This is a genomic window from Afifella sp. YEN Y35 (assembly GCF_047553465.1).
Taxonomy (GTDB): domain Bacteria; phylum Pseudomonadota; class Alphaproteobacteria; order Rhizobiales; family Afifellaceae; genus Afifella; species Afifella aestuarii.
Genome location: NZ_CP180203.1, coordinates 113,905 through 170,108, shown reverse-complemented (window position 1 = coordinate 170,108; position 56,204 = coordinate 113,905). Strand labels below are relative to the sequence as shown.

At 62.3% G+C, this 56,204-nt stretch carries 59 protein-coding genes (1 of these 59 running past the window's edge); 29 read left to right on the top strand and 30 right to left on the bottom strand.

Annotated elements, in window-relative coordinates; translation table 11 throughout:
* The 13 genes from flgI to motA all read right to left on the bottom strand — a co-directional run.
* Positions 1-314, bottom strand: partial view of a flagellar basal body P-ring protein FlgI gene (gene flgI, locus ACK8CP_RS00815; protein ID WP_414833008.1) — the 5' portion only. It extends 856 nt beyond the left edge of the window; 314 of the gene's 1,170 nt are visible here — the first part of the coding sequence; its start codon is at positions 312-314; its stop codon lies off the left edge, out of view.
* Complete coding sequence (gene flgA, locus ACK8CP_RS00810; RefSeq protein WP_414833007.1) at positions 311-841, bottom strand: flagellar basal body P-ring formation chaperone FlgA; 531 nt, start codon at positions 839-841, stop codon at positions 311-313. The genes flgI and flgA overlap by 4 nt, the downstream gene beginning before the upstream one ends.
* A gap of 8 nt (positions 842-849) precedes the next feature.
* Positions 850-1,638, bottom strand: coding sequence for a flagellar basal-body rod protein FlgG (flgG, locus tag ACK8CP_RS00805; protein WP_234628789.1), 789 nt, complete (start codon positions 1,636-1,638; stop codon positions 850-852).
* A gap of 10 nt (positions 1,639-1,648) precedes the next feature.
* Positions 1,649-1,972, bottom strand: a complete 324-nt coding sequence (locus ACK8CP_RS00800; RefSeq protein WP_128291212.1) for a flagellar hook-basal body complex protein FliE — start codon at positions 1,970-1,972, stop codon at positions 1,649-1,651.
* A complete protein-coding gene (flgC, locus tag ACK8CP_RS00795; RefSeq protein WP_234628790.1) occupies positions 1,972-2,391 on the bottom strand; it encodes a flagellar basal body rod protein FlgC in 420 nt (139 codons plus the stop codon). Before flgC ends, ACK8CP_RS00800 begins: the two co-directional genes overlap by 1 nt.
* Positions 2,391-2,774, bottom strand: a complete 384-nt coding sequence (gene flgB, locus ACK8CP_RS00790; RefSeq protein ID WP_234628791.1) for a flagellar basal body rod protein FlgB — start codon at positions 2,772-2,774, stop codon at positions 2,391-2,393. Before flgB ends, flgC begins: the two co-directional genes overlap by 1 nt.
* Positions 2,775-2,876: 102 nt before the next feature.
* On the bottom strand, positions 2,877-3,329 hold the full coding sequence (locus tag ACK8CP_RS00785) for a hypothetical protein (protein WP_234628792.1): 453 nt from the start codon (positions 3,327-3,329) through the stop codon (positions 2,877-2,879).
* Entirely contained in the window at positions 3,307-4,392 is a 1,086-nt protein-coding gene (flhB, locus tag ACK8CP_RS00780) for a flagellar biosynthesis protein FlhB (protein ID WP_092810343.1), read from the bottom strand. Before flhB ends, ACK8CP_RS00785 begins: the two co-directional genes overlap by 23 nt.
* A gap of 11 nt (positions 4,393-4,403) precedes the next feature.
* On the bottom strand, positions 4,404-5,432 hold the full coding sequence (locus ACK8CP_RS00775) for a flagellar motor switch protein FliG (protein WP_128291207.1): 1,029 nt from the start codon (positions 5,430-5,432) through the stop codon (positions 4,404-4,406).
* A 10-nt stretch (positions 5,433-5,442) separates the two neighbouring features.
* A complete protein-coding gene (gene fliN, locus ACK8CP_RS00770) occupies positions 5,443-5,748 on the bottom strand; it encodes a flagellar motor switch protein FliN (protein ID WP_370642383.1) in 306 nt (101 codons plus the stop codon).
* Positions 5,749-5,883: 135 nt separating this feature from the next.
* Positions 5,884-6,033, bottom strand: a complete 150-nt coding sequence (locus ACK8CP_RS00765; RefSeq protein ID WP_414833006.1) for a hypothetical protein — start codon at positions 6,031-6,033, stop codon at positions 5,884-5,886.
* Positions 6,014-6,943, bottom strand: a complete 930-nt coding sequence (locus ACK8CP_RS00760) for a flagellar motor switch protein FliM (protein ID WP_414833005.1) — start codon at positions 6,941-6,943, stop codon at positions 6,014-6,016. Before ACK8CP_RS00760 ends, ACK8CP_RS00765 begins: the two co-directional genes overlap by 20 nt.
* Positions 6,944-6,946: 3 nt before the next feature.
* The gene (motA, locus tag ACK8CP_RS00755; RefSeq protein ID WP_414833004.1) at positions 6,947-7,837 is read right to left on the bottom strand and encodes a flagellar motor stator protein MotA; all 891 of its coding nucleotides are present in this window, start codon (positions 7,835-7,837) and stop codon (positions 6,947-6,949) included.
* Positions 7,838-8,011: 174 nt separating this feature from the next.
* Between motA and ACK8CP_RS00750 the strand changes: the two genes are divergently transcribed.
* The 29 genes from ACK8CP_RS00750 to ACK8CP_RS00610 all read left to right on the top strand — a co-directional run bounded on the left by ACK8CP_RS00750 (position 8,012) and on the right by ACK8CP_RS00610 (position 40,639).
* Complete coding sequence (locus ACK8CP_RS00750) at positions 8,012-8,791, top strand: DUF1217 domain-containing protein (RefSeq protein ID WP_414833003.1); 780 nt, start codon at positions 8,012-8,014, stop codon at positions 8,789-8,791.
* Between the two features lie 3 nt (positions 8,792-8,794).
* Positions 8,795-9,517 carry a flagellar basal-body rod protein FlgF gene (gene flgF, locus ACK8CP_RS00745; RefSeq protein WP_414833002.1) on the top strand — a complete coding sequence of 241 codons (723 nt, stop codon included), beginning with the start codon at positions 8,795-8,797 and terminating at the stop codon, positions 9,515-9,517.
* A 41-nt stretch (positions 9,518-9,558) separates the two neighbouring features.
* Positions 9,559-10,881 (top strand): flagellar protein export ATPase FliI, encoded by a 1,323-nt coding sequence (gene fliI / locus ACK8CP_RS00740; protein ID WP_234628797.1) that lies wholly within the window; start codon positions 9,559-9,561, stop codon positions 10,879-10,881.
* Between the two features lie 74 nt (positions 10,882-10,955).
* Positions 10,956-12,212, top strand: coding sequence for a flagellar hook protein FlgE (locus tag ACK8CP_RS00735; protein ID WP_234628798.1), 1,257 nt, complete (start codon positions 10,956-10,958; stop codon positions 12,210-12,212).
* 34 nt (positions 12,213-12,246) lie between these two features.
* A complete protein-coding gene (gene flgK / locus ACK8CP_RS00730; protein ID WP_414833001.1) occupies positions 12,247-13,713 on the top strand; it encodes a flagellar hook-associated protein FlgK in 1,467 nt (488 codons plus the stop codon).
* 4 nt (positions 13,714-13,717) lie between these two features.
* The gene (locus ACK8CP_RS00725) at positions 13,718-14,758 is read left to right on the top strand and encodes a flagellar hook-associated family protein (protein WP_234628800.1); all 1,041 of its coding nucleotides are present in this window, start codon (positions 13,718-13,720) and stop codon (positions 14,756-14,758) included.
* Between the two features lie 23 nt (positions 14,759-14,781).
* Positions 14,782-15,129 carry a flagellar biosynthesis regulator FlaF gene (gene flaF / locus ACK8CP_RS00720; RefSeq protein ID WP_234628801.1) on the top strand — a complete coding sequence of 116 codons (348 nt, stop codon included), beginning with the start codon at positions 14,782-14,784 and terminating at the stop codon, positions 15,127-15,129.
* The gene (flbT, locus tag ACK8CP_RS00715; protein ID WP_370642339.1) at positions 15,126-15,536 is read left to right on the top strand and encodes a flagellar biosynthesis repressor FlbT; all 411 of its coding nucleotides are present in this window, start codon (positions 15,126-15,128) and stop codon (positions 15,534-15,536) included. Before flaF ends, flbT begins: the two co-directional genes overlap by 4 nt.
* 67 nt (positions 15,537-15,603) lie before the next feature.
* Entirely contained in the window at positions 15,604-16,005 is a 402-nt protein-coding gene (gene flgD / locus ACK8CP_RS00710; protein WP_234628802.1) for a flagellar hook assembly protein FlgD, read from the top strand.
* A 1-nt stretch (position 16,006) separates the two neighbouring features.
* Positions 16,007-16,273, top strand: a complete 267-nt coding sequence (fliQ, locus tag ACK8CP_RS00705) for a flagellar biosynthesis protein FliQ (protein ID WP_128291196.1) — start codon at positions 16,007-16,009, stop codon at positions 16,271-16,273.
* A gap of 42 nt (positions 16,274-16,315) precedes the next feature.
* Positions 16,316-18,406, top strand: coding sequence for a flagellar biosynthesis protein FlhA (gene flhA / locus ACK8CP_RS00700; protein WP_234628803.1), 2,091 nt, complete (start codon positions 16,316-16,318; stop codon positions 18,404-18,406).
* On the top strand, positions 18,403-19,158 hold the full coding sequence (fliR, locus tag ACK8CP_RS00695; RefSeq protein ID WP_234628804.1) for a flagellar biosynthesis protein FliR: 756 nt from the start codon (positions 18,403-18,405) through the stop codon (positions 19,156-19,158). The genes flhA and fliR overlap by 4 nt, the downstream gene beginning before the upstream one ends.
* Entirely contained in the window at positions 19,097-19,561 is a 465-nt protein-coding gene (locus ACK8CP_RS00690) for a hypothetical protein (protein WP_414833000.1), read from the top strand. The genes fliR and ACK8CP_RS00690 overlap by 62 nt, the downstream gene beginning before the upstream one ends.
* Positions 19,562-19,610: 49 nt before the next feature.
* Entirely contained in the window at positions 19,611-20,177 is a 567-nt protein-coding gene (locus tag ACK8CP_RS00685) for a rod-binding protein (protein ID WP_234628806.1), read from the top strand.
* Between the two features lie 13 nt (positions 20,178-20,190).
* On the top strand, positions 20,191-20,568 hold the full coding sequence (locus ACK8CP_RS00680) for a flagellar protein FlgN (protein WP_234628807.1): 378 nt from the start codon (positions 20,191-20,193) through the stop codon (positions 20,566-20,568).
* A complete protein-coding gene (locus ACK8CP_RS00675; protein WP_234628808.1) occupies positions 20,568-21,023 on the top strand; it encodes a hypothetical protein in 456 nt (151 codons plus the stop codon). Before ACK8CP_RS00680 ends, ACK8CP_RS00675 begins: the two co-directional genes overlap by 1 nt.
* 43 nt (positions 21,024-21,066) lie before the next feature.
* Positions 21,067-22,743, top strand: a complete 1,677-nt coding sequence (locus ACK8CP_RS00670) for a methyl-accepting chemotaxis protein (protein ID WP_414832999.1) — start codon at positions 21,067-21,069, stop codon at positions 22,741-22,743.
* A gap of 63 nt (positions 22,744-22,806) precedes the next feature.
* Positions 22,807-24,489 carry a methyl-accepting chemotaxis protein gene (locus ACK8CP_RS00665; protein ID WP_234628810.1) on the top strand — a complete coding sequence of 561 codons (1,683 nt, stop codon included), beginning with the start codon at positions 22,807-22,809 and terminating at the stop codon, positions 24,487-24,489.
* Between the two features lie 78 nt (positions 24,490-24,567).
* A complete protein-coding gene (locus ACK8CP_RS00660; RefSeq protein ID WP_234628811.1) occupies positions 24,568-26,244 on the top strand; it encodes a methyl-accepting chemotaxis protein in 1,677 nt (558 codons plus the stop codon).
* 225 nt (positions 26,245-26,469) lie between these two features.
* Positions 26,470-27,957, top strand: a complete 1,488-nt coding sequence (locus tag ACK8CP_RS00655; protein WP_414832998.1) for a methyl-accepting chemotaxis protein — start codon at positions 26,470-26,472, stop codon at positions 27,955-27,957.
* Between the two features lie 112 nt (positions 27,958-28,069).
* The gene (locus ACK8CP_RS00650) at positions 28,070-29,749 is read left to right on the top strand and encodes a methyl-accepting chemotaxis protein (RefSeq protein ID WP_414832997.1); all 1,680 of its coding nucleotides are present in this window, start codon (positions 28,070-28,072) and stop codon (positions 29,747-29,749) included.
* 36 nt (positions 29,750-29,785) lie between these two features.
* Entirely contained in the window at positions 29,786-32,521 is a 2,736-nt protein-coding gene (locus tag ACK8CP_RS00645) for a chemotaxis protein CheW (protein ID WP_414832996.1), read from the top strand.
* Entirely contained in the window at positions 32,518-32,988 is a 471-nt protein-coding gene (locus ACK8CP_RS00640) for a chemotaxis protein CheW (protein WP_234628815.1), read from the top strand. Before ACK8CP_RS00645 ends, ACK8CP_RS00640 begins: the two co-directional genes overlap by 4 nt.
* Positions 32,989-33,015: 27 nt before the next feature.
* Positions 33,016-33,393, top strand: a complete 378-nt coding sequence (locus ACK8CP_RS00635) for a response regulator (protein WP_092810289.1) — start codon at positions 33,016-33,018, stop codon at positions 33,391-33,393.
* Positions 33,390-34,583: a protein-glutamate methylesterase/protein-glutamine glutaminase gene (locus tag ACK8CP_RS00630; protein WP_234628816.1), complete on the top strand. Its 1,194-nt coding sequence runs from the start codon at positions 33,390-33,392 to the stop codon at positions 34,581-34,583. Before ACK8CP_RS00635 ends, ACK8CP_RS00630 begins: the two co-directional genes overlap by 4 nt.
* Positions 34,580-35,416 carry a CheR family methyltransferase gene (locus tag ACK8CP_RS00625; RefSeq protein WP_234628817.1) on the top strand — a complete coding sequence of 279 codons (837 nt, stop codon included), beginning with the start codon at positions 34,580-34,582 and terminating at the stop codon, positions 35,414-35,416. The genes ACK8CP_RS00630 and ACK8CP_RS00625 overlap by 4 nt, the downstream gene beginning before the upstream one ends.
* 213 nt (positions 35,417-35,629) lie before the next feature.
* Positions 35,630-36,754 carry an HlyD family secretion protein gene (locus ACK8CP_RS00620; protein ID WP_234628818.1) on the top strand — a complete coding sequence of 375 codons (1,125 nt, stop codon included), beginning with the start codon at positions 35,630-35,632 and terminating at the stop codon, positions 36,752-36,754.
* Complete coding sequence (rbbA, locus tag ACK8CP_RS00615; protein WP_414832995.1) at positions 36,751-39,516, top strand: ribosome-associated ATPase/putative transporter RbbA; 2,766 nt, start codon at positions 36,751-36,753, stop codon at positions 39,514-39,516. Before ACK8CP_RS00620 ends, rbbA begins: the two co-directional genes overlap by 4 nt.
* A 1-nt stretch (position 39,517) precedes the next feature.
* Positions 39,518-40,639 (top strand): ABC transporter permease, encoded by a 1,122-nt coding sequence (locus ACK8CP_RS00610; protein WP_414832994.1) that lies wholly within the window; start codon positions 39,518-39,520, stop codon positions 40,637-40,639.
* Positions 40,640-40,642: 3 nt separating this feature from the next.
* On the opposite strand, the gene ACK8CP_RS00605 is transcribed toward ACK8CP_RS00610, so the two are convergent.
* From ACK8CP_RS00605 to phnG, 17 genes are all read right to left on the bottom strand, one after another.
* On the bottom strand, positions 40,643-41,725 hold the full coding sequence (locus ACK8CP_RS00605; RefSeq protein ID WP_414832993.1) for an MBL fold metallo-hydrolase: 1,083 nt from the start codon (positions 41,723-41,725) through the stop codon (positions 40,643-40,645).
* Positions 41,725-42,777, bottom strand: coding sequence for an ABC transporter ATP-binding protein (locus ACK8CP_RS00600; protein ID WP_414832992.1), 1,053 nt, complete (start codon positions 42,775-42,777; stop codon positions 41,725-41,727). The genes ACK8CP_RS00605 and ACK8CP_RS00600 overlap by 1 nt, the downstream gene beginning before the upstream one ends.
* Positions 42,765-44,453 carry an ABC transporter permease gene (locus tag ACK8CP_RS00595; protein WP_414832991.1) on the bottom strand — a complete coding sequence of 563 codons (1,689 nt, stop codon included), beginning with the start codon at positions 44,451-44,453 and terminating at the stop codon, positions 42,765-42,767. The genes ACK8CP_RS00600 and ACK8CP_RS00595 overlap by 13 nt, the downstream gene beginning before the upstream one ends.
* A gap of 40 nt (positions 44,454-44,493) precedes the next feature.
* Positions 44,494-45,483, bottom strand: coding sequence for an ABC transporter substrate-binding protein (locus ACK8CP_RS00590; RefSeq protein ID WP_414832990.1), 990 nt, complete (start codon positions 45,481-45,483; stop codon positions 44,494-44,496).
* Positions 45,484-45,550: 67 nt separating this feature from the next.
* Positions 45,551-46,135 (bottom strand): phosphonate metabolism protein/1,5-bisphosphokinase (PRPP-forming) PhnN, encoded by a 585-nt coding sequence (gene phnN / locus ACK8CP_RS00585; RefSeq protein WP_414832989.1) that lies wholly within the window; start codon positions 46,133-46,135, stop codon positions 45,551-45,553.
* A complete protein-coding gene (locus ACK8CP_RS00580) occupies positions 46,132-47,271 on the bottom strand; it encodes an alpha-D-ribose 1-methylphosphonate 5-triphosphate diphosphatase (RefSeq protein WP_414832988.1) in 1,140 nt (379 codons plus the stop codon). The genes phnN and ACK8CP_RS00580 overlap by 4 nt, the downstream gene beginning before the upstream one ends.
* Positions 47,268-47,975: a DUF1045 domain-containing protein gene (locus tag ACK8CP_RS00575; RefSeq protein ID WP_128291176.1), complete on the bottom strand. Its 708-nt coding sequence runs from the start codon at positions 47,973-47,975 to the stop codon at positions 47,268-47,270. The genes ACK8CP_RS00580 and ACK8CP_RS00575 overlap by 4 nt, the downstream gene beginning before the upstream one ends.
* 23 nt (positions 47,976-47,998) lie before the next feature.
* The gene (phnE, locus tag ACK8CP_RS00570; protein ID WP_128291175.1) at positions 47,999-48,808 is read right to left on the bottom strand and encodes a phosphonate ABC transporter, permease protein PhnE; all 810 of its coding nucleotides are present in this window, start codon (positions 48,806-48,808) and stop codon (positions 47,999-48,001) included.
* Between the two features lie 63 nt (positions 48,809-48,871).
* Complete coding sequence (gene phnD, locus ACK8CP_RS00565) at positions 48,872-49,879, bottom strand: phosphonate ABC transporter substrate-binding protein (RefSeq protein ID WP_414832987.1); 1,008 nt, start codon at positions 49,877-49,879, stop codon at positions 48,872-48,874.
* A gap of 56 nt (positions 49,880-49,935) precedes the next feature.
* Positions 49,936-50,814: a phosphonate ABC transporter ATP-binding protein gene (phnC, locus tag ACK8CP_RS00560; protein ID WP_414832986.1), complete on the bottom strand. Its 879-nt coding sequence runs from the start codon at positions 50,812-50,814 to the stop codon at positions 49,936-49,938.
* A 133-nt stretch (positions 50,815-50,947) separates the two neighbouring features.
* A complete protein-coding gene (locus ACK8CP_RS00555) occupies positions 50,948-51,571 on the bottom strand; it encodes a DapH/DapD/GlmU-related protein (protein WP_414832985.1) in 624 nt (207 codons plus the stop codon).
* Positions 51,568-52,272: a phosphonate C-P lyase system protein PhnL gene (phnL, locus tag ACK8CP_RS00550; RefSeq protein WP_414832984.1), complete on the bottom strand. Its 705-nt coding sequence runs from the start codon at positions 52,270-52,272 to the stop codon at positions 51,568-51,570. The genes ACK8CP_RS00555 and phnL overlap by 4 nt, the downstream gene beginning before the upstream one ends.
* 3 nt (positions 52,273-52,275) lie before the next feature.
* Positions 52,276-53,052 carry a phosphonate C-P lyase system protein PhnK gene (gene phnK / locus ACK8CP_RS00545; RefSeq protein ID WP_414834310.1) on the bottom strand — a complete coding sequence of 259 codons (777 nt, stop codon included), beginning with the start codon at positions 53,050-53,052 and terminating at the stop codon, positions 52,276-52,278.
* 8 nt (positions 53,053-53,060) lie between these two features.
* Complete coding sequence (locus ACK8CP_RS00540; RefSeq protein ID WP_414832983.1) at positions 53,061-53,945, bottom strand: alpha-D-ribose 1-methylphosphonate 5-phosphate C-P-lyase PhnJ; 885 nt, start codon at positions 53,943-53,945, stop codon at positions 53,061-53,063.
* Positions 53,942-55,054: a carbon-phosphorus lyase complex subunit PhnI gene (locus ACK8CP_RS00535; RefSeq protein ID WP_414832982.1), complete on the bottom strand. Its 1,113-nt coding sequence runs from the start codon at positions 55,052-55,054 to the stop codon at positions 53,942-53,944. Before ACK8CP_RS00535 ends, ACK8CP_RS00540 begins: the two co-directional genes overlap by 4 nt.
* On the bottom strand, positions 55,054-55,653 hold the full coding sequence (gene phnH / locus ACK8CP_RS00530) for a phosphonate C-P lyase system protein PhnH (protein WP_234628835.1): 600 nt from the start codon (positions 55,651-55,653) through the stop codon (positions 55,054-55,056). Before phnH ends, ACK8CP_RS00535 begins: the two co-directional genes overlap by 1 nt.
* Positions 55,653-56,165 carry a phosphonate C-P lyase system protein PhnG gene (gene phnG, locus ACK8CP_RS00525; RefSeq protein ID WP_414832981.1) on the bottom strand — a complete coding sequence of 171 codons (513 nt, stop codon included), beginning with the start codon at positions 56,163-56,165 and terminating at the stop codon, positions 55,653-55,655. Before phnG ends, phnH begins: the two co-directional genes overlap by 1 nt.
* Positions 56,166-56,204 lie beyond the last annotated feature (39 nt).

Sequence of the window (56,204 nt, the reverse complement as noted above, 5' to 3'; positions counted from 1 at the left end):
GCGCGCAGGGCCGCCCCACTCACATTGATACCAAGACGGTCGAGCATCGATTCCAAAGCCTGACCAGTGAAGGGCGAATTGCGCATGGAATCGCCCGTACCTTGCAGACCGATGACAAGGCCGTAGCCGATCAGTTGGTTCTCTCGCACACCTTGAACCGTCGTGATGTCCTTGATGCGAGCTCCGGAGGACGGATCGATACCCGCAATCTGATTGGGATCCCCGATCGGCACATTTCCGACGAGATCGGCGGCCCAGACTGTGTCGGCGGCAACGAGCGCAACAGCGCAAAGGACGGCGGCAAACCTTTTCATTGTCCCACCTTCACGCTTCCGTCCCCCTGGACGACCCCAGCAATCACCTGGCCGGAATCGACATTGCGGACGCGAATGACATCTCCGAGAGAACCCGCTTCGAGAGCGAGCACTCCGGCCGTCATCGACAGCCCTCCGGACTGATAGACCGCCCGCGTGAGCGAGCCGCGCGCGATGATTTCCGGCTCCTCTACCGCATTCGACGGGATGAGCCGTTCCGGCACGAGAGTACGTCGCGCCACTTTGCCGACGAGGGCATCGATATTGTCGACCACCGGATAGCGCGAACGCGTATTCGGCAGGAAGTTCATCTCCTTCAGCATATCCCGATCGATCACATCGCCCGGATAAACGGTGACGGACGGAACAGGCAGGAGATCGTAGGGTTGATCCTGCTGCTGCGCGGCAGCCGGAACGCTCGCCGCGAACACAAGCGCGCAGGCGACGAGAATGCGTCGGACGGGAACGACGCGCGCGAGCGCGTTCGTTGCCTTACGCCGAAGGCCGATGAAGTTCCTCCCCATCATCGGCTTGCTCAGCGAATGCCCTTGGAGACCGTGCCCGACATGTCGTCGGCTGCCTGGATCACCTTGGAGTTCATCTCATAGGCACGCTGGGCTGCGATCAGTTCGGTGATCTCTTTCACCGGATCGACGTTGGAGCCTTCCAGATATCCCTGATTGATCTTGCCGAATCCCGGATCGGTCGCAACGCCCGTGGTCGGCTGACCCGAAGCCGTCGTCTCGCGGTAGAGATTGCTGCCGAGAGGCTCAAGACCTGCGTCATTGGCGAAGTTCACAAGCGTCAGCTGTCCAAGAAGCTGCGGATTGGCTTGCCCGGCGATCGTGGCATAGACCTCTCCCGATTCGTTCACCGTGATGTCGACGGTATCAGTCGGGAAGGTCATCGCCGGCTCGACGGTGTAACCGTCGATCGTCACGAGCTCGCCGTTTGGACCTTTGTTGAACGAGCCGGCACGCGTGTAAAGCGTCTCGCCTGCCGGGTTGGTGATCTGGAACCAGCCGCCGCCGTTGATGGCGAGATCCAGCGGGTTGCCGGTCTGGCCGAGGGGTCCTTGAATATGAAGGTTGCGCACGCCGATCGTGCGTGTGCCCAGTCCAATACGGGCACCTTCCGGAACAGGGTTGCCACCGCCTGCATTCGGCACACCCGCCGTCCGCTCCGTCTGGTAGAGAAGATCGGAGAATTCGGCGCGGGCGCGCTTGAAGGAGGTCGTATTGATATTGGCGACGTTATTGGCAATGACTTCGACATTCATCTGCTGAGCAGCCATGCCGGTCGCTGCGATTGCGAGCGCTCTCATCTCAATCTCCTTAGATCTGCATCCGGCTGATTTCCTGGTAAGCAGCAACGACCTTGTCGCGGATTGCCAGAGACGCCTGCAGGGTTTGCTCGGCCGCCATCACGGCCTGAACCACGTCCTGGACAGGCATACCGCCGTTGATACCCGTGATGGCCGCGGCTTCGCCGGCCTTCAACGTGTTGAGCGCATCGCCCGAGATATTGGCGAGGACGCTGCCGAAATCGGCGCCCCCCGCCGCACCAGCGACTGAGGGCGTAGCGGCTGTCGAGCGGGTGCCGCTCAATGAGGCCGCGCTGTCGACCATGAAGGACAGCGATTGAACCGGAGAAACCATCAGCTATTCCTCAAGAGATCGATCGTGGTGGAGAACATGTTGCGCACTTGCTTCATCACCTGCAGGTTCGCTTCGTAAGACCTTGTCGTCTCGCGAAGGTCGGCCATCTCGATGATCGGATTGACGTTCGGCATCTTGACGTTGCCGTTCTCATCGGCCGCCGGGTGGCCCGGGTCATGCTCCAGACGGAACGGCGCGTTATCGACACCGAGCGCTTTCACCTTGACACTTGCGGCATCAATGGTGCGATCGAGCACACTCTCGAAAGAAACGGTCTTGCGCACGTAGGGATCGGCGCCGGGCGTCGTACCGGTCGATTGCGCATTGGCGAGGTTTTCCGCGACGATCCTGAGACGCGTCGACTGGGCTCTGAGCCCCGAGGCCGCGATCTGGGAGGCGCTGGCGAGTGGATCGATCATCAGCTCGACCTCACGCTCATCAGGAACATGCGATGGAAGGCCTTCACCAGGCTGGCATTGAGCTGAAAGGTGCGGTCGGTCGCACCGGCCTTGACCAGTTCCTGATCAACACTCACGGAATTGCCTGAGAAGCTGACATCCCAGCTCTCCTCAGGCTTGATTTTGCCGGTCCCAAGCGACGTACCGGAGGTATCGATGTGTCCCGACGCGGTCTGCGTCATCTCAAGATGCGTGGAATCCAAGATCTTGGAGAAAGGCTCGATATCCCTGGCGACGTATCCCGGTGTATTGGCATTGGCAATATTGCCAGCGATCAGCGACTGCCGGACCGACGCCCATTGCGCCTGGCGGGCAGCGAGATCAAATAAATGAACGGGCTGCAAGAGGAACCTCCCTTTCGCTCTACGCGACCCTAGCTAGACATCGAGCCTTGCCCGAAGCTGGCGTGGGAAGCGAAAGGGAATGGCGGCGGGTACCGCCTTTCGTCAGGCGTCGTTGCGGGTCAGGTCGGCGACGGCCTGACTGAAACGCTCACAGAAATTCTCCTCACCTTCTCCGTGAAAAACGATGGAGAGGATGTCGAGACCAACATAATCGGTGTTGAAGACGAGATCGAACAAGGCTGTCACCTTGTCGTGGACGAACTCCATCCGGATGGCGATGGCGAAAGCATTGTGCCAATCGAACTGCACGGCTGCCTGCCGTGCGTACCGCAAAAGTTCCGGGCGTCGCAGCATTTCAGCCGAGGAATCGACGATATCGCGGATATTGGCCTCACGCTCCGCGTAGATGTAGTAGGCCATCACGCCGGCGTTGATGAGGTAGAATTCCGCCATGAACGGCTTCAACGCCTCCGCGAGAACTTTCTCGCAGGACAGGAAGTCCTGCTCGTTCTCCGGACACCGTTCGATCACTCTACGCTGAGTGGTGATGTGCATTACTCTCACGCGAATAGATATAATGGAGGAGTTTCGCGACGGCGACATAAAACTCCGCCGGAATGAATTGGTCGACTTCCACAGCATCGTACATTGCGCGGGCCAATGGCTTGTCCTCGATGATCGGAACATTGTGCTCGGTCGCGATTTCGCGGATCTTTAGCGCCACCAAATCGGCTCCCTTTGCGAGGACCAAAGGCGCTCCACCTTCGGCACGCTCATAGCGTATAGCAATGGCGAAATGAGTCGGATTGGCGATGATGAGCGTGGCACGTGGCACTTCCGCCATCATCCGTCGCTTGGCGCGTTCACGTGCGATCGCCCGCAAGCGCCCCTTCACGATTGGGTCTCCTTCCGCCTGTTTGAATTCCTCCTTGAGCTCCTGACGTGTCATTCTGAGATCGTTGCGCCAGCGCACGCGGGACCAGACGATATCGGCGCCCACGAGCACAATAGTGGCCACACAGATGGTGGAAACAAGGCGCACGGAGATCGACAGGATCAATTGCGGAACCAGGGTCGGGTCGCTGTACATGGCGCTCATGAGGGCGTTCTGGTCCGCGTTGATGACGAGTAGGCACGTGATGCCCACGGCCGTGACTTTGAAAAGCGCTTTCAGGAACTCGACGGCGCCCTGTTTGCCGAAAATCTTCTTCCATCCAGCAGCAGGCGAGATGCGCGACCATTGCGGCCGGATGCGCTCAAGAACCAGGCTCGGCACATTCTGAAAGAGTGAAGCAGCGATACCGAAGAGCGCCAGAACGAAGATGGCCGGTAGAATGAGGCGCCCGCAATCCCAGGCGACGCGCCAAAGAAAGAGCGTCGCCTCTGTCCCGTTCGAAAGAGAAAAGCCTCCCGGATTGTCGATGAAGTGCATCAAGATAGCGCTTAGATCGCGGGCTGCGCCCTGGATCAGCAGCGTCATGATGATGAGGATCGCAAGTATCGAGGTAAAGATCGCCGCTTCACGCGAATGCGGCGTATTGCCCTTCTCCACCGCATCCGAGATCTTCTTCTCTGTCGGCTCCTCGGTTTGGCTGTCCTTGTCCGGCTTCTCCGACATAGCGAGTGCGCCTACATGACGTAGGCGTCTTCCTCATTGTCCGAATTGAGGTCGATCTCACCCTTTCCTGCCATATCGAGCGCCATGTCCGTGATGACACGGCGCGCATCCGTCACCTCACGATGCGGGGCCGGTTCACTGCTACTCAGTTCCTGCTCGACCATGCGCCGCACGCGCGAGGACAAGGAGGAAAGAATGATCTCGCGGAACTCCGCATCGGTGCCCTTGAGTGACATCACCACCTTGTCGGTCGGTGCACGGTCGAAGAGGGCAGTCCGCGCCTTCGGCGTGAGCTTCGAGATATCATCGAACGTGAACAACAGGCTCTTCAAGATCTCCGCAGATTTCGGCCGCGATTCCGACAGGCTGTTGAGCACGTCTTCCATGTGATCGCGCTCCATCTTGTTGACGATATCGGCCATCTTGGCGTGCGGATCCGCACCCTGATTGCGGGATAGGTTGGTCATGAAGTCTTCGTGTACGACGCGCTCAATGATGCGCATCGTCTCGTCCACCATCGGCTTGAAGCCGAGCATGCGGCGCATGACTTCGTTTCGGCGATCCGGCGGCAAATGCCCCATAACCTTCGCCGCACAAGTCGGCTTCACCTTCGAGAGGATAAGTGCCGCCGTCTGGGGGTGCTCCTTCAGAATGTAGGCCGCGATCAGGTTCTCCGAGACGTTGGACATGCGATCCCAGATGGAGCGGCTGGCATTGCCCATGACGTCGGCCATGATCTCGCCGATCTGATCAGGAGGCAAAACGCCTTCCAGAAGCTTTTCCACCTCTCCCGTCGTACCCACAAGCTGCGCGCCGTTCAGAAAATTGGAGGCAAACTCCTCGATCAGCTGTTCGATCTGCTGCGGCGGAACAGATTTGAGCGTCGCCACGGAGCGCGTGATGATTTTGATCTCCTCTGGATCGAAATGCTTCATCACGCGGGCAGCCGCGGGCTTGCCCATTGCCATGAGCAGTGCGGCGACACGGTCCGGCCCCTGGAGGGGCCGCGGCGCAGGCGGCTTGTTTGCGGTGGCTGCCATCTCGCCCTGCTTAGTTCGTCAGCTCGGCGCCAGCCGGACCAACGATCTCGGTCAGGGACACACCAAAGCGGGAATTGTCGTCTTCGACGACCACCACTTCGCCACGTGCAATGACGCGACCGTTGACCACCACTTCGACCGGTTCGCCGACGCGGTGATCGAGCGGCACGATAGCTCCTCGGCCAAGCTTCATGAGATTGGCAACGGGCATACGCGCAGAGCCGAGCACGACCTGCATCAGCACGGGAATCCGCATGACGGATTCCAGATTGCGGCCGGTGCCAAAAGTCTCGCCCTGCCCTGCCGACACCTCCACGGTGAAATCATCCTCGTGCGTGGAAGTCTCGTTCAGTTTTTCCTGCATATCCTTCAAAGGATCTCCAGACATGAAAACGCTCCTCTCGATTCAATCCTGCAGGCCCTCACACATGCGGCGATGGACCAGCCCCCTTCAGCGCCGGCGCCCCAGTTCCCTGGTGCGCGAGCCCTTCACCCTGGCCACAGCTTCTTCACGTCGGTTGCGAAGCTGCAAAGCAACAGCAGCCGCGCTCGCTCCCGCGAAGGCCGCCAGGATCGCCAGGTCAGTTAGAAAGAAGGTCATTGATGAACTCCTTCTCGGGATCAAAGACCTCTTCCACACGGAGCTTGTACGAGCCTTCCGTCTGGCCGAGCTGACACCAGAAAAGCGGTTGCTCATTCGCCTCGAGTTTGACGCGGCTTGCGGGCGTTGCCTGCAACTCCAAAATCTGGCCCACTTTAAAATGAGCGACTTCGTCCAGCATGATGCTGCGTTCTTCCAGCACGGCGCGGAGAGGCACACTCGCCTTCTTCACCTCGGTGCGAATTTGGCGCGACCAATTCGGATCACCGGCATTCGATTCGCCGGAGATCACGCGTGACAACACCTGCCGCATCGGCGTCAGAGCCGATTGCGGGATGATCACGAACATCTCACCGCCGCGTCCGAGCGCCTGCAGCAGAAACTTCGCCGCGACCGCCATGTTGTTGCGCCGCCCGATGACGGCGAAGTCCATGCGGGTTTCCTGACGTTCAAATTTGAACGGAGTGTCTGAGACGAGGGCGAAAGACGCCTGCAGCGCTTTGCCCGCCTGCTCGAACAGCATCTGCGCGATGCGGTTTTCGATCGTGGAGAAATTCCGCTCGTCGTCGAAAGGCGGTTCCGAGCCATCGGCTCCAAAAAGCACTTCGACCATCGAGAAGATGAAATCGCGATCGAAGCCGACGATGATGTGATTGTCCCAGGCCGGCGCATGAAAGATACCGGCGACGGCGTTCGCCTCATACATCTCAAGGATGTCGCCGATACGCCCACTCTCCACATGGCTCAGGGAGTAATAGGCCTGAGATGCGGCCAGTGTGCGCAGACTGTCGGCGCAGAAGGTCGCCATGCGGTCGAAAATGATCTGCAGCATCGGCAGCTTGTCGACCGACAGACCTGCCGCATCGAGCAGCATGTCACGGATATCAGTGCCTTTTTGTGCTTCGGACATGGATCAGGCCGCCTGCTGCATGGGAGCTGCCGATGAGCTCGGAGTGTTGGAAATCGCCTCGTTTTCGACCTCGTCGATGGTCGGGCGCTCTTTGGAAGAAATCGTCTTGCGGCCATGCTCGAGCGCGACCTGAGGCAGCGCACCATTCATGAAGGCAATCAGCGTCTGCTTGACGATGACAAACGGCTGACACTGCTTTTCACGCAGAATCTTGATCTTGCCCGCGACCGGAGAAAGCACCGCGTAGGATAGGAAGATACCGACGAACGTGCCGATCAGCGCCGAGGCGATGTAGTGGCCGAGAATCTCCGGCGACTGATCGATGGCGCCCATCGCCTTCACGATCCCGAGGACCGCGGCGCAAATACCGATCGCAGGAAGCGCTTCGGCGACGGTGCCCAGAGCACTAGCCGACTTCAGCTTGTGCTTTTTGATCGTCGAGATCTCCTGCTCCATCAGCGCCTCGATCTCGTGCGAGCGCGCATTGCCGATAATGATCAGACGGACGTAGTCGCAGATGTACGCGGTGAGCTCTTTGTCCTTCAGGATCGTCGGAAAGTGCTGAAAGAGCACCGAATTGGCCGGATCGTCGATATGCGCTTCGACCTCATTGCGAGGACGTGTCCTGAGATCCCGCATCAAGGCAAAAAGGAGACTCAAAATGCCAAGATAGTCGTTCCGCTTCGGGGCCGTGCCCTTCATCGCTTCAAAAATGCCCGCACCGGCATCTTTGATGATCGCCATCGGGTTGGCGATGATGAAAGTGCCAAGAGCGATACCAACGATGATGACGTATTCGAAGGGCTGCCAGATGACGCCCACATGGCCGCCCATTGCCATGAAGCCGCCGAGCATCGAGCCGATGCCGATCACCAAGCCGAGTAGGATAGCCAAGAGCCTGCTCCATGAAGTGGTTTCGTTCGCAGCCCTCACTGTTCGATTTGGCTTGCGTGAAGCTGGAGCGCTCGGCAGCGCAGGCCGCAGCGCCGCAAGGCCGGCAACGGCAGGAGAAAGCCAGTTTCGCGCAAGCTTGGCGACCTAGAGCCTCATCTCGATTGTGAGGCCGCAATGATCTCGACATCTATCAGCTATCAGCGCATCTCCGGCGACATGGACAAGTCTCTGAGCCGAGTCTCCAGCGACCGGATCGTGACGCGCGAAACCAATTACTATCTCGCCAATATCGGCACGATCAAATCGCTCGACGAGTTCTTCGACAACGATCGCGTTTACAAATACGCGATGAAGGCCTTCGGCCTTGAAGATATGGCATATGCCAAGGGCTTAATTCGCAAGGTCCTGGAAGAGGGCGTGAGCGATCCGAAGAGCTTCGCCAATCGCATGTCGGACGATCGCTTCGTGGAATTGGCAACCGTCTTCAACTTTGCAGAGAACGGCGAAACGACCACCGCCGCGAAAGAGGCGCAGCAGGGCGTCGTCGATCTCTATACCCGCCAGACGCTCGAAGAGAGGGCCGGTGACGACAACGAAGGCGTCCGGCTCGCATTGTATTTCGAGCGTGCCGCTCCTGAGGTGAAGTCGGCTTACGGTCTTCTCGCTGATGATGCGCTGTGGGCCGTGATCAAAACGACCTTCGGCTTTCCCGCAGAAATGGCCAACGCGGCTATCGACAAACAGGCCAAGGCCGTCGAGCAGCGGATGGACATCGCTGATCTGAAGGATCCGGAAAAACTCGCCAAGCTCATTCAGCGTTTCACCATCATGTGGGACGCAACGGAAAACGTGACGGCGGATCCGATCCTCAATCTCTTTTCCAACAGCCGTTCGACATCGGTCAGCGCCGATCTCCTCCTGACTTTGAACCAGCTGAAGCACGGCGGAACCTGAGACATGCCGACAAGCACCTACGTCGCACTCTCCGCACAGGTGGCGCTCGACCGCCGCCTGACGACGGTCGCCAACAACGTCGCCAACATGAACACGGCGGGCTTTCGCGCGGAAGAGGTGAAATTCGACGCTGTGATGACGCGGACAGGTCCCGAGAAGGTCGCCTTCTCGTCACCCGGCGACACCTATATTTCGCGCAGTCCCGGCTCCGTCTCCTATACCGGCAACTCCCTCGACGTTGCCGTGCAGGGAGATGGATGGCTTGCGCTTTCGACCCCAGACGGCACGGTCTACACGCGCGACGGCCGTCTGCAGATGACCGCAACCGGCGAGCTCCTGAGCGCCGCCGGCTATCCGGTTCTCGATCCGGGCGAAGCGGGCATTCTTCTCGATCCGCGGGGCGGCGAGGTCTCCATCGCTGGGGACGGGACCATTTCCCAAGGCGGCAACCAGGTTGGCGCGATCGGACTCTTCTCGATTCCCGAGACCGCCAAGCTCAGCCGCTATGAAAACTCGGGCGTGATCCCGAACGAAGCGGCCCAGCCCGTCGAGGATATGACCGTCAACGGCCTGCGTCAGGGCTACGTCGAAGGCGCCAACGTCAATCCGATCTCCGAGATCAGTAAGCTGATCATGCTGCAACGCGCCTTCGACAGCGCGGCTTCCGCCGTGGAGAAGAGCGAGTCCACGCTGCAAGAGGCAATCCGCTCGCTCGGCCCGTCCTGATCCATCAGGAAACAGAAGATCCGACATCAGGGGATGGCTGAATGACCGCTCTCGCGCGTCTCAAATCCGTGATCGACAGTGCCGCGGTCGAAATCCCGCCCGTGCGCGTGGGCGGCCTCGTGACGGAGGTGGCGCCGACTTACTGTCGCGTCGCCGGTCTTTCCCCATTCGTGCGGCTCGGCGAGCGGGTGCGTTTCTCTTGGGACAAGATGAACGCGCTTGGCGAAGTTGTCCGCATCGACGGGCGTGACGTGATCGTCAAACCTTTCGAGACGCGGATGCCCTTCGGCATAGGCACCGAGGCGCATCGTATCGGTGCGATCGGACTGGCCCCACGCGACGAATGGAAAGGCCGCGTCATCAACGCCATGGGCGAACCGGTCGACGGGCTTGGTCCCCTCGCCCACGGTCACCGCATGATGAATGTGGACGCCGAACCCCCTCCCGCCATGACCCGTGCACGCTTGCACCGCCCCCTGACGACGGGCGTGCGCGCAATCGATATCTTCACGCCGATCTGCGAAGGGCAACGCATCGGCATTTTTGCCGGCTCTGGCGTCGGCAAGTCCACGCTTCTGTCGATGATCGCGCATTCGCACGGCTTCGACACGGTCGTCGTGGCGTTGGTCGGCGAGCGCGGCCGCGAAGTGCGGGAATTCATCGAAGGCGCGCTCAACGGCAATCGCGCCCGCGCAGTCACGGTCGTGGCGACCGGCGACGAAGGCCCCATGATGCGCCGTCTCGCCCCGCTTTCGGCCATGGCGATCGCCGAATATTTTCGCGACCAGGGCGATTCCGTTCTGCTCATCGTCGATTCCGTCACGCGTTACGCGCATGCGGCGCGCGACATCGCTCTCGCCGCAGGCGAACCAGCGGTGGCGCGGGGCTATGCGCCCAGCGTGTTTTCCGATCTGCCAAAACTCTTGGAGCGCGCGGGCCCCGGCGAGGAAGGAGCCGGATCGATCACCGGCATCTTCGCCGTCCTGATCGACGGTGACGACCATAACGATCCCGTGGCCGATGCCATCCGCGGCACGCTCGACGGCCATATCGTTCTCGATCGCTCCATTGCCGATCAAGGCCGCTATCCGGCCATCAACGTGCTCGGATCGATTTCGCGACTGGCACAGATCGTTTGGACGTCCGACCAGCGCGAGTTGGTGCGCAAGCTTCGGACCTTGATCTCTCGTTTCGAAGACACTCGCGATTTGAGGCTCATGGGCGGCTACCACCAGGGTGCCGATGCTGAGCTCGACCGGGCCGTTCAACTCGTGCCGCGCGTCTATGATGCGCTGCGTCAGGACCCCTCGAGCCCACTCGCCCAGGACGCCTTCGCAGACCTCGCTGTCTTGTTGCGTCAGTAGGCGCCGCCGACAGCTTCACGCAAGCTCACCGGGCCAAACAGGCCACACAAGGGTTGAGGAAAAGGATTAAGCTGATGAGCCTCTATGGGATGCTCCGCACCGGCGTTTCGGGCATGAATGCCCAATCGAACCTGCTTGGCACGGTCTCCGACAACATCGCCAACAGCGGTACGATCGGTTACAAGCGCGCTGACACCCAGTTCTCATCGCTGCTCCTGAACAGCGGCAAAGGCAGTTACAATCCGGGTGCGGTGAAGACGGATATCCGTCATGCCATCAGCGATCGCGGACCACTGACCTACACGACGTCGAACACCGACCTCGCCGTCCAGGGCAACGGCTTCTTCGTGGTCAACGACCCGAACGGCAATCCATATCTGACCCGGGCAGGCGCTTTCACCCTCGACGGCAACACCGGCAATCTCGTCAACACAGCCGGCTTTACGCTGATGGGTTACGATATCAGCGGTGGCGATCCGAGTGTTGTCCTGAACGGACTCACGGGACTTCAGCCCGTGAATTTCGGCGGCATGAACATGACCGCCAATCCGACCACCAGCGGCGTCTTCAAGGTCAATCTGCCCGATAGCGCAGAGGTCGTGACAGGCAACCTGCCGTCTGCCAATGCGGCGGACTCAGCCTATACCGCCAAGTCGTCCATTACCGTCTTCGACAAGGTCGGCAACGAAGTGACGCTCGACATCTACATGTCGAAGACGAGCGACAGCCCGGTGGAATGGGAATACACGGTCTACGATCACGCCGGCGCTACCGACGGTGGCTTTCCTTACGCATCAGCCGCGTTGTCGACCCAAACGGTCACCTTCGATGACGCCGGGGCCCTGACGAGCACACCTGCTGAAATCGCACTGACGGTGCCGGGCGGCGAAGCGATCACGCTCGATCTCACTGGCACCACCCATCTTGCCGCCGAGTACATACCGATGACGGCGACCGTCAACGGCAATGCGCCGGCGACGATCAAGGATGTGACGATCTCTGAGGACGGAACAGTCTACGCCAATTACACCAATGGCGCGATGACCCCGGCCTTCCGCCTGCCGCTCGCCGACGTGCCGAGCCCGGACAAGCTCGAAGCCCTGTCGGGCAACGTTTTTTCGGTGACGCTGGAATCGGGCGCGATCGAGGTCGGCTTCCCGACGGAAGGATCACGCGGCGCGATCGTCTCCGGAGCCCTGGAGCAATCGAATGTCGACATGGCCTCCGAGCTTACCGACATGATCGTCGCCCAGCGGGATTATTCGGCCAATTCCAAGGTGTTCCAGACAGGCTCAGAGCTTCTGGACGTCCTGATGAACCTCAAGCGTTAATCGCGTCCTCTCCCACTGAAAGGGCAGTTTAGCCATGAGCCTTCAGGCCGCGCTGACAACGGCGCGTTCCTCCTTGCAGGCAACCGCGGCACAGATTTCCGTCTCTGCCAAGAATGTCTCCGGGGCGGGCGACCCGACCTATTCACGCAAGCTGGCGCCGTCTGTGACGACGCCCGACGGCGCCGTGCGCGTCGTGACAACGACCCGCGCGACAGACCGCGCGCTCTATACCACCATGCTCGGCGCGACATCGCGCGCCGCGAGCGAAGATGCTCTCGTCGCCGGTCTCAACCGGCTGTCGGCAACGATCGGCGATCCAGAATCGGAGTATTCGCCGGCAGCACAGCTCAGCCAGCTGCAAATCACGCTGCAGGAATATGCCAACAGACCGGACGATTCCATTCTCTCGCAGAATGTGGTGACCCGTGCCAACGCGCTGACGACGAAGCTCCATTCGGCCGCTGAGACGATCGCCGAGGTCCGTCAGGACGCCGATGCCGATATCGCCAACGCGGTCAGCAACCTCAACAGCCTTCTCGACAAGTTCGAGACGCTGAACAACCTCGTCGTCCAGGGCTCGTTCGCGGGGGCCGACGTCACCGACCCCCTCGACAAGCGCGATGCCGTGCTCGCCCAGATCTCCGAACAGATGGGCGTCTCGGTCGTCACGCGCGCCAACAACGACATGGTGCTCTATACCGATAGCGGCGCCACCTTGTTCGAAACGACGGCCCGGAGCGTCACCTTCGCCGCCTCACCTGCCCTGACGGCTGGCACGCCCGGCAATGCGGTCTTCGTCGACGGCGTTCCGGTGACTGGTCCGAACGCCACAATGCCGCTTCACGGCGGCGCGCTCGTCGGTTTGACGACACTGCGCGACGACGTCGCCCTTACCTATCAAAACCAGCTCGACGAAGCTGCCCGCGGCCTCATCGAGGTGTTTGCGGAATCCGATCAGACGGGTGGCGGAGCCCCCGATCAAGCCGGGCTGTTCACCTATCCTGGCGGTCCAGGAGTTCTGGCAAGCGGCACGGCAGTATCCGGCCTCGCCGCCTCGATTACCGTCAACGCGGCCATTGATCCCTTGCAGGGCGGAACGCTGTCGCGGTTGCGTGACGGTGGCGTCAACGGGGCGACCTACGCTTACAATTCAACCGGGGCAGCCGCCTTCTCCGACCGGCTCGACGCGCTCGTGACCGGTATGGGCACGGCACGCAGCTTCGATCCTGCAACGCAGCTCGAAGACAGCCAGAGCCTGATCGATTTCACCACGTCCTCCTCCGGCTGGCTGGAGGGCAGGCGCCAGGCGGCGACCGCCGAGGTGGAATACCAGAACACACTCGTTGCTCACAGTTCCGACGCGCTTTCCAACGCGACGGGGGTCAATCTCGACGACGAATATGCACTGCAGCTGCAGCTCGAACAAAGCTACGCCGCATCCGCCAAGGTTCTGTCGGTGATCAACGAGCTTTTCGACACTCTGCTCATGAACGCGCGCTGACGCCATGAAAACGACCTTCGTCTCCACGTACGCTCTCGCCAACAACCTGCGTTCGAGCGTTCCGCGCATGCAGTCCGAGCTCGCAAAGGCGGGCGTCGAGATGGCAACGAGTCGGCACGCCGATGTCGGATTGACGCTCGGCTATTCGACGGCTCGAACCTTGTCGTTCCGCCACGATTTTACGCAGGCGGAATCCTTCATCGCGACCAACGGCCTTCTTTCGTCTCAGCTGCAACGCACCCAAATCTCAATGGATGGGATCGCGGACACGGCGAACAAGACCCTCGCGGTCTTCGTGTCGGTATCAGATCCCTATGTTGCCTCCGAGGAGTTTCAGGCTTCAGCGAAAGCCGCACTCTCCGGGCTCATTTCGCTCGGCAACACGGCCGCTGACGGGCAGTACCTCTTTTCCGGGATCAACACCGGCGCCGCACCTTTCAACGATTATGATGCCGGAGGGCCGAAGGCCGCGGTCGATGGTGCTTTCGCCACCTTCTTCGGCTTTTCGCAGAGCGATCCCGCGGTTGCGAATATCACCGCGAGCGACATGGAGACCTTCCTCAACGGCGACTTCGCGGCACTATTCGACGACCCCTCATGGGGGACCGTCTGGTCGAACGCCTCCGACACCAACATTACGAGCCGGATCTCTCCTCACGAGGAGCTGACCACCTCCGTGAACGGCAACACGCAAGCTCTGCGCAACCTCGCCATGGCCTATACGATGGTAGCCGAGCTCGGAACGACAGAACTTGGACCGGAGACCATCCAGGTCGTCGTCGACAAGGCCCGTGAGCTGATCGGCGGTGCTCTGCCTCAGCTCACCGACATGCAAAGCGCGATTGGCTTCACACAGCAGCGTGTGACAGCGGCGACCGAGAGGATGACAGCCGAAAAGGATCTCATCTCCAAGGGTATTCAGTCACTGGAGAATGTCGATCCGGCCGAAGCGAAAGTTCGCTTCGATACGCTCACGACACAGATCGAGATGTCCTACGCACTGACAACTCAGATCATGAACTTGAGCATTTTGAAGTACGCCTGATTCAGGCGTGGGTGGAGGTTCAAATGTACAAATTCTCTTACGCGGAGATCCTCGACGATTCCGGCGGGGAATCGCGCGCTCGCGAGCAGATGGCGCTCGACCACGCGCTGGAGCTTCTGCACGTTGCCGAGATCCGTGGCTCGGGCAGCCCCGAAGCCGCCGAGGCTCTTGGCTATGTCAACAAGCTCTGGAACTTCATGATCCGCGACCTCGCCAGCCCGCAAAATGGGCTTGGCCAGGAGCTTCGCCGGGATCTCATCTCCGTGGGACTTTGGATCATCCGCGAGGCGGAAAACGTCCTCGTCGATCCCTCGCGCAACTTCGCCGCGCTCATCGAGGTCAACCAGACGATCCGGGACGGTCTCAAATGACCATGCGGATCTCGCTCCGACCCGGGCAGAGATTGTTCTTGAATGGAGCTGTGATCCGCGTTGACCGCAAGGTCACGTTTACGCTCCTCAATGACGCGACCTTCCTGCTCGATAACCACATTCTTCAGGCTCACGAGACGACGACGCCGCTACGGCAGCTCTATTTCGTGATCCAGACGATGCTGATCGACCCTGACGGGGCGGCGGCAGCCCGTCGCCTCTTCGACGACATGCATATGCGCTTGAAGACGACCTTCAAGAACGATGCGATCTTGAAGGATCTGGAAGGGGTTGCAGGGCTCGTCAAAGGCGGTCGCAGCTTCGAGGCACTGCGCACACTGCGCAACCTCTTCGAAGCGGAAAGCCGCATCCTGGAGAGCTCCGAGCAGTCAGCCCGCGCCGCCTGAAGCGGCCCGCACGAGCGAGAGCAGCCCCGCTTTTCAGCAGGGCTCAGCGAACATCTGGAGATCTGACATGACTTCCACCTCTGGCGTGGGCGCAGGCACGACTGCGGCCGCAAACAGCAATACGAACAACCCCGGCTCCACGGTCGACTACGACACCTTCCTGAAGCTCCTGGTCACCCAGCTGAAGAACCAGGACCCGACCTCGCCCATGGAAACCACCCAGTACATGGCGCAGCTCGCAAGCTTCTCGCAGGTCGAGCAGACGATTCAGACCAACAACAAGCTCGACGAGATCTTGACCTCTTCGGCCATCGGCCAGGCCAACGAACTCATCGGACGCACCGTGACCTCCCCTGACGGCAGCACCACGGGCACCGTCGCCTCTGTGCGCATCACCTCCAATGGCCTCGTCGCCAACCTGGATGACGGCACGGAGATGCTGATCGGCGCCGGCGTGACAGTCGCCTGAGATGAACGAAGCCGACGCCTTTGAGGTCGTCCGCCAGGCGATCTGGACAATCATCATAGCGGCCGGACCAGCGGTCGGCGCGGCCATGCTCGTTGGCATTGGCATCGCGCTTTTCCAGGCGCTCACACAGATTCAGGAAGTCACGCTGACCTTCATTCCGAAGATCATTGTCATCCTGCTCATGACCGCGATCAGCGCGCCCTTCATCGGCGCTCAGATTTTCGCCTTCACCAACGAAGTTTACGGGCGCATTGCCACCGGCTTTTAGCGCGCGTTCTCACGACGGACCATATCCGGGGAAGAATTGATCATGTCGGAGATGCTGCTCACTGCGGGCGACGCGCTCGAAAAGAAGTCGAAGCGGGATATCGGCTTCGCCACCTTGATCATCGGCATGCTGGTCATCCTGTTCCTGCCGATCCCCACCTTCCTGATCGATTTCGGTCTCGCTTTGTCGATCGCATTCTCGGTGCTGATCCTGATGGTGGCGCTGTGGATTGAGAAGCCTCTCGAATTCTCCTCTTTCCCGACGGTGCTTTTGATCGCGACCGTGCTGCGCCTCGCGCTCGGCGTGGCGACGACACGGCTCATCCTCGCCCACGGCAATGAAGGCGTGACGGCCGCGGGCAACATCATCAACGGCTTTTCCATGTTCGTCATGGGCGGCGACTTTGTCATCGGCATCGTCGTCTTCCTCATTCTCGTCACGGTGAACTTCCTCGTCATCACCAAGGGCGCGACGCGTATCGCCGAAGTCGGTGCGCGTTTTACCCTCGACGCCATTCCCGGCAAGCAGATGGCGATCGACGCCGATCTCAATGCCGGCCTCATCGACGACAAAGAAGCCCAGCTGCGCCGCCGCGAACTGGAGGAGGAAAGCTCCTTCTTCGGCTCCATGGACGGCGCATCGAAGTTCGTTCGCGGCGAAGCGATCGCCAGTCTCATCACCATCGCCGTCAACATCTTCGGCGGTATCATCATCGCCACGACCCGTTACGGCATGCCGCTCGACGAAGCGGCTGATGTCTTCACGCGCCTGTCGGTCGGCGACGGTCTGGTGGCTCAGATCCCGGCTCTTGTCGTCTCCCTCGCCGCAGGCCTCCTCGTTTCCAAGGGCGGCACGCGCGGTTCGGCAGAAAAGGCCGTGTTCGGCCAGCTCGGCGCCTATCCGAAAGCGCTCGGCGTCGCCTCGGCTCTCATGTTCGTCTTCGCCTTGATGCCCGGCCTGCCGCTCCTGCCTTTTGGGGCGCTCGGCGGGTTCCTTGCTTTCGTCGCCTACACCATTCCCCGCCAGCAGGAGGCAAAGCGTCAGGAAGCTGAGACGAAGGAAAAAAAGAAGAAGGAAGCTGCCGAGGTGGAAGCACGCAATTCCGTCAAGGAATCGCTGCGCACCTGCGAGATCGAACTGTGCATCGGCAAGCAGCTCGCCACGCAGATCCTCTCCAACATGCCCGAGATCGCTCATCGCGTCAGCCGCATGCGGCGAAAGTTCGCGCAGCAATACGGTTTCGTGGTGCCCGAGATCAAACTGACGGAAAGCCTCAACGTCCCGTCCAAGAGCTACGAGATCCGCATCCACGGTACGGTCTTTGCGACGTGCGAAATGCGCATCGGCGAGTTGCTCGTCGTCACCGGCGACAACGCGAGACCGGACGTACCTGGCGACGCGGTGCGCGAACCTGCCTTCGGTATGAAGGCGATGTGGATCTCCGACGCCTTCGCCACGGAAGTTCGCCGCGAAGGCTATACGCCGATCGACAATCTCTCCGTCGTGCTCACTCATGTAAGCGAAGTCATTCGCAACAACCTGGCGCAGCTCCTCTCCTACAAGGACGTGCGCATGCTGCTCGACCGGCTCGAGCCGGAGTACAAGCGCCTGGTCGACGACATCTGCCCGAGCCACATCACCTATTCCGGGCTTCAGGCAGTCTTGAAGCTCCTGCTCACAGAACGCGTCTCCATCCGCAATCTGCATCTCATTCTGGAAGCGCTGGCAGAAATCGTCCCGCATGCCCGCCGCTCAGAGCAGATCGCCGAGCATGTGCGCATGCGCATGGCACAGCAGATCTGCGGCGACCTCGCCCAGGGCGGCGTGCTCAACGTGCTGCGTCTCGGCAATCGCTGGGATCTCGCCTTCCACCAGAGCCTGAAGCGCGATGCCAAGGGCGAGGTCATCGAGTTCGACATCGATCCGCGCCTGGTGGAGGAATTCGCCACCGAGGCATCGGAGGTTCTGCGCGCGCGCCTTGCGGAAAACGAAAGCATCGTGCTGGTGACCGCGCCGGAAGCGCGGATCTACGTGCGCATGATCATCGAACGCATGTTTCCTTCGCTTGCGGTTCTCTCACATCTGGAGATCGCCCGTGGCATCGAGATCAAGTCGCTCGGATCGATCTCGTGAGCGAGCTCGCTTCGGAGACGATCCTCGCCGTCTTCCTTATCTTCTGCCGAATTGGCGGTTGCCTGATGCTGATGCCGGGCTTTTCGAGTTCGCGCATACCGGTGCAGTTTCGCCTGTTCATCGCAGTGGCGATCACGCTCACGTTGTCGCCGATGCTGATCGGCTACACCCGTCCGCTGGTGGGCGATGGCACGGCCTCGGCCATGCTGCAGGCGATCGTCTCGGAGCTTCTGATCGGTGTTCTGATCGGGCTCGTCGGCCGGGTCTTCTTCCTGGGGCTGCAGACGATCGCCGTGGCGGTCAGCCAGTCGATCGGCCTCTCGGCCATGCCAGGGATTGCGGTCGAAGAAGATTCCCAGCTGCCGACCGTCGCATCGCTCTTCTCGCTGACGGCCATCACCATCATGTTCATCACCGACCAGCACTGGCTGTTGCTGTCGGGGCTGATCGATTCGTACCAGACCTTGCCGGCGGCGCAGGGCTTCGACGCGCAAGGCGCGCTCATCAATCTGACCGATCAGCTTTCGGCGGTTTTCTTCCTCGTCTTGCGCATCGGCAGCCCGTTTCTCGTCTACTCAATCGTCATCAATCTCGCGATCGGCATCACCAACAAGCTGAGCCCGCAGATCCCGGTGTATTTCATTTCCATGCCGTTCGTAACGGCGGGCGGCCTCATCCTCCTGATGACGGTTGCGCACGAATTTCTGGCGAATTTCATCAATGCCTTCGGCATCTGGCTGGTGGGAGGTTAATCCAGTGAAAGACCGTAGCAAGAAAATCGAGCGTATTCTGCAAGTGCAAAAGAAAATGCACGAAGCGGCAGAATGGGAGCTTGCCGATATTTCCCGGCAAGGCAGCGCACTCGATCAGGAACGTAAGGCGCTGATCGAAGCCTTGAACGACGACGACACCTTCCATGGGCTGTTCGTCGACGCCAAGGTCAAACGTCTGTCACGCCTCAGCAGCGAGGCCGATCAGCTCGCCCGTCGTCAGGCCGAGCAGACCGCTCAGGTGCTCGCTCAGGCGCGTCGCCTGAAGACCACCGAGAGGCTCTCCGGCAAGCTTGAGCGCGAGACCCGCAAGGCCGAAGAACGCCGCAGTTTTCAGCTGCTTTTAGAGGCTTTCGCACGTCCGACGGATGCAAGCCCCGCGTAAGGGAAAACCGCAATAAGCCTGCGAAGACTTAATCTGTCGCAGGTGACTCATGTCGATCAGCCCACCGTCCGACATCGTTCTGGACGTTGCTCGTGCCGCAAGCCCGACCCGCTATCAAGAGGCCGCGGCACGGCTGACGCGCCTTTCTCCTTCATCCGGCACGACACCGGCCGCCTACACCGCGGCCAACGATGCCTTTGAAGACGTTTTCGACCAGGTCGCGAAGCCTGGCGCGACCGCGCCGGGAGAAACCACGAAGACAGCCGAACGGCCGGTTTCCCCAGTCATCCAGATGCCCTTCGATTCCGCGCAGGCCCTGTCGCGATTGAAGACGAGCACCTCCCTCGCCCATTCCGGCCTGTCGTCGCCCAAGGCGGGCAACGACCCCATGACCGGCTTTGAGGCGATGTTCCTTTCGACCTTCGTGCAGACGATGCTCCCGGCGAGCTCGGATGCGATGTTCGGTGGCGGCCAGGCCGGTGAAATGTGGCGCTCGATGCTCGCCCAGCAGATCGCCACGCAGATGGCCGAAGCCGGCGGCATCGGCATCGCCGAGACCGTGCGCACCGCCGAGACGACTCCCACTCCACCCGAAAACGCGAATGGCCTGATCTAGAGAGGAGCCAGCCATGAATGCGATGTCACGTTCGGCCAATCCGGCCGCAAGCCGCGCCCTGACGACCTGCATCGGACGTCTCGAGGAGCTTGTTGACCAGGAGACAGAGGCGCTGAGCCAAAATCAGCCGATCGACCTTCAGGAGTTCAATCACCGCAAGAGCCGCGCGCTTTTGGAGCTGTCCCGTATGGCCCGCGCGGTTCCTGCCGAGAACATCAGCACCGACGCGCGGATCGGCATCATTCGTCTGCGCGACAAGCTTCAGCGCAATCAGGCCCTGCTCAAGACGCATATCAGCGCCGTGCAGACGGTGGCGGGACTGATTGCAAAGGCGATGTCGGATGCTGAGTCGGACGGCACGTATTCGGCACCGCTTGGAGCGCGCGTCTGATGGTCAAGACTCTCGGCATCGGCATGTGGGCGTGCCTCGTCGCGCTGCTTGCAAGCTTCTTTGCGGCGCAATGGAAGGCGGATGTGAAGCCCGCTCCCGATAAGGGTCCGACCCTCGTCGGGCTGGAGCATCGCAAGATCGAACCGATGACCGTGCCGGTCATTCAAGACGGTGTGTTGCAGGGCTACATCCTCGCCCGCCTCGTCTTCACCGCCGATGCCGGCGCGATGAGCAAGCTCTCCATGGATCCCGCGCCCTTCGTCACCGACGAAGCATTTCGCGAATTCTACAACAACGGCAAAGTCGAGTTCGGCCGCCTGGCGAAATACAATCTCGATCGCCTGATCAAAAACATCAAAGACAATACCAACAAAAGACTAGGGCCCGACTTCATCCAGGACATCCTGGTGGAAGAAATCAATTACGTCGACCGACGAAGCATGGGGCAATCCTAAGGCCTCATGGGACTCATGACTGAAGGCTGCAGAGGGCAGTAAGATGAAGATCAGCGGGAAGATCTATGCGATCGTGGCGGTGCTCGGCCTCGCCACCATCCTCGTGGCAGCCATGGCAACTTACGCGCTGAAACAGAGCGCGGAGCGGACGACCGACCTGGAGCGCCTCGCGGAAGCTGCGATCAACGGCCAAAGGATGAACCGGCTGATCACTGCGGTCGTGATGGATTCGCGCGGAATCTATTCTGCCGACGACGATGCCGCGGTGGAGACCTTCGGTCAGGCGATCACGCAAAGCCTCACCGATCTCGACGTCCTCCTCACCGAAACGCGCCCGCTGCTCCTCGACCCGCAAAGCCTCGAACAACTCGACAAGCTGAAGGAAGAGTTCGAAGTCTTCAAAGACTTCCGTATGAGCCTTGTGCAGCTCGCCACCCGCATCTCGCCGTTGACGGCCAAAACCGTTGGAAACAACGAAGTGAATACGGCCAACCGGATCGCTCTGCAGGCCGACATCGACGGCTTCATCGATGCACGACGGGCACGGGTGGAAGAAATCAAACACGAGATCGCAACCGCCGATCGTCGGATGATGACAACGATCATCGCGGTCGCGGCCGCCGGCCTTCTCATCGGTGCGGCGATCGCGATCTTCATCGGCACCCGCAAGATCAGCCGGCCTCTCATCCGTGTGACGAACGTTCTGAAGCGTATGGCGGCGGGTGAACTCGACGTGGAGATCGAAACCCGCCGATCCAAGGACGAGATCGGCGAGATCTGGGCGACGACGGAACGTTTTCTCGCCGAGCTTCGCGAAACCGACCGCCTTCGCGGCGAACAGGCCGAACTTGCCGCAAGGGCGGAAGAAGACAAGCGCAAGGCCATGCACGCTCTAGCCGACGAGTTCGAGCTGGAGGTTTCGAGCGTGGTGCGATCCGTCGTGTCCGCCGTCACTCAGCTCAAGCAATCGGCGTCGACAATGAGTTCGTCGGCCGAGAAGACGAACCATCAGGCGACCGTCGTCGCGTCGGCCGCAGAGGAGGCGACGCACAACGTCCAGACGGTTGCCTCGGCAGCCGAGGAACTGGCGGCCTCCATCCGCGAGATCGGTCAGCAAGTCGAATTGTCGGCAAACATCGCCGGGCAGGCGAACGGTCAGGCCGTCAACACCACAGAGATCGTTCGCGGTCTCGCATCCAGTGCCCAGCGCATCGGGCAAGTCGTCAACCTCATCACCGACATCGCCGCCCAGACGAACCTGCTCGCCTTGAACGCCACCATCGAAGCCGCGCGCGCCGGCGAGGCCGGTAAAGGTTTTGCAGTCGTCGCGATGGAAGTGAAGACGCTCGCCGAGCAGACGTCCAAGGCAACCGGCGAGATCTCGCAGCAGATCACGGCCGTGCAGGATGCGACCAACGAAGTCGTCGCCGCGATCGGCTCGATCAGCACCACGATCCAGCAGATCGACGAAATCGCATCGACGATCGCCTCCTCGGTGGAAGAACAAGGTTCAGCGACAGGCGAGATCGCCCAGAACGTTCAGCAGGCCGCTGAGGGCACGCAGGAAGTTTCCTCAAACATCATGGCCGTCACGGCCGCCTCCGACGACACCGGACGCGTCTCAAGCGAGATCGTACGCGCTGCAAACGACCTCGACAGCCGGGCCGCAGGACTGCGCCAGCAAGTCGACATCTTCATCGAGCGGGTGCGAGCCGCCTGATCGAAAGCCGCCCTCGAAGGGCCCCCTCCCCCAAACTGACGTCGGCCTCGGGCCGGAAACGGAATGAGACCCATGAGAATTACCGGCAAGATCAACGCCATCGTGGCCATACTCGGCATCGTAACCATAGGTGTCGGTGCCATCGCCATTTATGCGATCAATGCAATGCACAGCACCGCCGAGGAGTTCGACAGAACCTCCTCACGGGCACTCCTGATGCAGCAGATCGGCACCCAGGTCATCCAGGCGAGCAAGTCATCGAGTGGGGTCTATCTCGCCGAAGGCTCCGCCGACGCCGCCAAATACGGCAAAGAAGTCATGGCCGCGCTCGATGAAATCGATGCTGCCTTTGGCCAGCTCGAGACCCTTACGCCGGCCGAAGACATGCCCGTGGTCGAGGAGCTCGGTAAGAACCTCGCCAATTACCGCGCTGAACGGACGGAGTTGGTGCGCCGCGGTGTCGAAATCAGTCCGGATGCGGCGCGCGCCTACGGCACCAGCGATGAAGTTCGCGGCGGGCGCAAAGGCTTGCAGGCGAGCCTGGCAGCGGGTGTCGAGAACGTCGCTGCACGCCTCGATCCGCTCCGTGCCCACATGCTGTCTCTCAACGAGAGCATGCTGATTCTGATCTGCTCCGTCATCGCGGTAGGCCTGTTCATCGGCGTCGGCATCGCCATGTGGATCGGCACCCGTCAGATCAGCCGCCCCCTCGTCCGCCTCACCGGCACACTGAAGCGTATGGGCAATGGCGATCTCAACGTCTCTATCGAGCAGAAGCGCTCCGGTGACGAGATCGGCGAAATCTGGGAGGCGACGGAGCATTTTGTCGTCGCGCTCAAGGAGACGGAGACGCTGCGCGAACAGCAGCAGCAAGCCGAAGAGCGTGCCGAGGCGGACAAGCGCCGGATGATGAATGCGCTCGCCGACGATTTCGAACACGAAGTCTCGAGCGTCGTGCGTTCGGTCGTCTCCGCCGCAATGCAGCTGAAGCAATCGGCTTCGACGATGGGCGCCTCTGCCGATGAGACCAACCATCAGTCGACGGTGGTCGCAGCCGCGGCCGAACAGGCGACCGTGAATGTGCAGACGGTTGCCTCGGCCGCTGAAGAACTTGCCGCCTCAGTCCGCGAGATCGGCCAGCAGGTGGCCATGTCCGCCACGATCGCAGGTCAGGCCAACGGCCAGGCCGCCAACACCGGCGAAGTGGTGCGCGGCCTCGCCGCCAGTGCCCAGCGCATCGGCCAGGTCGTCAACTTGATCACCGACATCGCGGCCCAGACGAACCTCTTGGCTTTGAACGCGACGATCGAGGCAGCCCGCGCTGGCGAGGCCGGCAAGGGTTTTGCCGTCGTCGCCATGGAGGTGAAGACGCTCGCCGAGCAGACGTCCAAAGCGACGGGCGAGATCTCGCAGCAGATCACGGCCGTGCAGGAAGCCACCAACGAGGTGGTCAAGGCGATCGAATCGATCACCGGCACGATCAAGCAGATCGACGAGATCTCTTCGACGATCGCCTCCTCGGTCGAAGAGCAGGGTTCTGCCACGGGCGAGATCGCCCAGAACGTCCAGCAGGCCGCCGAAGGCACCCAGGAAGTGTCCACGAGCATCGTCTCGGTGTCACGGGCGGCCAACGAGACCGGACGCGTCTCAAGTGAAATCGTGCAGGCTGCCGGTGACCTCGACAGCCAGGCCGAGAATTTACGCAGCCAGGTCGATGCCTTCATCGGCCGCGTACGGGCTGCCTAATAACAGAGCATCGCAATGCTCGCCTTTTGACTTGCGTCGGCCCGTAGGGCCGGCGCGACCCTTGCAGGAGTTCGGAAAATGAAAATAAGTCATAAAATATATATGATGCTGGGCGTCCTAGGCGTCTCAAGCATCTTCGTCGGGGGAATGGGTCTTTATGCTTTGAAGCGCAGCGAAGATTTGGCCGATCGCTACGCGCGCAATGCGGAAATGACGATCCGCATGGAACGGGTCAACGGACTTATTTCTAAAGTCGTGATGGATTCACGCGGCATCTATGTGAGTAAGACGCCAGAAAAGACCAAAGCATTCGCCGCGGGCCTCATGCAGAGCCTCGACGAACTCGACGCTGCGGCCGCCGAAGCGCGGAGTTACGTCAGGACGCCCGAGAGGGCCAAAGCCTTCGACGACGTTCTCGCAGGGATCGCCGATTTCCGTGCCTACCGCACAGAAACTGCCCGCCTCGGCGTCGAAGTCTCGCCGCAAGCAGCCAATACGCAAGGCAACAATGAAGAGAACCGGGCGAACCGCAAGGCTCTGCAAACCGACGTCGATGGGGTAAGAGCCGACCTTCAGCACGAGCTCAAACCGATCCTTGCCGAGATGGCCACCCTCGGAGAGCGCATGACGCTTCTGATCGTGGCGACCATGCTGATCGGGCTCGCAGCAGGCGCTGCCATTGCCGTGTGGATCGGCACCCGTCAGATCAGCCGCCCGCTCACCCGCGTCAGCGGCACGCTGAAGCGCATGGCCGCCGGCGATCTTGACGTCACAATCGAGCAGAACCGCTCCTCCGACGAGATCGGCGAGCTGTGGGGCACGACAGAACATTTCCTCCAGGAATTGCGCGAGAACGAACGGATGCGCGCCGAACAGCAACAGGCTGAAGCGCACGCGGAAGAGAAGAAGCGCCAGATGATGAACGCGCTCGCCGACGATTTCGAGCGGGAAGTCTCGAGCGTCGTGCGCTCGGTCGTCTCCGCCGCCGCACAGCTCAAGCAGTCCGCCTCCACCATGGGGGCCTCGGCCCAGGAGACGAACCAGCAGTCGACCGTGGTCGCGGCCGCCGCCGAACAGGCGACGACCAACGTCCAGACGGTTGCCTCCGCAGCAGAGGAACTTGCCGCATCGGTCCGCGAGATCGGCCAGCAGGTGTCGATGGCCGCGAGCGTCGCCGATCAGGCGAACGGTCAGGCCTCCAACACCGGCGAAGTGGTTCGCGGTCTTGCCGCCAGCGCCCAGCGCATTGGTCAGGTCGTCAACCTGATCACCGATATCGCCTCGCAGACGAATCTTCTGGCCCTGAACGCGACGATCGAGGCAGCCCGCGCCGGCGAAGCCGGCAAGGGTTTTGCGGTCGTTGCCATGGAAGTGAAGACGCTCGCCGAGCAGACATCCAAGGCGACCGGCGAGATTTCGCAGCAGATCACGGCCGTACAGGAAGCCACCAGCGAAGTCGTCAAGGCGATCGAATCGATCACCGGCACGATCAAGCAGATCGACGAGATCTCTTCGACGATCGCCTCCTCGGTCGAGGAGCAGGGCTCTGCCACCGGCGAGATCGCCCAGAACGTCCAGCAGGCCGCGCAGGGCACTCAGGAGGTGTCGACGAGCATCGTCTCGGTATCGCGCGCGGCCAACGAAACCGGGCGGGTTTCCGGAGAGATCGTGCAAGCGGCAGGCGATCTCGACAGCCAGGCGGAAAATCTCCGCGCCCAGGTCGACGCGTTCATCGGCCGGGTGCGCGCTGCCTGACGGCGCCTCTCCCAAACATCTCGGGCCCGGACCGCCAAGGCCCGGGCGGGCAGCTCGGACAGGCTCGTCGCAAGGCGAGCCTGTCTGCGTTTTGCATCTCCCCTCACGCCCATTTCGGCAAGAAGACCACAGCGGAATTTTACGTCCAAAACGGGAGATAAATCCAAGCCACACGCAAGGATGGAGCGGTTTCGTGCCGCCACGCGAAACCGCAAGAGGTCCATTATGCGCCCCAAAATGAAGGCATCTCTGCCTGCGCTCATCGCCCTTCTGATGATTGTCATCGTAGCAGAAGGTGTCCTCGCCCTTTGGAATATCGGGGCGATCTATCGCGACGTAAAAAGCGAAGCGACGCATTGGCTGCCGAATGTCGACGCGATCAATCACATCAACACCAACGTCTCCAATCTGCGGCTTGGTGAGTGGAATTATCTGACGGCAGAAACAGATCAACAGCGCGAAGTCGCAGAAACGAAGATCGCGACGACGCTTTCCCGCATCGCAGACAACAGCGAAAAGTACCGTTCTCTCATCGCCAACGATGAAGAGCGCGCCGCATATGACCGTTTCGAGGCGGATCTCGCGGAATATCTCGCCACCCACGAGCGGGTAATCGATCTCAGCGGATCGGGCCGGAACGACGCTGCCATGGCCCTTTTCACCGGCCGCATGGCCGAGCAGTTCACAGCCATTTCAGACGACCTCGAAGCGGACGTGACCCGCGTGAATGCCGGGGCGGAGCAGAATTTTCGCGAGGCGACAGACGCCTACTCGTTCACCCGCCTGGAAATGCTTGTGGGCATCCTCTTCGGCGTCCTCGTCGCCCTCGCAGGTTTCTGGGTCTCTTTCCGTGCCAACAAGGAGCGGCGCAGGCTGATGCACGAGCTGGCCGACCGCTTCGACGACGAAGTCTCAAGTGTCGTGAAATCCGTGGCCTCCGCAGTGACGCAGCTGAACCAGTCGGCCTCCACGATGAGTTCGTCGGCCGAGGAAACCAGCCGCCAGTCGACAGCCGTTGCATCCGCGGCCGAGCAGGCAACATCGAATGTCCAGACGGTCGCGTCTGCGGCGGAAGAGCTTGCGACCTCGGTTCGGGAGATCGGCCAGCAGGTCGCGATCGCCAACACGATCGCCGGTCAGGCCAGCACCCAGGCCGTCAACACGGGCGAGATCGTGCGCAGTCTGGCCTCAAGCGCGCAGCGCATCGGTCAGGTCGTCAACCTCATCACCGACATCGCCTCGCAGACGAACCTTCTGGCGCTGAACGCCACCATCGAAGCCGCTCGCGCTGGCGAAGCCGGCAAGGGTTTTGCGGTCGTTGCCATGGAAGTGAAGACGCTCGCCGAGCAAACCTCGAAGGCGACGGGCGATATCTCGCAGCAGATCGCGGCCGTCCAGGAATCGACAACGGAAGTCGTCAAGGCGATCGAAGCGATCACCGGGACAATCAAGCAGATCGACCAGATCTCCACGACCATCGCTTCCTCCGTCGAGGAGCAGGGCGCGGCGACAGGCGAGATCGCCCAGAACGTCCAGCAGGCCGCTCAGGGCACACAGGAAGTTTCCCACAACATTGGCTCGGTCTCCCAGGCGGCCAACGACACCGGTCGGGCGTCGCAGGAGATCGTCCAGGCCGCCGGAGACCTCGACGGCCAGGCTTCCATGCTCCGCCAGCAGGTCGACACCTTCATCGAGAGCGTGCGGGCAGCATGAAAACCGGGTGCCCCCAGGGCACCCAACTTTAACAAGCAGGCGAGCCATTAACTGCCAGCTACGAGCAAGCTTTGAAAGCTAGATGCTGGGCAGTCTCGGAACGGAGAATGTGATGAAGCTGAATTTGAAATCCACGCTTACGGCGATTTTCGGGGTCCTGGTCGTCCTCATGGTCGCCCTCGGCTGGACGTCCGTGAGCAAACTCGCTCAGATCCAGGCAAACGTCGAAAATGAGGCAACCAACTGGGTTCCGAGCATCGACACGATCAACAAGATCAACACCACCACCTCAGACCTGCGCATTGCGCAGATCGCCAATCTCATGGCGACGGACTCTGAAACCCAGCAGACATTGAAAGCTGCGATTTCCGCAAACATCGAGAAAATCGGCACCCTTCGCGCCAAGTATGAGCCGCTGATTTCCTCTGATGATGAGCGCAAGCTCTATCAGGATTTCTCCGCCAAGTTCACCGAGTATCTCAGCCTCGAGCCGCAGGTCGCCCGTCTCATCGCAGCCGGACAGACCGCGGAAGCCAGGAACCTGCTGACTGGTCAGATGAAGCAGATCTTTGACTCCTTCTCCAACGACCTGATGAGCATCGTCCAGGTCAACAACGCGGGCGCCTCAAGCGATTATGAGGCGTCGGTTTCCGCCTACAATTCTGCACGGCTGCAGCTCTTCATCGCCATTGCCTTCGGTGTCATCATCGCCGGCGCTGCGATGGTCTACGTCTCGACCGGCGTGATCCGTCCGATCAGCCGCATCACCGGCGTGATGACCGATCTGAGCGCTGGCAAGCTCGACACCGAAATCCCGTATGCAGAGAAGCAGAACGAGATCGGCGAAATGTCGAAGGCCATTGCAATCTTCCGCGACGGTCTCGCCGAAGCCGAACGTCTGCGCGGCGAGCAGGAAGCGAATGCGGCGCGCGCCGAAGAAGACAAGCGCAAGGCCATGCATGCTCTGGCAGACGACTTCGAGCAGGAGGTTTCAGGCGTCGTTCGCTCGGTCGTCTCCGCCGTCACGCAATTGAAGCAGTCGGCGTCCACGATGAGTTCATCCGCCGAGGAGACCAATCGTCAGTCGACCGTGGTTGCGGCCGCTGCCGAACAGGCGACGACCAATGTGCAGACGGTTGCCTCCGCAGCCGAGGAACTTGCCGCCTCCGTCCGCGAGATCGGCCAGCAGGTGTCGATGGCCGCCAATGTCGCCGGTCAGGCGAACGGCCAAGCCTCCAACACCGGCGAAGTGGTTCGCGGTCTTGCCGCCAGCGCCCAGCGCATTGGCCAGGTCGTCAACCTGATCACCGATATCGCCTCGCAGACGAATCTTCTGGCCCTGAACGCCACCATCGAAGCGGCCCGCGCCGGCGAAGCCGGCAAGGGTTTTGCGGTCGTTGCCATGGAAGTGAAGACGCTCGCCGAGCAGACATCCAAGGCAACCGGCGAGATCTCGCAGCAGATCACGGCCGTGCAGGAAGCCACCAACGAGGTCGTCAAGGCGATCGAATCGATCACCGGTACGATCAAGCAGATCGACGAGATCTCTTCGACGATCGCCTCCTCGGTCGAGGAGCAGGGTTCTGCCACCGGCGAGATCGCTCAGAACGTCCAGCAGGCCGCGCAGGGCACTCAGGAGGTTTCCTCCAACATCGTCGCCGTCACGAGCGCCGCCAACGATACCGGACGCGTCTCGACCGAGATCGTCCATGCAGCCAACGACCTCGACAGCCAGGCTGCGAACCTGCGTCAGCAGGTCGACACCTTCATCGAACGGGTGCGGGCCGCTTAGGCCCCGCCCTCCCGAAAGCCAATCGGAGCCCCCGCAATGGATGAACTGCTTCGCGAGTTCCTGACTGAGACGAACGAGAGCCTGGACGTCGCCGACGTCGAGCTCGTGAAGTTCGAGCAGGAACCGAACAACGCCGCCATTCTCAACAACATCTTCCGCCTTGTGCACACCATCAAGGGCACCTGCGGCTTTATCGGCCTGCCTCGCCTGGCGAAGCTTGCCCATGCTGCCGAGACGTTGATGGACAAGTTCCGCGAAGGCGTGCCCGTCACGCCGGCAGCGGTGAGCCTCGTCCTCAAGACCATCGACAGGATCAAGGACATCCTGGCGAAGCTCGAAGAGAACGGCGGGCAGGAGCCGGAAGGAAGCGACGCAGATCTCATCGAGCTTCTGGAAAAAATGGCGGCGGGTGAAGCTGTTTCAGAGGAAGTCGTCGAAGAGGCCGAGGTGACCGTCGGCACCCTCGTCGACCAGGTGCTGGAACGTCCGCTGATGCCGGGCGAAATCCCGCTCGACGAATTGGAGCGGATCTTCCGCGAGACGGAAGTTGAAAACCCGGCTGCCAAGGGGAAAACGAAGGCTAAGAAGGCGCCGGCCAAAGCCAAAGAAAAGACTTCTCCCGCAGCTGCGCCTGCAAAGAAGGAAGAGCCCGAGACGAAGGCACCGGTCGCCAAGACGCCCGAAACTCCGGCCAAAAAGCCGGGTGAAGAGCAGCCTGCCGCGAACAACAACAGCTCGAGCGTCTCCTCCCAGTCGATCCGCGTCAACCTCGATGCCCTCGAGCATCTGATGACGATGGTCTCCGAGCTGGTTTTGACCCGCAATCAGCTCATGGAGATCGCGCGCCGTCAGGAAGATTCCGACTTCAAGGTCTCGCTGCAGCGTCTGTCGACGGTGACGGCCGAGCTCCAGGAAGGCGTCATGCGCACCCGCATGCAGCCGATCGGCCATGCGTGGCAGAAGCTGCCCCGCATCGTGCGCGACCTTGCGCAGGATCTGGGCAAGCAGATCGAGCTGGAGATGGTGGGCGCGGAGACCGAGCTCGACCGCCAGGTTCTCGACCTGATCAAAGATCCCCTCACCCACATGGTGCGCAACTCCGCCGACCATGGTCTGGAGACGACGGAAGAACGCCGCCTCGCCGGCAAGTCCGAGAAGGGGCTGGTGCGGCTGTCCGCCTTCCACGAAGGCGGCCACATCATCATCGAGATCACCGATGACGGTCGCGGCCTCAACACCGATCGCATCCGCGAGAAAGCGCTGGAAAACCGTCTGGCGACGGAAGCCGAGCTCGCCAAGATGTCGGATGCTCAGATCCATCGCTTCATCTTCCACGCCGGCTTCTCGACAGCGGAAAAGGTGACGAGCGTGTCGGGCCGTGGCGTCGGCATGGACGTCGTGCGCTCCAACATCGAGATCATCGGTGGCAATGTCGACGTGCGCTCGACGCAGGGCAAAGGCTCGACCTTCGTCATCAAGATCCCGCTTACCCTGGCGATCGTGCCGGCTCTGATCGTGGAAGTTGCCGGCGAGCGCTTTGCGGTGCCGCAGCTGGCCGTGGTTGAACTCGTCCGTATCCAGCCGGATTCCGAGCACAAGATCGAACGTCTCAAGGACGCGCCCGTCCTTCGGCTGCGCGACAAGCTCCTGCCGATCGTTCATCTCGGTGCGCTTCTCGGCAGCGTCAAAGACGAGGTCGCAGACCAGGAGAGCGGCTTCATTGCCGTCATGCAGGTCGGCAATCAGATCTTTGGCGTCATCGTCGACGCGGTCTTCCACACCGAAGAAATCGTGGTGAAGCCGATGTCGTCCATGCTGCGCCATATCGGCATGTTCTCCGGCTCGACCATCCTTGGCGATGGACGCGTGATCATGATCGTCGATCCGAACGGTGTCGCCCAGCAGGCCGCAAGCAGCATCGATCAGACGATCGCCACGGCCACCGCCGACGCCGAAGAGCAGGAGGAATCCAACGACGCCGTTTCCATGCTCGTCTTCCGGGCGGGCGATCGCGAGCCGAAAGCGGTGCCGCTGTCGCTCGTCACGCGCCTTGAGGAATTCGAGACCGAAAAAGTCGAATGGGCCGGCGGTCAGCCGATCCTCAACTACCGCGGTGCGCTCATCCCGCTCGTCTACGTCAACCACGAGGTGGAACAGCGCACGACGGGAACCCAGCCGATGCTCGTCTTCTCCGACAACGGCAATACGATGGGCCTCGTGGTCGACGAAATCGTCGACATCGTCCAGGAGCCGCTCAATATCGAGCTTCCCTCCGAGACGCCGGGGCTTCTCGGCAGCGCTGTGCTCGGCGGCAAGGCGACGGATATCGTCGACATTTCGCACTTCCTCGAGATCGCCTTCCGGGACGCTCCCGAACAGGCCGAACGCAAGGGCAAGAAGCTTCTCTTCGTTGGCGGCAACGTCTTCTACCGCAACATGGTGGAGCCGATCCTGCGCAGCGCCGGATATCGGGTGTCGCTGGCCTCGAGCGCGGAAGATGCCCTCGCGCAGATTACGGAAGGGCATCGCTTCGACCTCGTGGTCACCGATCTCGACACGCCGGCGATGGACCCGGCCGCCTTCGCGGCTGCCGTACGCGGTCAGGCGGACATGCAGCATGTCCCCTTGATGGCCCTCGGCAGCGCCAAGTCTCGGGTGCGCCCGGGTGAGGAGAACCTCATCGGCTTCGATCGCATCGCCACCAAGGTCGATCGCAGCGAACTCATCGCGGCGATCAAGCAATGCGCCCCGATCTATGGAGAAGCAGCATGAGCCAGCATAACGTCCACGACGTGCGGACGTCGGCCGCCAATCAGTATGTCACCGTCCGCATCGGTGGCCAGCGCTTCGGCCTCCCGATCGCAGCGGTCCACGAGGTGTTCGTCCCCGAGCAGGTGACACGCGTTCCCCTCGCTCCGAAGGAAGTGGAAGGCGTCCTCAATCTGCGCGGACGCATCGTCACCACCATCGATCTTCGCCAGTTGCTCGGCTTCCCGCCGAGCGACGCGAAGGAAAAGATGGCCGTCGGCATCGAGTACAAGAGCGAATCCTTCGGCCTCATCATCGATGAAGTCGGCGAGGTCATGCACCTGGAAGAGACGCTCGAGCCCTGCCCCCCGAACCTTGACCCGCGCTGGGCCGAGATCGTCAAGGGTGTCTATCACGTCTCGGGCGAACTCATGTTGATCCTGGACGTCGAGGCAGCCCTTGCCCGCGTAACTGTCGCTCTTGCTGCCTGACACGAGCAGCTTTCCAAGGAGCCCGCGATGAAAACCTGCCTTGTGGTGGATGATTCCTCCGTTGTTCGAAAGGTGGCCCGGCGCATGCTGGAAGAGATGAGCTTCCAGGTGCGCGAAGCCGACAATGGCGAGACCGCGATGGAGCGGTGCCAGGAAGCGATGCCGGATGCGATCCTTCTGGATTGGAACATGCCGGTTACCGACGGCCCGCATTTCCTCCGGGCTCTGCGCAAGCGGCCGGACGGAGAAGCACCACGCGTGATCTTCTGCACGACAGAGAACGATCTCGATCACATCGCGCGCGCCATCGAGGACGGTGCCGACGAATACATCATGAAGCCCTATGACGCCGAGATCCTGCGCGAGAAGCTGGAATCCGTCGGCATTCTGGCGAGGGCAACATGAACGCGATCGCCGCACCTCCGCCTGGTGCCCGCCCCGCTGCGGTCCGCCCGAAGAGCGACGAGCCTATCCGTGTCATGGTGGTCGATGATTCCGCGTTCATTCGCGGCATCCTCTCCCGCTGGATCTCCGAGGAACCGGATCTCACCCTCATCGCCTCCCATCCCAACGGGCGGCGGGCGGTGGATGACGTGGTCCGCTCGCAGCCCGATGTCGCCATTCTCGACATCGAGATGCCGGAGATGGATGGGCTGCAGGCTCTGCCCCTCATTCTCGAAAAGCGACCGGGCACGGCCGTCATCATGGCCTCGACGCTCACGCGCCGCGGCGCCGAGGTGAGCATTCGTGCTCTGACCTTGGGAGCGGCCGATTACGTCCCGAAACCCGATTCCACCAACGGCCTCCTGGCCGCGGCCGACTTCCGCCACGACCTGATTTCCAAGGTGCGCAGCCTGGGTGCGGGTGTGCGTCGCGGCAAGAGCTTCCGCACGCCGGCTCCGGCAACGGCCAGGCAGGCGCCGGGCACATCGGCGCCAGCAGCCGCACGTGCGCCTGCCATTCCAGCCGCGGCCAAGCCCAAGATCCGTCTGCGTCCCGCATCGATGAGCGCGGTGCGTGCCCTGGCGATCGGCAGCTCCACGGGCGGTCCACAGGCACTGACGCGCTTCTTCACCGATGCCGGCAGTGCCCTCACGACCATCCCGGTGTTCGTGACACAGCACATGCCGCCGACCTTCACCACGATCCTGGCCGAGCACATCGCCAAGGCGTCGGGTCGTCCGGCCGCCGAAGGGATCGATGGCGAGCCCGTGCGTCCCGGTCACATCTACGTGGCTCCGGGTGGCAAGCACATGCTTGTGGCAAAATCGAACGGCACCACGGTGATCAAGCTCTCGGATGCACCGCCCGTCAACTTCTGCAAGCCGGCCGTGGATCCGATGTTTCAATCGATTGCTGACATCTATGGCAGCGCCACCCTTGCGCTCGTTCTCACCGGCATGGGCTCCGACGGTGCCAAGGGAGCAACCATCATCGCCGACGGCGGCGGCGCCGTCATCGCGCAGGATGAAGCTTCGAGTGTGGTCTGGGGCATGCCAGGCGCGACCGCAGAGGTCGGAGCCTGCTCCGAAATTCTACCGATAACGGAAATCGGACCCCGCGTGGTTCGGCGAATCTCAGGGGGACGCTCATGATCACACCTGCGGACTACGAGTTCTTCCAGAGATATCTGAAGGCGCAATCGGGCCTCGTGCTGCAGGAAGGGAAAACCTACCTGCTCGAGTCCCGTCTGCTTCCGGTAGCGACGCATTTCGGGCTACCGAGCATCGCAGCACTTGCCGCAAAGCTGCGGCAGGGCTCCATGGACATCGGCAAGGCCGTCGTCGATGCGATGACGACCAACGAGTCTTTCTTCTTTCGAGACAAGACACCGTTCGACCTGTTCAGCGACGTGATGCTGCCGACACTGTTGCGCAATCGCCCCGTCACGCAGCCGTTGCGCATCTGGTGCGCGGCAGCCTCCTCCGGCCAGGAGCCCTACTCTCTCGCCATGATCCTTCGCGAGAAAGTGGGGATGGTCGGCGGACGCAAGGTCGAAATCATCGCGACCGACATTTCCGACGACATGCTGAAACGGGCGAGCGCCGGCATCTACACGCAGTTTGAGGTTCAGCGCGGCCTCCCGGTCCAGCTCCTCCTCAAATACTTCAAGAAGAGCGGAGAAAACTGGCAGATTTCCGACGATATCCGGCGCATGGTGACGTTCAGAAATCTCAATTTGCTGCACTCCTTCACGACCCTCGGCATGCTCGACATCGTCTTCTGCCGTAATGTGCTGATCTACTTCGACGCGGCCACGAAGGGTGACATTCTCGATCGGGTCTCCCGCAATTTGCGGCCGGACGGCTATCTCGTGCTCGGCGGCGCCGAGACGGTCGTTGGTGTGAGCAGCAAGTTCACGCTCGTCCCCGGCCAGCGCAATCTCTACGGGCTGGCAGCAAACCAATCGGCCGTCGTCGCGGCCTGATCAAAAGCCGCTCCGCACCCATGCGGAGCGGCTATTTCTTTCACGGGCATGCCACCGCGCATCGGCTGGTCTATAAACGATGAGGGACCCGTGATCGGCTCAAGCTTCGGCTTGCCAGGATAGGTCCGCCAGAGTACCTTTTAGGCGAAGCGGCAGCGAAGTGGCGGCGCCTGCCGCGGCTCCCACGCCGCCAGCGAAGACCGGCCCGCCTCCATGACAAGAAAGCTTCTCCTCGTCCTCATCGTCGCGGCTCTCATCGTCGGCGTCGGTTATTCCTATTGGCCCGAAATCAGGGCCATGGTGACCGGCGAGAACGAGAACGCAGCCCTTGCCTCGAGCAACGGCCGGATCGAAGCGGTCGAGATCGACATCGCAAGCAAGACGGCCGGCCGCCTGCAGGACGTCTATGTGCGAGAAGGCGACTATGTCGCCGCCGGCGAAAAACTCGCCAAGATGGATACCGCTACGCTTGAGGCGCAGCTGCGCGAAGCCGAGGCACAATTGCGCTCTGCCGAGATCGGCATCGAAACGGCAAACAGCCAGGTCACACAGCGCCAGGCGGAAAAAGAAGCCGCCGAAGCCACCGTCGCACAGCAAGAGGCGACGCTCGAAGCCGCGGAAAAGCGCCTCACCCGCAGCCAGACCTTGCAGGAACGCGGCACCGGTTCCGTGCAGCAATACGACGACGACAAGGCCGCTTTCGAAGGCGCGAAGGCCGCCCTTGCCGCGGCAAAGGCCAAGGTGGCGGCTGCCGATGCGGCTCTCGGCTATGCACGCTCGGGCGTCGTGACGGCGGAGGCGCAGGTGGACGCGATGCGTGCCACGGTCGAGCGGATCAAGACAGATCTCGACGACAGCACCCTCACATCGCCGCGGATCGGGCGCGTGCAGTACCGCATCGCCGAGCCTGGCGAAGTCGTAAATGCGGGCAGCGCGATTTTGAACCTCGTCGACCTGTCGGATGTCTACATGACGTTCTTCCTGCCGACACTTCAGGCGGGTCGCGTGGCGCTCGGTGCCGAAGCCCGCATCGTCCTCGACGCCGCCCCGCAATATGTGATCCCGGCGACCATTTCCTACGTCGCCGATGTCGCTCAATTCACGCCGAAGACGGTGGAAACCGCCGAAGAGCGGCAGAAACTGATGTTCCGCATCAAGGCCCAAATCCCCACCGACCTTCTGAAGGAACATATCCGCTACGTGAAAACGGGGCTGCCGGGGATGGCCTATGTGAAGATCGACGGCAGCGCCGAGTGGCCGGATAACCTCAAGGTCAATCTGCCGCAAAAGGGCGCGCCCGAGCCTGAGCCCGGGGGCGCGATGACGGGCGCAGAATGAAGCCGCCCCTGCCCATCGCCCCTTCTGACAGCGAGACGCCCCCGCCCGTCGCGACCCTCGCGCATGTGGGGCTGCGCTTTGGTGCCACGCAGGCGCTCGACGATATCACGCTCGACATTCCGGCCGGCCGCGCCGTGGCGCTCATCGGCCCCGACGGCGTCGGCAAATCGAGCCTCTTTTCCCTCGTCTCCGGAGCCCGCCGCATCCAGAAGGGCGAGGTTGAGGTGCTCGGCGGCAGCATGAAGGATTCCAGCCACCGCGCCGCCGTCTGCCCGCGCATCGCCTATATGCCGCAAGGGCTCGGCAAGAACCTCTATCCGACACTGTCGGTGTCTGAAAACCTCGATTTCTTTGCCCGCCTCTTTGGCCACGGAAAGGCGGAGCGCGAACGCCGCATTCACGAGCTGACCGAAGCCACCGGCCTTGGCCCCTTCCTGACGCGCCCGGCGGGAAAGCTATCGGGCGGCATGAAGCAAAAGCTCGGCCTTTGCTGCGCGCTCATTCACGATCCCGATCTCCTTCTCCTCGACGAGCCGACGACCGGCGTCGATCCCCTCTCCCGCCGTCAATTCTGGGAACTGATCGACCAGATCCGGGCCGACCGCCCGACCATGAGCGTCGTGGTCGCCACCGCCTATATGGAAGAGGCCGCACGTTTCGACTGGCTCGTCGCCATGGATGGCGGGCATGTACTGGCGACGGGAACGGCGGACGAGCTTCTGGCCGAAACCGGAACGCAGACGCTCGAGGCTGCCTTCATCGCGCTTCTGCCCGAGGAAAAGCAGGCCGGTTATCAGCCGGTCGTCATCCCCCCACAGGCACACGAAGATGGGGGCACCCCTGCCATCCAGGCGGAAGGGCTGACCATGCGCTTCGGCGCCTTCACCGCCGTCGACCATGTGAGCTTTCGCATCCCACGCGGCGAGATCTTCGGCTTCCTCGGCTCCAATGGCTGCGGCAAGACCACGACGATGAAGATGCTGACCGGCCTGCTCGCCCCCTCAGAAGGCAGGGCCTTTCTCTTCGGCGAAGAGGTCGATCCGCGCGACCTCACCACCCGAGAGCGGGTGGGATACATGTCGCAAGCCTTCTCGCTCTACACCGAGCTGTCGGTGAAACAGAATCTCGAGCTCCATGCCCGTCTCTTTCGGGTGCCGGAGGCAGACATTCCGGCGCGCATCCGCGAGATGGTGGAACGTTTCGACCTCGCCGAAATCCTCGACGATTTTCCCGATTCCCTGCCGCTTGGGCACCGTCAGCGTCTCTCGCTCGCGGTCGCCATGATCCACAAGCCGGAGATGCTCATCCTCGACGAGCCCACCTCCGGCGTCGACCTCGTTGCGCGAGACGCGTTCTGGCGGATGATCGTCGAGCTATCGCGACGCGACGGGGTGACGATCTTCATCTCGACGCACTTCATGAACGAGGCGGCACGCTGCGACCGCATTTCGCTCATGCATGCCGGCAAGGTGCTGGTGACCGACAGGCCGAAAGACCTGGTCGAAAAGCGCGGAGCCGCCTCTCTCGAAGATGCCTTCATCTCCTATCTGGAAGAGGCGGGGGCGGATGAGGAACAGGCGCCGAAGACGACGGCCCTCGTCAACCAGGATCCTGAGACGCGACCCGCACGCCGCTTTTTCGATCTCCGACGCATGGCGAGCTATTCGCGCCGCGAAAGCCAGGAGGTGCGCCGGGACCCGATCCGCCTGACGCTCGCCATCGTCGGCAGCGTGATTTTGATGTTCATCATGGGCTACGGCATCAGTCTCGACGTGGAGGATTTGAGCTTCGCCGTCCTCGACCGCGACCAGACCGGCCTGTCGCACGATTATGCCTTCAACATCGCCGGTTCACGCTACTTCATCGAGAAACCGCCGATCACGAGTTACGAAGATCTCGACCAGCGCATGCGCGCCGGAGAAATCGGCCTGGCGATCGAAATCCCGCCGGGCTTCGCCCGCGATGTCGCGCGCGGCGACAATGTCGAGATCGGCGCCTGGATCGATGGCGCCATGCCGACACGGGCGGAGACGATCAAAAGCTACGTGCAAGGGATGCACACCCAGTGGCTGCTCGCCAAGGCGAAGGAAACCGGCCGCTCCACGGGCCTCGCCAGTCTCGTCGATCTAGAGACCCGCTTCCGCTACAATCCGGACGTGAAGAGCATCGTCGCCATGGTACCTGCCGTGATCCCGATCCTCTTGATGCTGATCCCCGCGATGCTGGCGGCTTTGAGCGTCGTGCGCGAAAAGGAACTCGGCTCCATCGTCAATTTCTACGTGACGCCGACGACGAAGCTGGAATTTCTGCTCGGCAAGCAGATCCCCTATGTCATTCTCGGTTGGCTGAGCTTCTTGCTTTTGACGGCACTCGCCGTCACGGTTTTCGCAGTCCCCTTCAAAGGCAGTTTTCTCGCGCTTGCGACGGCGGCCTTCCTTTACGTGTGCTCGGCAACCGCTCTCGGCCTCTTCATGTCGACTTTCATGAAAAGCCAGATCGCCTCGATTTTCGGGGTGGCGATCCTGACGATCCTTCCGGCCGTCAACTTTTCCGGCCTGACCGACCCGGTCTCGGCGCTCGAAGGTATCGGCAGACTGGTCGGAGAGATCTATCCGACGGCGCATTTTCTCACGATCGCACGCGGCACCTTCTCAAAGAGCCTCGGATTCTCGGAGCTGAGCGGAGCTTTCCTGCCGCTGGCGCTCGCGACCCCGGTGCTCCTTGCCGCCACCGCGCTTCTCCTCAAAAAACAGGAGCGGTGACATGCGGCTCGCCAATATCGGCAATCTCGGGGTGAAGGAACTGCGCAGCCTGGTGCGCGATCCGATGATGCTCATCCTCATCGTCTATGCCTTCACGCTTGGCGTCTATGCGGCGGCCACCTCGATGCCGGAAAGCCTCAACCGCGCCACCATCGGCATCGTCGACGAGGACCGATCACCGCTCTCGACGCGCATCGTCTCGGACTTCTACCCACCCTATTTCGTTCCTCCGAAGATGATCACCGCTTCGGAAATGGACCAGCGGATGGACGCCGGCCTCGACACCTTCGCGCTGGTCATCCCGCCTGATTTCCAGCGCGACATGCTGGCCGGGCGCACCCCGGCTCTGCAGCTCAATGTCGATGCGACGCTCGTCACCCAGGCCTTCACGGGATCGGGCTATATCCAGTCGATCGTTCTGGGAGAGGTGGAGGATTTCGCCCGCCATTACCGCGCCGTCGATCAGCTTCCGGTCGAATTGGAGCTGCGGGCCCGCTTCAATCCCATGCTCGATCGCGCCTGGTTCGGCTCCATCATGGAGGTGATCAACAACATCACGCTCCTATCGATCGTGCTGACGGGAGCCGCCCTCATCCGCGAGCGCGAGCATGGCACGGTGGAGCATCTTCTCGTCATGCCCGTGACGCCGTTCGAGATCATGGCAGCCAAGATCTGGGCGATGGGCCTCGTCGTCGTCGTATCCTGCTTCCTGTCGCTCACCGTCGTCATCGAGGGGCTTCTGTCGGTGCCGATCGAAGGCTCGATCGCGCTTTTCCTGGCGGGCACCGCGCTGCATGTCTTCGCTTCGACATCGATCGGCATCTTCCTGGCGACGCTGGCGCGATCGATGCCTCAATTCGGGCTTCTGCTGATCCTCGTCCTTCTGCCGCTCGAGATGCTCTCAGGCGGTATGACGCCGCGCGAAAGCATGCCCGATATCGTCCAGACGATCATGCTCGCGGCACCGAACACGCATTTCGTCTCGCTCGCGCAGGCAATCCTGTATCGCGGCGCAGGCTTCAGTGTCGTGTGGCCGCAATTCCTTGCAATCGCAGCGATCGGAGCGGTCCTCTTCACCCTGGCGCTGACCCGCTTTCGCAAGACGATCACGGAAATGGCGTGAGCTTCAGCCGATCGCAAACGCACCGGAGAGATCGACACGGGCAGGCGCGAAAGCGGTCTCGAACGCGCTGAGATACGCCGGATCGGCAAAGGCCGGAACCACCGTTGAGGCGTTCACGGCACGCGCCAGACGTACGTTCTGCGGCAATGTCGGATGCACGTTGTAGCGGCGGAAAACGGCGTTCCCTTCCTGCACCATTTTGTACCCGCGCGTCGATTTGTGCAGATGACCGGTAAAGACGACGGAGAGGTCGCGCATTTGGCGATCGATAATCTCCCCGCTCACGCCGAAATCCCCGTCGGCATCGGCAGCGAGAAAGACGTCAGCCTTGGCCCCGGGGTCGGCCGCATCATCTGCGCTTTCGGCGAGGCGCCCGGCGCGTTCCGCCACGCCCGATGCGGCAAACGCGTGATCGGGACCGGCGATGCGCCGAAGATATGTTCGCACGTTCTCATCGATCGCAATCTTGCGCCCGGCCTCGTCGGCAATCAGAGCCATCTCGATGCCGCGCCCATCCGGAGGGACCGGGATGAGCACACGTCCGCTTGCCGTGAGCTGCAGAACATCACCGATTTGCGCCGACCGCGGCTCGTCCGCATCGCCGTAGGAGGCATCGAGAACGATGGTCGCCGCTTCAGGCGGCGGATCGAAGGCGAAGACGTTCGATTCATCCGTGTGGTCGCCCATATAGATGAAGCCACCGGCGACATCGAGGAAGGTCCAAACCCCGCCGATCGCATGCCCGTTGCGTCCGGTCTTCGCGCGAAGGCCGGCGATTTCCGTCTCGCCCTGCGCAGGGAGTTCCCGCGCGTTGGCCGGCCGGTCGATACGCGCAAGCACCGATCCGCTCGCATAGAGTGCCGGATTGCCGAGCGTCTCCAGGCTATCGAGCGCACCGATATGGTCGAAATGCCCATGGCTGATGACGACGGCATCGACTTTGCCGACATCTGAAAGATCGGCACGTCGGCCGGTCGCCTTCTCCTCTCCGAGATCGAAGATGATGCGCCGCCCCTCCGCCTCGACGAGAAAGGTCGCCGGCTGTTTCGGGCCGAGCCCGGACAGCGCCTTGAACGTCAACGCCATCACGCGCGTCCCGCCGGCAGCAACCAGCCATCGCGCACGGAAATTCTGACAGCCGCGCCTTCCTCAGGCGGCAGACCATAGCATTCGAGCCTCAAAACATGTTCTCCTTGTTCGATCTGCGCCGACACGATGGTCGCCGCCCCTTGGAAAGCCGCTGCGGTGACGCGCGCTTCCATACCGGCACCATCCAGCGCGAGGTCGGCAGGCCGGACGCAGAGAAGGCGCTCTTCACCGGCCGTCGCCCGCCCTCTCACCCGCATCTGCGCACCAAAAGCCTCCGCGACGATGAAGCCGTTCTCATGTCCGAGAACCGTCACCGGCAGGACCATGCCGCGCCCCACGAAACGCGCCACCATCTCGGTCGCCGGCTCCGCATAGAGCTCCCGCGGCGCAGCCACCTGCTGCAAGGCGCCGCGATCCATCACCGCAACCCGATCGGCAAGCGCCATCGCCTCGCTCTGGTCATGCGTCACGTAGACGAAGGTGGCGCCGATCTCACGGTGAAAGCGGCGAAACTCGATCTGCATCGCCTCACGCAGATGCGCGTCGAGATTGGCGAGCGGTTCATCGAGAAGAACGACAGAGGGCTGCATGGCGAGACAGCGGGCAAGCGCGACACGCTGTTTCTGTCCGCCCGACAGCTCAGCCGGCCTGCGCCTGGCGAGGCCGCCAAGACCCACGAGTTCGAGCGCCTCCTCGATCCGCCGGCGGCATTCGCTGGCGTCGAGACCGCGTACCTTGAGCGCGAAGCCGACATTGTCGGCGACCGACATGTGCGGCCAGAGCGCATAGGATTGAAACACCATGCCGACATTGCGCTCTTCCGGCGGCAACGCCCAGCCCGCCCGCGCCACCACCTCGTCGCCGAGATGCAATTCGCCCGCATCCGGCACTTCGAAGCCGGCGATCACGCGCAAAAGCGTCGTCTTGCCGCAACCGGAAGGCCCGAGAAGCGCCAGGAACTCACCATTTTCGATGACAAGGTCGACCGCACGCAGGGCGTCCGTCTCGCCGAAACGCTTGCCGAGACCCGAGGCTCTCATCCCCGCCATGGCACAACTCCGGAAGGCAGCTTTCGCGCAAAGAGGGCCGCGACGCCGGCAAGCCCGAGTGCTGAGATCAAGGCGAGCGTCGCAAGCGCCGCGGCCGCCGTCGTGTTTCCTTCCCGATGCAGGAAGAAGACCATGACCCCGAGCGTCTCCCATCCGCTCGACCACAAAAGCGCCGAGACGGTGAGCTCATTGAAAGCCTGCATGAAAATGAGAAGCCCACCGGCCGCGAGCGTCGGCGCGAGAAGCGGCGCGACGACGGCCTTGAGGCGTGTGAGCATGCCGGCACCGGCAGCGCGCGCCGCCTCGTCCATGCCCGGATCGAGGCTTTCCATGGCAGCGACCGTCGGGCGCAGAACGAGGGCGAGAAAACGGGCGAGATAGGCGACCAAGATGATCCAGCCGGTATTGTAGAGGCTGACGCCGAGACCAGGAAGCGGCGGCAGGAAGACGACGATAATGGCGATGGCGAGCACCGTGCCGGGAATGGCATAGGGCGCATCGGCGAAAAGGTCGAGAAGGCGCGCGAGCGGACGCCGCTCGATCACCGAAAGATAGGCGAGCGGCAGCGCCACAGCCGCGCTGATCATCGCGGCCGAAAGCGCGAGAGCGAAACTGTTGATAAAGGCGCGCTGCGCCGCCTCGTAGCCGAAAAGCACGAAGCGGTAATTCTCCAGCGTCAGAGTCTCGAGCGACAGTGGCACGCCAAGCGCCGGCAACAGCGACGTGCCGACGAGAGCGAAGAGCGGCAGGATGGCGATGACGGCCAGAAAGGCAAGAAACACGCCCTCGACCGGCAAACGCGCGCGGCCGAGCGAGAACGGCACGAGCGGCGCACTGGTGCGTTCCACGGCAGCTCCGAAACGCCGCGCGACGAGGCTGCGAATGAGAAGGCCAGCAGCGGCGATCAGAGTCAGAATGACGGCAAGGGCCGCGACCTGACCAAGCACCTGCGGCCCAAAACCTTGCAGGCGCTGATAGATGAGCGTCGTCAGCATCGTGTAGCGCCCCGGGATGCCGAGAAGTGCCGGCACACCGAAATTGCCGATCGAAGCGACGAAAGCGAGCGCAGCCCCGCTCAGGACGGAGGGAAAGGCGAGAGGCATCAAGACGCGCATGACGATACGAAGAGGCCGGGCGCCGGCGAGCTGCGCCGCTTCGACGATATCCATGGGTAACGAAGAAAGCGCCGCGCGCACCGTCAAAAAGACGAGTGCCGCATGCTCGACGCCCATGACGATGACGATGCCCCATTTGGAGTAAAGCGGGTTGGTCATGCCGGGTTCGGGCGCAAGCCCGAGCGGCGCCAGGATCGGGCTCGTCGGACCCGTGAGCTCGATCCAGGCGAGTGCCATGATCTGCGACGGGATCAGGAGCGGCAAAAGCAGCATGAAGACGATCGCGCCCTTCCACCGCATATCGGTGAGGACGAGGAGCACGGCGGCAACGGCCCCGATCACGACGGAGACGAGCGTGGAGAGAAACGACGCCTCGAGCGTATGGCTCAGGGCGCGGATCGCCGAGCGGCTTTCCCATTGATCGAGGAACGTGCCGAAAAGCACGCCCTCCTTGTTGGGCGCCAGTGCCTCGGCGAAGAGTTGTCCAAGCGGCCACAAAGCGAAGGCCGCAAGATAGAGGGCAATGAGAACGAGGAGGAAATGGCGCTCAAGCAAGCGCAAGAGAGGCAGGCGCGAGGAGGCCGCGCCCGCCGTACCGACATCAACCGCCGAAGAGCTCAGCGAAATTCTCCTTGTTGGCCTGGTCGTTTTCAAGAAGCGTCTCGGCGTCTGTCGGCAGGATCTTGAGGCTGCCGACCTTCGGATATCCTTCGGGCGGCGTCACATCGTCGAAGATCGGGAAATAGCCCTGAGCCACGGACTGTTCCTGCGCTTTCCTGGAAAGCTGCCAATCGACGAAAGCTTTGGCGGCTTCCGCATTGTCGGTCGACTTCAGGATCGCCACGGGTTGCGAGATCGCGGTCACGCCCTCTTGCGGAAACACGAACTCGACCGGTGAGCCCTTCTTCTTGGCGTTGAAGGCCATGTATTCGATCATGATGCCATAGGCCTTCTCGCCGCGGGCGACGGCCTCGATGACGGAACCATTGCCCTGCCCGGCGATGGCGCCGTTGTCGGCGAGCGCCTCGTAATAATCCCAGCCGAACTCGGGCTGCTGCACCATGGTGCCGACATGGATGACGGCGGCGCCTGAATAAAGCGGCGACGGCATGGTCGTCTTGGAAGCGACGTCTTCGGCCTTCAGGTCCGCCCAGGAGGTCGGCGCCTTATCGACGAGATTGGTGTTGTAGACGATGCCGGTGGTGATGAGCTTGGTACCGAAGAAGGTGTGGTCGGGATCGATGAGCGCGTCGGGAATATCGGCGATCGGCGCATCGTCATAGGTCATCAGCCGGCCGTCATTCTTGAGCTGCGTCATGGCGACGGCATCGGCGATGAGCACGACATCGGCGGGCGAGGAACCTGCGGCGAACTCCGCGAGCAGCTTGTTCATCACCTCAGTCGTCCCGGAGCGGAAGAGCTCTACCTGAACGTCCGGATAATCCTTGTTGAAAGCCGCAATCACGCTCTGCATCTGCTCGCTCGGCTGCGAGGTGTAGACGGTGAGCGTGCCCGAGGGCTCTGCGACAGCACTGCCGGCCATGCCGAGGGCAAAGGCCGCAGCCGCGAGCCCGAGGATTGGCTTAATCATGTTGGACGTCCTTTTGAGGTAGAGGCGGAGAATCCGCCACCGGCTAACAGAGCCATGTGACACTTGTCTAACGCTCTTGCCTGCCTCGGATACAGCCTTGCAAGAGCGACACAAACGCCTCCCCCGCCACATCGATCGGACCTGAATTGTCGATGACGGTGACGTCCTCGCCGGTGACCGAGACGAGATCGGCCCGATCGAGACGGCGCGCGATTTCCTCCGAGCCCTCGCGCCCGCGCGCATTGAGCCTTTCAAAAAGAACATCCCGACGCGCACTCACCACGACGACGCGCAATGGCCGGTATTTCGTGCGCGCCGGCTCAATCGCCATGCGCGAGACGTTGACGACGACCGAGGACCCGCCGGCGAGATCCGCCTCGATCGCCTTCGGGATGCCATAGGCGAGCCCATGCGCTTCCCAGGAGAGAGCAAAGGCCCCCGCAGCCGCCGCTTGGGAGAACTCCGTTTCGCTCATGGTGAGATTGTCTTCGAAATCACTTTCGCTCCGCGTCACCGTGCGACGCGGGAAAACCACGGAAGGCACATCCAAAAGCCTCTGCCGCGCATAGTCGATCAGACTGTCCTTGCCGGCCCCGCTCGGACCCACGACCAGCACCAAGGTGCCGGTGCGAAAAGGCTGTGGATCATTCACGCGACGCGACACCCCTGGCGCCAGACCGACCGCACCACCGGCACGCCGTCGTCGAAACGCACCTGAACGAAATCGGCGCGCTTGCCGGGCGCAATCACCCCGCGGTCGTCGAGCCCGACCGCTTTTGCCGGATTGGCCGAGACCATGGCGACGGCTTGCGGCAGATCCACACCCTCGACGACCTCCGATATCGCGAACACCGCCTGGATGAGGCTGAAAGGCACGTAATCCGAAGAAAGCACGTCGAGGAGGTTCTCCGCGGCGAGTTCGGCTGCGGCGACATTGCCGGAATGCGAACCGCCGCGCACGATGTTGGGCGCCCCCATCAAAACCTGCATACCCGCCTCTTTGGAAGCGCGAGCCGCCGCGACGGTCGTCGGAAACTCCGCCACATGCACACCGAACTCGATAGCCTCGGCGACATGGGCCTCAGTCGCATCGTCATGGCTTGCCAGCCGGATACCGCGCTCACGACAGAGATCGGAAATGAGCTTGCGGTGTTGGGCAGACCAGCGTCCCCCCTCCGCCATACGGCGATCGACAAAACTCTGAAAAGCTTCGTCGTCCATACCCGTCTTGCCCTGATAATAGATCTTGTAAGCGTCGAAGCTCGCAAACTGCCGCTGTCCGGGCGTGTGATCCATCAGCGAGACGAGCTTGAGCCGTGGATCGTTCTCGAAAAGCGCGAAACCGTCCATCACGTCGGAAGCAGAGACTTCGCATCTGAGATGCACGAAATGCTCGGCTCTGAGCCGGCCCTTGTCCTGGCTCTCCTCGATCGCATCGGCAAGCCCGCGCATTTCCTGGACCTGGACACGCGCATCCTCGTCGGCGCCGACCCGAAGAGCATCCAGCACCGTCGTGATGCCGGAGGTCGCGACCTGTGCATCATGCGCCTGCACGGCAACGGCCGGATTCCACCGGACACCAGGACGCGGTGCGAAATGGCCCTCGAGATGATCAGTGTGGAGCTCCACAAGCCCCGGCAGCAGCCAGTCACCCTCAAGATCGATACCACCCGACCCGGTCCCAGGATCGGCAACCTCGCGGATCATCTCTCCGGCGACCACGAGATCGCCGCCTTCAACCGAATCGGCAAGGACCATGCGGGCGTTGCGAAAAACGATTTCGCTCATGTGTTGGGTTTTCTTTCGCTGGGCCCGCGCAGATTGCAGCGGGCGTGAACTTGAAAAAAGGCTCCACGCTCCGGCTCGGTGAGAAGCGAGACGCCGTCGAGCGCGAGCGAGGTTTCGATGACGGAACCGAAATGCTGGTGAAGCGCGCCCTCCACGATCGAGCGTCGCTCGCCTGAGACCGGGCCAGTCAGTGTCATGTGGAAGCGGAATTCATCGAAGACATAAGGATAGCCCCAGCGATCGAGATAGTCGCGCTGGCGTTCGGTGAGCTCCTCCGGCCTGCGGCGTGCACGATCTTCATCGCTCAGGGGCGCGCGAAACGGCTCAAACGCCTCCACCGCCGCGTCCGCGAGCGCCCGAACCTCGGGCACGTCATTCTGCGGCACGAGCGCAAAGAAGGGCCCGATGGCGCGGATCTCGAGCGGCCCGAGTTCGATGACACCATGCTCAGCGCAGAAGTTGCGCAACGCCTGATCCACATCCTCCTCCGACGCGCCGTCGACGAGGGCGAACGGCGGCTTCAACGTGGCGTGGAAGCCGTAACGCCGCGGCGCCTCGGTGATGGCGCGCACTTCCTCGGCACTCAAGGCACCCACAGCCTTTTGCTGGACCGGACCATCGGAAAGATCACGGCCGATCCAGTCATTGGCGGCCTGGGTGATCGGATGGTCGACGGCTGGAGTGAAATAGATGGCGACGCGCATGGGGATCTTTCGTTGGTGTCTCCTCAGATCACCACTTTGCGCAATTGTGCCGAAAGGATGTCCACGATGGAGACGGTGACGATGACGATCAGGATGATCGCCGCTGTCTCGGCGTAGAGGAAAGAGCGGATCGATTCAAACAGCACCTGCCCGATACCACCCGCGCCGACGATGCCGAGAACCGTCGCCTGGCGCACATTCGTCTCGAAGCGATAGAGCGAAAACGAAATCCACAAAGGGGCGACTTGCGGAACAACGCCGAAGACGATCTCCTGCAGGCGTGTCGCGCCGGTGGCGCGGATGCCTTCGACAGGCCTTGGATCGATGGCCTCCACGGCCTCCGAGAAGAGCTTCGCGATAATACCTGTATTATGCACGAAAAGCGCCATCACCCCGGCAAAGGGGCCGAGCCCGACCGCTGTGACGAAGAGGACGGCGAAGACAAGCTCGTTGATCGCACGGGTCGCATCCATCAGACGGCGCACCGGCTGCACGATCCAGATCGGCGCGATGTTCGAGGACGACAGAAGTGCGAAGGGAATGCCGAAGACGATCGCCAGCACCGTGCCCCAGACAGCGATCTGCACGGTGAGGATCATCTCCTCGACGTAATAATGCCAGTCACGGAAGTTCGGTGAGAGAAAGCCGCCCGCGTAGTCGGCCATATTGCCGGCATCGGTGAAGAGGTTGAGGAAGCGCACCATCTCGGCCGGCCCCCAGCTCCAGATCAGCACCAGCGCGATGCCGCCCCAGACGAGATAGCTGTAGAGCCGGTCGGTGAAACTGCGCGGGGGGACCGAGACCGTCTTCTCAGCCTGTGTGGCTATCGCCATTCGTCTCTCCAGTGAAAAGCGCCGGACCCAGGGTCCGGCGCCAGATCAACAAAGGTTTCAGCCTCAGGCCTGCGGGACCTTGTCCATCAGCTTTTCGATCTCGGCCTTCTCGGAATCGAGCTTTTCGAGTTCGCTCTTCTTCTCATCATCCGACATCGTGTCGGCCGCTTCGATCTTCGCTTCCTGCTTGGTGATTTCCATGATGCGGATCGGGTAGAGCTGCGCATCGGAAGACGGCTTGAACGGCGCCCAGCCAAGACCCTCGAGGACTTCACGCGCTCCGGCGACCTCTTCGGGCGTGCCGAGGCGGCCGTAGCTCATGATGAAGGTGTAGACTTTGCGCTTGGTCTCCTCGTCGAGATCCTTGCGCCAGACGAGCGGGTCGGATGGGATCAGCGGCGACTGCCAGATGACCTTGATCTTCTTGCGCGCTTCAGGCGCCGTCACTTCCAGGCGGCGGAGATTTTCCGTGTTGTTGGCGGCGACGTCGACCTGACCGTTGGCCGTCGCCATCGCGTTCGCCTCATGATTGGCGTTGCGCACCGTCTTGAAGCAATCCTGCGGCGTCACGCTGTTCTTGGCGAAGATGAACGTGGTCGGCACGAGGAAGCCGGAGGTGGAGTTCGGATCGCCGATGCCGAAATCCAGCGACTTGTCGCATTTCAAGACGTCGTCGAGCGAATTGATCTTGTCGTTGTCGGCCTGCGTGATCAGCACCGACCAGTAGCCGGGATTGCCTTCCACATCGACGGTCTGCGCGAAGATCTCGCCATCGGCGCGATCGACGGCCTCCATCGCGGACTTGTTGCCGTACCAGGCGACATCGACCTTGCCGAAGCGCATGCCTTCGATGACGCCGGCATAATCGGAGGCGAAGAAGGCGTTCACCTTGAGGCCCGTCTGCTCGGACATCTCCTCAAGGAACGGATCCCAGACCGTCTTCAGGTTCTGGCTCGATTCCGTCGAGATGATGCCGAAGTTCAGTTCCTTCTGATCCTGCGCAAAGGCGCCGGATGTGCCGAACGCAGCCAGGAGGGCGGCGGCGGCAATACCTTTCGTCAGTCGGTTCATGTCTCACTCCTCGATTGCTCCGCCGCGGGGGCGGGAGTTCACCGCCTCGTGGCGGATCAAGTCACGGCCAATTGGCGGGCCATCTTGGCGACGGCGGGCTCGGGGCGTTTCACTGGCTGCGGCTGCTCGGCCGGCGCGCCCGGAAGAACGAGCTCCTCGCTCGCATCGCCGTAGATCTCGCGAAGAAAATCGTCGGTCAGGGCCGCGGACGGCCCGTCGAAAGCGACCTCACCGTCGCGCAAAGCCAGGGTGCGCGGGCAATAAAGGCGCGCATATTCCACCTGATGCAGGGAGACGATGACGGTGATGCCGTCGGCACGGTTGATCTCGCCGAGCGCTTCCATCACCCGCCGTGCGGATGACGGGTCGAGCGAAGCGATTGGCTCGTCGGCAAGGATGACCTTGGCCCCCTGGACGAGCGCGCGGGCGATCGCGGCACGCTGCTGCTGCCCGCCGGAGAGCGTCGACGAGCGTTGCCGCACCGTCTCGGCAATTCCGACACGGGAAAGCGCCTGCATCGCCTTCTCCTGCTCGCCCCGCGTGAAAAGGCCGAGCGTTCCACGCCAGGACGGCACGCTGCCGAGGCAGCCGACGAGCACATTGGTCAGGACCGACAGGCGCCCGACCAGATTGAACTGCTGAAAGATGACGCCGATCTCACGCCGGATGCGGCGCGCATCGTGCGACAGACGGCCGTCCACCTGCATGATGCGGTCGAGCACCGTCACGCGGCATTCATCGCCGCTGCCACGCTCCAGACCGGCGATATGGCGGATGAGCGTCGATTTGCCGGAGCCGGAGGCGCCGATCAGCGCCACCATCTCGCCCGGCGCGACATCGACACTGACATTGCGCAAGGCGAGCGTCTTGCCGTAGCGCTTCGACAGCTTTTCGACACGAACTGCAGGAACATTCGAAGGAGCGGTTACGGGCATCGGCCTCACCTGCCCGGCCTGCCGGGCTTATCGATAACCGTTCCCTAACAGCCGACCTTATCGCTTCGATTTCGCTTTCATGACATTTCGAAGTCGCTGGAAAAGCCTCGGGAGAGGTCTCGCAAGCAACTGATCAGACGGCCTTTTCTTCGTACTTTGCGAGAAACTCCTCCACCGAAAGCACCCGGAAATCCGCCAGCGCCGCGCGAAGGCAGGCATGCGGCCAGTCCCACCAGGCAAGCTTCTGAAGGCGCTCCGCAATCTCTTCGGGAAAGCGCCGCTTGATGACCCGCGCCGGCACGCCACCGGCGATCTCGTAGGCGCCGACAGAACGGGAGACGACGGCGCCGGCCGCAATGACCGCCCCATCGCCAACCGTCACGCCCGGCAAGAGGATTGCGCCATGGCCGATCCAGACATCGTTGCCGATCGTGACGGCGTTCGCCTCGCGCCAGGCGAAAAGCCCCTCATCGGCTTCCGCATCGTCGAAGTAGTCGTTCGAGCGATAAGTGAAATGGTGCTGGCCCGCCCGCCACATCGGATGGTTGGAGGCGTTGATCCGCACGTTCTGAGCAATTGAGCAGAACTTGCCGATCGTCGCGCGCGCCACGTTGCCGTCCTCGGTGATGTAGGAGTAGTCGCCAAGGGACGAGTTCTGGAACTGCGTGCGCGCGCCAATCGCCGTATAGCGCCCGAGCCGGCTGTCGGTCACCACCGCGTCCGGCTCAACGAACGGCGTCTCCGAAAGCTTCGTCATGCAGCGGCTTTCGGGGCAAACGCGGTCACGTCGACCTCACGATCGGCCACGGCGGCGCGCATCTCCGCGTCGTGAAAAATGCCGAGGAAGCTGCGGCCCGCAGCTTTTCCCTCTTCGATCAAGGCAATCACCACATCCCGGTTTTTGGCATCGAGCGAGGCCGTCGGCTCGTCGAGAAGCAAGAGCGGATGGCCGGCAATGAAGCCGCGGGCGATGTTCACGCGCTGCTGCTCACCGCCGGAAAAGGTAGCGGGCGGCAGGTGCCAGAGCCGTTCCGGCAGGTTGAGGCGGGCAAGAAGCGCGTCGGCCTTGGCGAGCGCCTCCTCGGGGGAACAGCCCCGCTCCACGAGCAGCTCGGCGACGAGATCGCGCGAGGCGACGCGAGGCACGACGCGCAGGAATTGGCTGACATAGCCAAGCGTGTCGCGACGAACCGCCAGCACACGCCGCGGATCGGCCGTGGCGATATCGATCACATCCCCCTTGCCCGCGACACGGATCGCGCCGCGATCGGTTGAATAATTGCCATAGATCATCTTGAGGATCGAGCTCTTGCCGGCACCGGACGGCCCGCCGAGCACGACGCATTCGCCGGGCATGAGCGTGAAGGAGACGTTTTCGACGACCGGAATGTGGATGCCACCACGCAGATGCATGGTGAAGCTCTTGGCGACATCGGCGAGTTCAAGACGGGGCTGCATCGCTCACACCTGCAGGATCGAAGAGACGAGAAGCTGCGTATAGGGCGCATGCGGATCGTCGAGGACACGATCGGTCAGCCCCTCCTCGACCACCTCCCCCGCCTTCATCACCATGATGCGGTGGGAGAGGAGCCGGGCGACGGCGAGGTCGTGCGTGACGACGAGCGCCGCCATGCCGAGATCGGCAACGAGCGCGCGGATGAGATCGAGGAGCCTCGCCTGCACGGAGACGTCGAGCCCACCCGTCGGTTCGTCCATGAAGACGAGGCGGGGCGCGGTCACGAGGTTTCGGGCGATCTGCAGGCGCTGGCGCATGCCACCGGAAAAGCCGCGCGGATCGTCGTCGATGCGGTCGGCGGGCACTTCCACGCGCTCAAGCCAGGAGAGCGCCGAACCGCGGATCTTGCCGTAATGCCGGTCGCCGATCGCCATCAACCGCTCGCCGACATTCGCCCCGGCCGAGACGTTCATGCGCAGACCGTCGGCCGGGTTCTGGTGCACGAAGCCCCAATCGGTGCGCATCAGGAAGCGCCGCTCCGCCTCGCCGAGCGCAGCAAGATCGCGCACGACGCCGTCGCGCATACGGTAAGAGACGCGGCCTGATGAAAGCGGCAATCGACCGGAGACGCAGTTCAACAACGTCGTCTTCCCAGAGCCGGATTCGCCAACGACGGCGAGAACTTCGCCCGGATAGAGGTCAAAGGAGACGTCGCGGCAGCCGATGCGCGGCCCATAAAAGCGCGTCAGCCCATCGACGGAAAGAAGCGGCGCATCATCCAACAGCACGCTCATGCGCCCTCCTCCATGGCGGCCGCGAGGTGACCGCGATGCCCTTCCTCCCGCCGTCCCTCACAGAAATCGGTGTCGGAGCAGACGAACATGCGTCCGCCCTTGTCGTCCAAAATCACCTCGTCGAGATAGACGCCCTCCGCACCGCAGAGCCCGCAGGGCTCGGAGAAATGCTGCACCTCGAAGGGGTGGTCCTCGAAATCGAGGCTTTCGACCCGGGTGAAGGGCGGGATCGCATAGATGCGCTTCTCGCGCCCGGCGCCGTAGAGCTGAAGGGCCGGCGAGTTCGTCAGCTTGGGATTATCGAATTTCGGAATGGGCGACGGGTCCATGACATAGCGGTCCTCGACCTTGACCGGATAGGCGTAGGTCGTAGCGATATGACCGTGGCGGGCGATGTCCTCGTAGAGCTTGACGTGCATCAGGCCATATTCTTCCAGCGCATGCATGACGCGCGTTTCCGTCTCGCGAGGTTCGAGAAAGCGCAAAGGCTCCGGGATCGGCACCTGGAAAACGAGGATCTGCCCGGCTTCGAGCGGCGTTTCAGGAACGCGGTGGCGGGTCTGGATGATGGTCGCATCGGCCGTGTGCGTGGTGGTGGCGACGCCGGCGACCTTGGCGAAAAAGGCGCGGATGGAAACGGCATTGGTGGTGTCGTCGGCGCCCTGATCGATAACTTTCAGGACATCGTCGGGGCCGAGAACGGAGGCCGTCACCTGCACGCCGCCCGTGCCCCAGCCGTAGGGCATCGGCATTTCGCGGCTCGCAAACGGCACCTGATAGCCCGGGATCGCCACCGCCTTCAGGATGGCGCGGCGGATCATCCTTTTCGTCTGCTCGTCGAGATAGGCGAAGTTGTAGGGCGTTTCAGCCGTGGCGTTCATTCCGCCGCCTCCTGATCTTCCTGCCCGTCTTTGGCCGGGCCGCGACCGGCTTCAAACTCCGCTCGCAGCCGCCGGATCAGCTCCAGTTCGGCCTGGAAGTCGACGTAATGCGGCAGCTTCAGATGTTCCACGAAGCCCGTCGCCTGAACGTTGTCGGCATGCGACAGCACGAATTCCTCGTCCTGGGCGGCCGCGGTCTGATCTTCGCCGAGTTCGCGCGCCCTGAGCGCCCGGTCGCAAAGCGCCATCGCCATCGCCTTGCGCTCCGCATGTCCGAAGACGAGGCCGTAGCCACGGGTGAATTGCGGCGGCGCTTCGGCACTGCCCTTGAACTGATTGACCATCTGGCACTCCGTCACCTTGATGCGCCCGAGAGGGACCGGAAAATCGAGACCCGGCACCTCGATCTCGACATCGACCTCACCCATGCGGATTTCGGCCGCGAAAGGGTGCGAGCGGGCAAAGCCGCGCTGCGTGGAATAGCCGAGCGCCAGGAGAAACCCCTCGTCGCCGCGGGCAAGCGCCTGCAGGCGGAGATCGCGGCCGGCCGGAAACGACAAGGGCTCGCGCGTGAGATCGGCAGGCTCGTCTTCGCCGTCCGGATCGGGCTCGATCAGCCCGGCCTGACCGAGAAGGTCGGTGACGCGCGGCATCGCCTCCGTTCCCGGATCCTTGGTGCTCGCCGCCGCCTCCACCGCGTCGTCGTCCTCGAGGGCGGGATCGAGAAGCCGATGCGTGTAGTCGCAGGTCGGTCCGAGAAGCTGCCCGCCCGGCAGATCCTTGAAGGTCGCCGAGATGCGCCGCTCGACGAGCATCCCCCCCGTTTCGATCGGCCGAGACGCGCCGAAGCGCGGCAAAGTCGTGCGATAGGCGCGGACAAGAAAGATCGCTTCGACGAGATCGCCTCTCGCCTGCTTGATCGCAAGCGCCGCAAGCCGGCGATCATAGAGCGAGCCCTCGCTCATCACCCGGTCCACGGCAAGCGACAGCTGCTCCAGGATCTGCGTGACGGTCAGCGACGGGACGCTCCGATCGCCACGCCGCTTCTCGGCGAGAAGGCGATGCGCATTGGCGATCGCCGCCTCGCCGCCTTTTACCGCGACATACATCAGGCCTCTCCCATGATCCGAGTGGAGCGCGGCAGCCCGAGGATCGCCGAGGGGGCGGCGAGCACGAGATCGACGCCGCGAGGAAAGAGCGTCCGGTTGGAGCGGAATTCTTCGACGAGCCTTTCCGGAAGACCCTCGACCTGCACGCCCGCCACGTCCTCGATGCCCGGACCGGAAAGCCAGAGATTGCGGCCGCGGGAGAAGCCGGCGACCTGCACGATGAGCGTTGTGGAGCGATCGGGATATTGCTCGGTCCCAAGCCCGAACTCCGACAGCGCCGGCATTTTTTCGGGATCGGCGACCACGGCAAAGAGCGCCCGCGCCGGCACCACAACGATTGGCGCGCCGATGTGGAAGCCCACCCATCCACGCACCTCGCCGCTGGCGTTCAGCGCCTTGTCGAGAAAGACCGGCGTATCCGCATCGGCAAGGGCTGCGAGAACGGCGGCCGCCGCCGGCTTCAAGGGAGGCGGAGGCGCTACGAGCCGAGGCATGTCGACGACACGGCCAGGTCGCGACAGAGCATCGAGCAGCCGCCGAAACACCGCCTGCGAAGCGAAGACCGGGTCCTTGAAACCACCGCCAAGCGCATCTGCCATCAGTTTTCTCCCCGCACCATGGTGAAGAAATTCACCCGAGTGGCCGCGGTTTTCACGCGCACCTGACGGTCCTCCTCGGCGGCTCGTGCCGCGACCGGAGCCACCACGCGATCTTCCACGAAGGCGCGTGTCGCCTCGCTTTGCCAAAGCACGTCGAAGACGGCGACGAGATGCGCCCGCTCGCGGTCGCGCCCGAGAATATGGCCGTAGCCCACCTCGCCGCTTGCAAGCCGAACCACCGTCCGCGTCACGGTCACCTCGCCGAGATTGAAGGGAGCGCCACCACCGCCGATGCGCCCGCGCGTCATGGCGAGACCGAATTCCGGAGCCCTCAGCACCTCGAATTCCGGCGAAGGATCAAGCGCTCTCAAGGCCCCGTCGAGCTCATCGGCACGGGCGCGCACGAGGACGGAAAGCACCTCCCGGCGCCGCTTGAGTGTTTCCGTCGCGAGGTCCGCGTCATCGGAAGCGGCCGCGTTCCGGTCGCGAGTTGCGCCGGCGGTGTCTGCCATGTCGGAACCTCGAGCTTCAACTTGTCTATTGTTATATAC

Excerpts from the sequence above, each read along its gene's own strand:
- ACK8CP_RS00655 (WP_414832998.1), top strand. The coding sequence starts at position 26,470 with ATGCGCCCCAAAATGAAGGCATCTCTGCCTGCGCTCATCGCCCTTCTG.
- flgC (WP_234628790.1), bottom strand. The coding sequence starts at position 2,391 with ATGATCGATCCACTCGCCAGCGCCTCCCAGATCGCGGCCTCGGGGCTC.
- ACK8CP_RS00580 (WP_414832988.1), bottom strand. The coding sequence starts at position 47,271 with ATGAGCGAAATCGTTTTTCGCAACGCCCGCATGGTCCTTGCCGATTCG.
- ACK8CP_RS00590 (WP_414832990.1), bottom strand. The coding sequence starts at position 45,483 with ATGATTAAGCCAATCCTCGGGCTCGCGGCTGCGGCCTTTGCCCTCGGC.
- phnC (WP_414832986.1), bottom strand. The coding sequence starts at position 50,814 with ATGCCCGTAACCGCTCCTTCGAATGTTCCTGCAGTTCGTGTCGAAAAG.
- ACK8CP_RS00660 (WP_234628811.1), top strand. The coding sequence starts at position 24,568 with ATGAAAATAAGTCATAAAATATATATGATGCTGGGCGTCCTAGGCGTC.
- phnD (WP_414832987.1), bottom strand. The coding sequence starts at position 49,879 with ATGAACCGACTGACGAAAGGTATTGCCGCCGCCGCCCTCCTGGCTGCG.
- ACK8CP_RS00575 (WP_128291176.1), bottom strand. The coding sequence starts at position 47,975 with ATGCGCGTCGCCATCTATTTCACTCCAGCCGTCGACCATCCGATCACC.
- ACK8CP_RS00725 (WP_234628800.1), top strand. The coding sequence starts at position 13,718 with ATGAAAACGACCTTCGTCTCCACGTACGCTCTCGCCAACAACCTGCGT.
- phnH (WP_234628835.1), bottom strand. The coding sequence starts at position 55,653 with ATGGCAGATGCGCTTGGCGGTGGTTTCAAGGACCCGGTCTTCGCTTCG.
- flhA (WP_234628803.1), top strand. The coding sequence starts at position 16,316 with ATGTCGGAGATGCTGCTCACTGCGGGCGACGCGCTCGAAAAGAAGTCG.
- flhB (WP_092810343.1), bottom strand. The coding sequence starts at position 4,392 with ATGTCGGAGAAGCCGGACAAGGACAGCCAAACCGAGGAGCCGACAGAG.
- ACK8CP_RS00635 (WP_092810289.1), top strand. The coding sequence starts at position 33,016 with ATGAAAACCTGCCTTGTGGTGGATGATTCCTCCGTTGTTCGAAAGGTG.
- ACK8CP_RS00800 (WP_128291212.1), bottom strand. The coding sequence starts at position 1,972 with ATGGTTTCTCCGGTTCAATCGCTGTCCTTCATGGTCGACAGCGCGGCC.
- ACK8CP_RS00630 (WP_234628816.1), top strand. The coding sequence starts at position 33,390 with ATGAACGCGATCGCCGCACCTCCGCCTGGTGCCCGCCCCGCTGCGGTC.
- flbT (WP_370642339.1), top strand. The coding sequence starts at position 15,126 with ATGACCATGCGGATCTCGCTCCGACCCGGGCAGAGATTGTTCTTGAAT.
- ACK8CP_RS00775 (WP_128291207.1), bottom strand. The coding sequence starts at position 5,432 with ATGGCAGCCACCGCAAACAAGCCGCCTGCGCCGCGGCCCCTCCAGGGG.
- ACK8CP_RS00600 (WP_414832992.1), bottom strand. The coding sequence starts at position 42,777 with ATGGCGGGGATGAGAGCCTCGGGTCTCGGCAAGCGTTTCGGCGAGACG.
- ACK8CP_RS00750 (WP_414833003.1), top strand. The coding sequence starts at position 8,012 with ATGATCTCGACATCTATCAGCTATCAGCGCATCTCCGGCGACATGGAC.
- ACK8CP_RS00620 (WP_234628818.1), top strand. The coding sequence starts at position 35,630 with ATGACAAGAAAGCTTCTCCTCGTCCTCATCGTCGCGGCTCTCATCGTC.
- ACK8CP_RS00785 (WP_234628792.1), bottom strand. The coding sequence starts at position 3,329 with ATGCACATCACCACTCAGCGTAGAGTGATCGAACGGTGTCCGGAGAAC.
- fliQ (WP_128291196.1), top strand. The coding sequence starts at position 16,007 with ATGAACGAAGCCGACGCCTTTGAGGTCGTCCGCCAGGCGATCTGGACA.
- ACK8CP_RS00765 (WP_414833006.1), bottom strand. The coding sequence starts at position 6,033 with ATGACCTTCTTTCTAACTGACCTGGCGATCCTGGCGGCCTTCGCGGGA.
- ACK8CP_RS00735 (WP_234628798.1), top strand. The coding sequence starts at position 10,956 with ATGAGCCTCTATGGGATGCTCCGCACCGGCGTTTCGGGCATGAATGCC.
- flgD (WP_234628802.1), top strand. The coding sequence starts at position 15,604 with ATGACTTCCACCTCTGGCGTGGGCGCAGGCACGACTGCGGCCGCAAAC.
- phnG (WP_414832981.1), bottom strand. The coding sequence starts at position 56,165 with ATGGCAGACACCGCCGGCGCAACTCGCGACCGGAACGCGGCCGCTTCC.
- ACK8CP_RS00535 (WP_414832982.1), bottom strand. The coding sequence starts at position 55,054 with ATGTATGTCGCGGTAAAAGGCGGCGAGGCGGCGATCGCCAATGCGCAT.
- flgF (WP_414833002.1), top strand. The coding sequence starts at position 8,795 with ATGCCGACAAGCACCTACGTCGCACTCTCCGCACAGGTGGCGCTCGAC.
- flgK (WP_414833001.1), top strand. The coding sequence starts at position 12,247 with ATGAGCCTTCAGGCCGCGCTGACAACGGCGCGTTCCTCCTTGCAGGCA.
- ACK8CP_RS00650 (WP_414832997.1), top strand. The coding sequence starts at position 28,070 with ATGAAGCTGAATTTGAAATCCACGCTTACGGCGATTTTCGGGGTCCTG.
- ACK8CP_RS00555 (WP_414832985.1), bottom strand. The coding sequence starts at position 51,571 with ATGACGAAGCTTTCGGAGACGCCGTTCGTTGAGCCGGACGCGGTGGTG.
- ACK8CP_RS00665 (WP_234628810.1), top strand. The coding sequence starts at position 22,807 with ATGAGACCCATGAGAATTACCGGCAAGATCAACGCCATCGTGGCCATA.
- ACK8CP_RS00640 (WP_234628815.1), top strand. The coding sequence starts at position 32,518 with ATGAGCCAGCATAACGTCCACGACGTGCGGACGTCGGCCGCCAATCAG.
- ACK8CP_RS00610 (WP_414832994.1), top strand. The coding sequence starts at position 39,518 with ATGCGGCTCGCCAATATCGGCAATCTCGGGGTGAAGGAACTGCGCAGC.
- ACK8CP_RS00670 (WP_414832999.1), top strand. The coding sequence starts at position 21,067 with ATGAAGATCAGCGGGAAGATCTATGCGATCGTGGCGGTGCTCGGCCTC.
- flaF (WP_234628801.1), top strand. The coding sequence starts at position 14,782 with ATGTACAAATTCTCTTACGCGGAGATCCTCGACGATTCCGGCGGGGAA.
- fliI (WP_234628797.1), top strand. The coding sequence starts at position 9,559 with ATGACCGCTCTCGCGCGTCTCAAATCCGTGATCGACAGTGCCGCGGTC.
- ACK8CP_RS00685 (WP_234628806.1), top strand. The coding sequence starts at position 19,611 with ATGTCGATCAGCCCACCGTCCGACATCGTTCTGGACGTTGCTCGTGCC.
- ACK8CP_RS00645 (WP_414832996.1), top strand. The coding sequence starts at position 29,786 with ATGGATGAACTGCTTCGCGAGTTCCTGACTGAGACGAACGAGAGCCTG.
- flgG (WP_234628789.1), bottom strand. The coding sequence starts at position 1,638 with ATGAGAGCGCTCGCAATCGCAGCGACCGGCATGGCTGCTCAGCAGATG.
- ACK8CP_RS00605 (WP_414832993.1), bottom strand. The coding sequence starts at position 41,725 with ATGGCGTTGACGTTCAAGGCGCTGTCCGGGCTCGGCCCGAAACAGCCG.
- ACK8CP_RS00680 (WP_234628807.1), top strand. The coding sequence starts at position 20,191 with ATGAATGCGATGTCACGTTCGGCCAATCCGGCCGCAAGCCGCGCCCTG.
- ACK8CP_RS00675 (WP_234628808.1), top strand. The coding sequence starts at position 20,568 with ATGGTCAAGACTCTCGGCATCGGCATGTGGGCGTGCCTCGTCGCGCTG.
- ACK8CP_RS00540 (WP_414832983.1), bottom strand. The coding sequence starts at position 53,945 with ATGAACGCCACGGCTGAAACGCCCTACAACTTCGCCTATCTCGACGAG.
- flgA (WP_414833007.1), bottom strand. The coding sequence starts at position 841 with ATGATGGGGAGGAACTTCATCGGCCTTCGGCGTAAGGCAACGAACGCG.
- rbbA (WP_414832995.1), top strand. The coding sequence starts at position 36,751 with ATGAAGCCGCCCCTGCCCATCGCCCCTTCTGACAGCGAGACGCCCCCG.
- ACK8CP_RS00625 (WP_234628817.1), top strand. The coding sequence starts at position 34,580 with ATGATCACACCTGCGGACTACGAGTTCTTCCAGAGATATCTGAAGGCG.
- phnE (WP_128291175.1), bottom strand. The coding sequence starts at position 48,808 with ATGGCGATAGCCACACAGGCTGAGAAGACGGTCTCGGTCCCCCCGCGC.
- phnL (WP_414832984.1), bottom strand. The coding sequence starts at position 52,272 with ATGCAGCCCCGTCTTGAACTCGCCGATGTCGCCAAGAGCTTCACCATG.
- ACK8CP_RS00760 (WP_414833005.1), bottom strand. The coding sequence starts at position 6,943 with ATGTCCGAAGCACAAAAAGGCACTGATATCCGTGACATGCTGCTCGAT.